We start from the raw sequence: 57,671 nt of genomic DNA on the forward strand, positions 1-57,671 counted from the left end.
ACTTCGCCCTGGCCAAGCAATGGCGCGGCTTGGCTACTCGCTACGACAAGCTCGCCATCACCTACCGCGCCGCCCTCACCGTTTGCGCCATTCTCACCTGGCTACGCGCATAAGGGAGACACGCCCTAGTTCGAGGACTTATTGGGGACGAGATAGTGCGGGCCGACAAGTCCGATGTGTATCTTTTTCGTCGAGCCGCCGGTGTCATCGAAGAAGTACACGCGTGGCGCGAGGTTGCCACCGCCCTCAGATATCTTCAGGTGCGCGAGCATCGTCACGACACCGGAAGGAGCCACCTGTGGATCGACCGCGAAGTCTCGTGTGCCCTTGAACTTCCCGCCGGTTTGCACACCCTCGCTTTCCGTCATCGACAGTTTCTTGCTTGTGGCGGGCCAGCCGAGCAGTGGCCCAGAGGCACACCATTCCCAGAATCCGCCCTTGTTCCACCCCCCAGCGCGATCCTCAGCATAGCCAGCCAGAGCCCGCAGCCCGCGCCAGGTCTTGTTACCCCAGTTGAAGGCCTCCGGCGCAGTATCGAGATCGTCGAGTTCACGGATCGCTGAATCCGGAAGCGAGAGCCATCGAGTCAGATAGACCTGAGCGGCGAGCACAGCTTCCGAAATGACCTGCACCTCATCCGGCATCGAGTCCGTGGTTTCATGCTGGGTGCCCCAAAGCAAGTCGACCATACCCCGGGTGATCAACTCGTTCTTCAGGCGCGCGAGGTGTCCAGTCGCTGCCGAGAGTTCGCGTTCGAGCGCACTCTGTTCGTCCCGCGCCAACTCAAGTGCATACTCCCACTCGTCGCGCGCAGAGGCGAGCGTCTCAGCAGGGACCATGCCACCGAGCGCCTCGGCGGGCAAACCATTCTGCTCACCGAATACTTTGAACATGCCTGGGATGCGCCGCCTAGTCGACAGCTGCGCGACTGAATAGACGATGCGATTGACGGTGGCGGTCTCTGAGGCTTCCAGACGTGTACGGAGGTAGTAGCGGTGCCGCCAGCCCTCGGACTCCTTAGTTACGACGCCGGGCGAGTACACTCGAACACCACCGTCCCAGATGGCGAGCTGTCCAAACTCCTGCTTGAACACGCCGGCCGCTTGCGCGTCCAACGTCACTACTGCGGCAACGCCTTCCGCACGTGCCGCGATTCCACGCGCGACGCGGAGCCACGAACTATCATGCTCCCCCCTCGGCTCTGCGCAGACGACTATGGGAAGGCTCCGTTCGGGGTTCGCCAGCATGTCGGTCAAAATTGAGACACCATTCGCAGGCAACGCAAGCGGCTCGGTCAGGATCCCACTGCCGCCGAGCTGAGGTTTGCCTGCCGCCTCCAACAGATCGTGAACGATCTTTGGGCGGCCTACCGCTACACGGCGGGCGAGATCGTCGGACGACATGCTCAACTCAACAAGAGTATGGATACCTGCATCATCCGGGAGGATGCGGACCGTGGTGACCCATTCAGTGGGGTCCGCGGGCACCTGGTCCGTAGCCACGACCTCGAAGGCGTTTCCACTGACCGAACGGAGCACCACGGTCCGGTGGCGACCCTGCGAGACCTCGAACTCGCTCACGCCCTCAACGAGCGGCGGCGCGTCGTCGCGCTCCTGCGTCCAGGCGGCGACGAGCTCCTGAAACCGCCCAACTATCGCCGTGCGATCAGACACGTTGGGATCAGACCACACCGCGCGGTAGAGAATGCTCATGGCCGACCCCCATGTTCGCGTTTGGGACCGTCCAAAACGTGCCCCGCCTATAGGTCGAGCCTAACTTGCGGAGTCGCGTGACACCGGGATCAACAGCGACCGGCCCCGGCGCCCGTCAGGTTGTATGCCCACGGTGGGCGCCGCTCACCTCGTCGGTATGACGGTTTCGATGCGTGTGATGTCGGCCGGCCACGGTTACCAGTACCTCTTGCACACGGTGGCCGCAGGGGATGGCGACCGCTCGCTCTCGACGCCGTTGACGAGGTACTACACGGAGGAGGGGACGCCTCCTGGTTCTTGGATGGGCTCGGGTCTGCCGTACCTCGGTGGCGGTGAGCTCGCCGAGGGTGGGCAGGTGTCCGAGGCGCAGCTTCAGCTCCTGGTCGGGATGGGTAGTGACCCGATCACGGGAGAGCCGTTGGGCGAGGCGTACCGGCAGTACGCGAGCGTGCAGGAGCGCGTCGACAAGCGAGTCGCCGGTCTCGATCCCGAGCTGGGGCCGGTCGCTCGCGCGCAGCAGGTCGCGGTGATCGAGGCGGAGGAGGCCGAGCGCGGCACCCGCCGGGCGGTCGCGGGCTATGATTTGACCTTCTCGGTGCCGAAGTCGCTGTCTGCGCTGTGGGGAGTTGCGGACGCGGGCACGCAATCCCTGATTGCAGACGCGCACCATCAGGCGGTTGCAGAGGTGATCGTGTTCCTCGAACGAGAGGTCGCGACCACCCGCGTGGGCGCTGCTGGCCCCGAGGGGGCGGTCGCCCATGTCGATGTCGCAGGTGTCCTCGCAACCGCGTTCGACCACTACGACTCGCGCAGCGCCGACCCGCAGTTGCACACGCACGTGGTCGTGAGCAACAAGGTGCTGACGGTCCAGGACCAGAAGTGGCGCACCCTGGCCGGGCGGCCCGCGCACGCCTCGGTTGTCGCTCTGTCCGAGCTCTACAACGCGACCCTTGCCGACCGGATCACGGGCACGTTCGGCTTCGAATGGGAAGCCCGAGAACGCGGCCGGGACCGCAACCCGGCATGGGAGCTCGCCCCGGTGCCGGAGGAACTGGTCACGGAGTTCTCCTCACGCACCCGGCAGATCGAGGAGGAGAAGACCCGACTGATCGACGCCTACGTCGAGAAGCACGGCCGGGAGCCGTCGGCGACGACCGTGTTGAAGTTGCGGGCGCAAGCGACGCTCGCCACCCGACCGGAGAAGCAGGCGCACTCGCTCGCCGATCTCACCGCCGAATGGCGGAACCGTGCCAGCACCCTGCTCGGTGAGGACGTGACCGGCTGGGCGCGCACGATCGCCGCGAGCGGGGCGCCGGCGGCCTTGTTGCGCGCCGACGACGTGCCGCTGGACACGATCGCCGATCTCGGCCGCTCGGTCGTCGCCGTCGTCGGTGAGAAGCGTTCGACGTGGCGGAGATGGAACCTCCACGCCGAGGCGAGCCGGCAGCTCATGGGTGCCCGGTTCGCCTCGGCGGAGGATCGGGAGGCGATCACCGCGATGGTGACCGACGCCGCCGAAAATGCGTCGCTGCGGCTGACCCCGCCGGAGCTGGCGTCGAGCCCGCTGTCGTTCCGCCGCCCGGACGGGTCGAGCCGGTTCCGCCACTTGGGGGCGGTGCTGTACTCGACGGAAGAGCTGCTGACGGCAGAAGACCGTCTCCTCGACCGCTCGCACGCGACGACTGGACCGACCGTCGACCTCGCGACGGTGGAGCGGATCACCAGCAGACCCGACATGGAGGGCCGCCACCTAGCCGCCATCACGCAGCATCTGATCCGCGAGGACCAGAACATCGCACTGGTGATGGCGGGCATTCCACAGGCGATTGACCAGCTCCTTGCGGACAACGCACAGCGCCCGCGTGTGAGCACATTCCTTCGCCGCGCCGAAATGGCCGTGCTGGGCAAAGTCGACGAGGCAGACGTCGCAGACCCGTTTCTCCAGACCGCACGGGATGCGGATCGGGCATGGCCAGCCGAGATCGCCCGAGAATGCGCGACAGCAACTGGGGGGTATCCGTTCATGATTCAGCTGGTCGGTTACCACACATGGCGTACTGAACAAGGAATGGAGATCACGAACGAGCACGCGCAACGCGGAATCACCGTAGCGCGCCGCAAGATCGGCCAGCTCGTCCACGCCCCGGCACTCGAAGACCTCTCGGACGTGGACAAGACGATTCTCGTCGCCATGGCGCAGGACGACGAACCTAGCCGGAGCAGTGACATCGCCCAGCGCATCGGCAAGAACACCAGCTACATGTCCGTCTACAAGGGCCGCCTCGAGCGCTCCGGTTTGATCGAGGTCCTTCCCAACGAAACCCTGTCTTTCTCCACACCAGAGATTCGTGGATACCTTCGTGAACACGCCGCGCACTACGCCATGGCAACGACTGGGCCGGACGAGGTCGCCCCGTGAGTGGGGGGGGGAACCGTGCCCGTGGCGACCGTCCCCATTTGGCCTCGATTCGTCCGCCCGGCGTTGGAACTGCTTGCCGAGTGTGGGCAGATGAAGCGCCGCGAGATCATCGAGGGAACTGCCGAGCGTCTGCAGCTCGGTGCGGAGGCACGCGCTGAGACGGTGGAATCCGGTGAGGTGCGGTATCGCGGACGGGCCGGGTGGGCACTGACTCATTCCTCCAAGGCAGGACTCATCGAAAGGCCCGTACTTGGCCAGCACGTTCTTTGACCCGTTCTGGCCCAAGACGGGTGCCAAAAAGCAGCGGGGTAGCGAAGGACGGGGGTCCACCGGACACGTGCCATCGTCGGGGGCTACCTCAGGAGCCATCGTGGACCCGGAAGAGCAGGCCCAGGACGCTGTCACTAGCCTCAATGAGACTGTCCGCGCCGAACTGCTGGAACGACTGCAGGGTTCCACGCCGGCCTTCTTCGAGGAAGCCGTGGTCAACCTGCTCATGGCTATGGGCTATGGCGGTACCCAGGGTAGGGCCGCCGTGACCGGCAAGGCACACGACGGTGGCATCGATGGAGTCATCGACGGGGACGCGCTCGGCTTGGATCGTGTGTACGTCCAGGCCAAGCGGTACGCGGAGCAGAACACCGTGGGACGTGAGCCCATTCAGGCGTTCGTCGGCGCACTGCACCTGCACGGCGCGACCAAGGGTGTGTTCATCACGACCAGCTCTTTCAGCAAGCACGCGCAGGCCCATGCCGATGCCGTGCCGAACCGCATCGTGCTGATCGACGAGGACTTCTTCGACTGAAAGCTCGGCGGACAGGGTAAGGCCTCAGTGTCCGGTGGTCTCGTCGTCACTGTCCGGACCGCGGTCCTGCGGGACCAGGACGGTGATGTTGCCCGGGCCCGGCTTGGTCTGACCGGTCTGCCCGGTGGGGATCTCCGCGCCCACATCGGCGATCACCGCGTCCAGTGCGGCTCCCGCCGGGACGGTGGTCTCGCCCAGCAGGATGGAGCGGTGCACCGTGGCACCGGCCTCCACCACCACGCCGGGGCCGATCACGCTCTCGGTCACCTCACCCTTGACCGTGGCACCGGCACAGACCAGGGACCCGGACACCGTGGCCTGGGGGCCGAACAGGGCCGGCGGGACGGGTTTGTGGTTGGTCAGCAGCGGCCAGCCGGGGCTGCCCAGCTCCAGCCCCTGGCCCTCGAGCAGCTCCATGTGGGCGCGGTAGAACGCGTCGATGGTGCCCACGTCCCGCCAGTACCCCTCGTGCCGGTACTCGTGGGTGCGTCCGCGTTCCACGAAGTGCGGGACGATCGTCTCGCCGTAGTCGCCCAGGGAGGTGCCCTCACGGTCGGCGCCCTCGTCCGCGTCGTCGTCGTCCTGCTCCACCAGGTGCTCGGTGGCCGCGGCCAGGGCGTCCACGTTGTAGATGAAGACCTCGGTGGCCACCAGGTTCCCCCCGGGGGAGTCCGGCTTGTAGTCGTACCGGGTGACGCGGCGCTCGCCGTCAGCATCCTTGACCTGCACCACGCCGTAGCGGCTGGGGTCCTCCATCACCTCGGTGGTGACGATGGTCAGCTCCGAGCCCAGCCGGTGGTGCTGCTCCAGAGCCGGGCGCAGGTCCAGCTGGTAGAGGTGATCGGCGCTGCAGACCACCACGGTGTCCGCGCCGAAGGCCTGCAGGATGGGGATCTGCTGGTGCAGGGCATGGCCGTTGCCGGCGGCGAACCCCTCCTCGGAGCGGCCCTCCGCCGGGGGCAGGATGCGCAGGCCGTGGCGGGTCCCGTCCAGGTCCCAGGGCCGGCCCATGGCCAGGTGCTGGTTGAGCGTGAACGGGCGGTACTGCTCCACCACCCAGACGTCGCGCAGGCCGGAGTTGGCCAGGTTGGACAGCACCACGTCGATCAGCCGGTACTGCCCGGCCAGCGGCACCGCCGGCTTGGACCGGGCGTCCGTGAGGGGGGACAGCCGGCTGCCCTTGCCTCCTGCCAGCACGAGCGCCACGGTGCGCTGGGTGCGGTCGTTCGGGAACGGGTCTGCCATGGTGCCCTCCATCTGAACCGAGGCTCGGGTGCCCCGCCCGTGCGGGACGGTCCCACGCTAGACCTGCTCCGGGGGGTCGCACCAGACGACCAGCCGGTGTCTGCCCCCGGGCGGTCAGCGTTGGCAGTGGGGGCACCACCACAGCTGCCGGGCCAGGGCGGAGCCCTCCTCCTGCACGGCGCTGGAGTCCGAGAGCTCCTCCAGGCGGACCGGGCCGCGGCAGCGCAGGCACCCCTCCCGCTCGCGCCGGTAGACGAAGTACGACGGCGTCCGGCGGCCGGGCAGGGAGCGTCCGGCGGGTGCTGGGCGTGGGGCGGGGACGACCACCCGCACCCCGTAGGGTGCCGACGGATCCGGACGGACACCGGTGGTGGTGCGCTGAGCCCCGCGCGCCGGTGCAGCCGGCGGGACGTTGGAGCGCAGCAGGTCCCGGGCGATCAGCACCAGCCCGGGCAGGTCCGGGACGGAGGAGACAGGGCGGTGCGGGTCCAGTCCGGCCAGCAGCAGCGTCTCGCAGCGGTAGATGTTCCCGATCCCGGAGACCAGTCGCTGGTCCAGCAGAGCCGTGCCGATCATCCGGTCCGGGTCCTGTTCCAGGCGTTGGACGGACTCGGCCAGCAGCCGCTCGGCCTGCTCGGGGTCCTCCCAACCAGGGCCCAGCAGGTCTGGACCCAGGAACTCCAGGCGGTCCGCCACCTCTGCCGTGGGCACCACCTCGAGCAGGCCCAGCTGGAACCCGACCACCTGATGCTCGGCGGTCTGCAGCACGCACCGGGCCTGCCACTCCGGCCGTGCCCACCGCGGAGGTCTCCCGCCGTCGTCGGGATAGATGTCCCAGCGGCCCTCCATCTTCAGGTGGGAGAGGACGGTCAGGTCTCCGAGCTCCATCAGCAGGTACTTGGCGCGCGGGCGCACCGCGTCCACGGTGCGGCCGGAGAGGTCCAGGGTGGCCCACTGGGGCACGCGGAAGTCCGTGCGCAGCAGGGTGCGGCCGCTCAGCACGGGGTCCAGGCGGTGGGCCAGGCGGACCAGGGAGTCGCCCTCAGGCATGGTGGATCACGGGGGAGGGGGCTGTCAGGCCAAGTTGAGCTGCCAGGTGACGCCCCAGCGGTCGGCGACCCAGGCGAAGCGCCGGGAGAAGCCGTAGTCGCCCGGCGGCATCAGCGGGTGGCCGCCGGCGGAGAGGGTGTCGGCCAGCTCGTCCAGCTCCTCCGCGGTGCAGGTGCTCGGCAGGTCCACGAACAGGGAGATGGACGGGGTGAAGCTGAACTCGTGACCGGGCGGGGAATCGAAGATGCGCAGGTGCTGTCCGGCCAGGGAGATCTCACCGTGGAGCACGGTGCCGATCAGGTCTGGGCTGTCCTTCGTCTCAGGGTGGGAGTCATCCCGCAGGTCACGGCGGGTGACACCGGCGGGCAGGTGCGGGGAGAACGCCTCGACGTAGAAGTCCATGGCGGCTCCGCCTTCACCCTCGAACATCAGGAAGGGGGTGACACTGGCCTGGGCGGCGGAGGGGGTGGTGCTCTGCTCGGTCATGGCCCGAACTCTACGCCGGGGTGGTCTGCCGGGGCTGGTGTGTCTCTGCCTGCCAGGCCGCGTTGCGCTCCTGGACCACGGCGCGCAGCTCGATCATCCCGCGGACGGCATAGATGACCAGCCCCAGGGGAACGGTGACGAGCAGCAGGAGGGGCAGCTCGTAGGTCAGCGTGGACAGGTCGGCAGGGCGGATTAGGACCAGCACGAGGTAGGCCGTCAGGGCGGAGATGGTGGCCAGCCAGGTCCACCACCACGCGCCCTGTCCGGCCAGTCTCACGGGGAGGGCGTGGCCGAGAAACGCGGTCCACAGCACCAGGCCGAGGGGGACGAGCGCGGTGAGGGCCCACTCGGCCAGCGTGCTGGGCAGACTGACGCCTCCGGTGAGGGCCATGATCACCAGGGGCACGGTCAGCACGCCTGCCACCACGAGGGACTGCTTGCGGGTCTCACTCCACAGGTCCATGGTCATGCCGATCTGCTGGTGACCCGCTCGGTGCAGGTCTGGTGGCCTGAGCATAGCTCAGCTGCGGAAGCGCAGTCCGGAGGGGGAGGCGTAGAACCCGGCGGCCAGCAGCGCCTCGGCCAAGGGTGTGCCCAGCAGGGGCAGCCCGTTGACCTTCTCCAGGGACATCTTCTCCACCCGTGCGGTGCGCAGTGCCCAGCCCAGTGCCTGCGCGGTGGGACGGAGCACCCGGGCGTCCGTGAGGTCCTCGGCGAAACACAGCAGGGTGCGGCCGCCGCGTTCCACGTAGAGCGTCAGCACCCCGTCCACCATCACGACGACGGCCCCCGCCTTCCGGCCCGGGCGGTGGCCTGTGGGGCGCACGCCATCCGGCCCCGCGGGGACCTCCGGCCACGGCAGGGCCGCCCCGTAGGGGTTGGCCGGGTCCGTGGCGGCCAGGGCCAGCGCGGGCAGGTCCGGCTCGACCTCGGGTGTGCGCCAGGGCGCGGGATCGTTCGGGAAGCCGTGCCGGCCGTCCTGGTCGAGGGAGCCCCCGGGGGCGGGGGAAGCCGCATCCACGTCCTGCCGGGCGAAGCCGCGCAGCCGGTCCACCGTGGCGCCGGTGGAGAACTGGGCGGCGCCGAGGTGCTCGATGTAGTAGCCGCGGCGGACCTGTCCGGCCTCCTCCATGCGGGTGAGCAGGCGGTACTGTCCGGCGAACCCGCCGGGGGTCTCCTCGGTCACCACGGACCCGCGGGTGATCACTCCGTAGCGGTCCAGCAGGATCTCCGCGGTGGCGTGGGCCCGGATGGTGGGGTCAGCCAGGGGCTCGGGCAGCAGGGACCACCGTCCGGCGGACCGGGCGGCGTCCGTGGGGATCAGGGCCAGCCCGCCGCTCAGGGAGCCGTCCGTACTCTCGGTGGTCATCCCCTCTCCGGTCAGTCCGCGCAGCCGGGCCAGGCGCCCGGAGCGACCGGTCCCGCTGAGCCGGGCGGTGCGGGCCCGGGGTGGCCGGGAGCGCTGCCGGTGGGCGGTGCGGCCCTGGCCCAGCAGACCGCGCACGGGGGAGTAGGTGTCATTGCCCACCCGTCCGGCCCAGATCAGGTCCCAGAGGGCGGACACCCAATCGCTGGAGGTGGCGGACACGGGCTGGTCCGAGCCCTCCTGCAGATGCTGCCGGGCACGCTCCACCAGGGGGCCGATGAACCAGGCGCCGCCCCCTGACAGCGCCTCCACCAGCGCCTGATGCAGCGGACCGGGCTCGACGTCCTCGGCGTGGACCAGAGTGAGGTCGGCGGTCTCGGCGGGGTGGAAGGCGATCCAGCCGTCGTTGCCCGGGGCCTCGGCGGTGCCGGACCACAGGAACTCTCCGCCGGCCAGCAGCTCGTCCAGCAGGGCGGGGGAATAGTCGCGCACGCGGGCGGGCAGCACGTGGGTCTCCCAGGCGCTCGCTGGGACGGGCACCCCGGCCAGCTGCTCGAGCACCGTGGCCACACCGTCCACGCCGCTGAGCACGGCGGGGGAGCCGCCGCCGGGACGGGCCTCCAGGTGGTGCCAGTCGGCCAGGAACCGCGCGTAGGCCGGCTGCTCCACGGGCTCGACCTCAGCGCGCAGGGCGGCCAGGGACCGGCGGCGGATCCGGCGCAGCACCTCGACGTCGCACCATTCGGTGTCCAGCGGCCCGCGAGGACGCCGGACCTCCTCGCCGCCGGGCCGGAACTCGCCCTCGGTGACCCGGTGGTCCGCGGAGAGCCGCTGCAGGACCTGGTGGACCACGGCGGCACCCAGTCCGAGCGCCGCACTGGCCTCGGCCGGGGTGAACGGGCCGTGGGTGCGGGCGTACCGTCCCACCACATCGGCCAGCGGGTCGGCCACCGGCTCGATGAACGCCACCGGGATGCCCATGGGCAGGGCCACGCCGAGGGCATCCCGCAGCCGGGCGGCGTCCTCCACGGCGGCGTACTTCTCCTGCCCGCCGATCCGCACCTTCAGGGCACGGCGGTCGGCCACGAGCCGATCCAGGTGGCCCTGGGCCACCTCCACCGAGGCGTGAGGCAGAGCCTGCGGTGAGGTGTCTGCGGAGGGTGCGGTGCCGTCGTCGGGAACCTCTGCCGGGGCAGCCTGGTCACCCTCCTCGCCCTGCAGACGCGCAGCCGTCTCCTGGACACTCAGGGGCCCGAGCAGGCGCAGCAGATCGGCCGCACCTTCCAGGCCGCGCGCCCGGCGTCCCGGGGAGAGCCGCTGCAGGTCCGCCTCCACGGAGGCGATCACGGTGGGGTCCAGCAGGTCCCGCAGCTCGGCCCGGCCCAACAGTTCGCCCAGCAGTCCGGGGTCCAGGGACAGCGCGGCGGCGCGGCGTTCGGCCAACGGGGAGTCGCCCTCGTAGAGGAATTGGGCCACGTACCCGAACAGCAGGGACTGCGCGAAGGGGCTCGGGGCCTGCGTGGTGGTCTCCACCAGGCGCACGGACCGGCCCTCGATCCGGGTGGCCAGGTCCTTGAGCGCGGGGAGATCGTAGACGTCCTGAAGGACCTCGCGCACGGTCTCCAGGATCACCGGGAACTGCGGGTACTTCCGCGCGACCTCCAGCAGCTGGGCGGAGCGCTGACGCTGCTGCCACAGGGGCGAGCGCTTGCCGGGGTCCCGCCGGGGCAGCAGCAGGGCGCGGGCGGCGTTCTCCCGGAACCGGGCGGCGAACAGGGCCGAGCCCCCGACCTCCCGGGTGACGATCTCGTCCAGTTCGTCGGCGGCGAAGAGGAACAGCTCGGCGCCGGGTGGCTCGTCGTCCATCATCGGCACGCGCAGCACGATCCCGTCGTCGGCGGCCATGGCCTGCCCGTCCATCCCATACCGGGCGTGCAGCCGCGCAGCCACGGCCAGCGCCCATGGGGCGTGCACGGGCATCCCGAAGGGGGAGTGCAGCACCACCCGCCAGTCGCCCAGCTCGTCCCGGAACCGCTCCACCACCAGGGTCTTCTCGGTGGGCAGCACGCCCGTGGACTCCTGCTGCTCGGCGAGGTACGCGGTCAGATTGTCCTGCGCCCAGGTGTCCAGTCCGGCGGCGGCGAGCCGTTCGGATCCGGCAGTCCTACTCGCACCCGCGCCGGCTCCCATGCTGGCCGCGATCTCCCGGCGGAACGCTCCCACGGCCTGGCCCAGCTCCACGGGCCGGCCCTCGGCGTCTCCGCGCCAGAACGGCAGGCGTCCGGGCTGTCCGAACGCGGGGACCACCAGGACACGGTCGTGCGTGATGTCCTGGATCTGCCAGCTCGTGGCGCCGAGCACGATCACGTCCCCCACGCGCGACTCGTAGACCATCTCCTCGTCCAGCTCGCCCACCCGGCGGCCGCCCGTGCGTGCGGTGCCTGCGCCGGCTCCGGCCTCGTCCTCGGTGCCGGCCAGGAACACCCCGAACAGCCCGCGGTCCGGGATGGTGCCGCCGGAGGTGACGGCCAGCCGCTGTGCCCCGGGACGGCCCTCCAGGGTCCCGGCCTCCCGGTCCCACACCACGCGGGGCCGCAGCTCGGCGAACTCGTCCGAGGGGTACCGCCCGGAGAGCAGGTCCAGCACGGACTCATAGGCCGAGTGCGGCAGCGCGGAGAACGGGGCCGAACGGCGCACCAGGTCGAACCACTCCTCGGCGTCGATCTCGCCCAGGGCGCTGGCGGCCACGGTCTGCTGGGCCAGGATGTCCAGCGGGTTGGCCGGGACCGAGAGCGACTCGATCCTCCCCGCCAGCATCCGCTCCACCACCACGGCCGTGTCCACCAGGTCCCCCCGGTGCTTGGGGAAGAAGAAGCCCCTCGAGGTCTCGCCGACCTGGTGCCCGGCACGGCCCACGCGCTGCAGCCCCGAGGCCACCGAGGGCGGGGACTCCACCTGGATGACCTGCTCCACGGCGCCCATGTCGATGCCCAGCTCCAGCGAGCTCGTGGCCACCACGCACCGCAGCCGCCCGGACTTCAGGTCCTCCTCCACCAGGGCCCGCTGCTCCTTGGAGACCGAGCCGTGATGGGCCCGCGCGAACTCCTGCCCGGACCCCTCGGCGCTCGTTCCGGCCGACTGCCCTGAGCCGCCGATCAGCTGAGCCGGGCCGAATCGCGGCTGTCCTCCCGCCCCGCTCCGTTCCCTGCTTCCCGACGACGGCTCCTCGCCTCCCGCAGGCGGGTTCGCCTCTGCAGGGGTCCAGGGCGAGTCCTGGAGAATCTCGCCCAGTGCGACCGGATCCTGCAGCGCTCCTGGCCGGGCGTCGTCGGGAAGGCCTGTGCTGGCTTCGGGACCTGCCTGCCGTTCCTCCCAGATCTCGTTGAGCCGGCCGGTGAGGCGTTCGGCCAGGCGCCGGGAGTTGGCGAAGACGATGGTGGAGCGGTGCGCGGAGACCAGGTCCACGATCCGCTCCTCCACATGGGGCCAGATCGAGGCCTGCGGCTGGGGACCGGACCCGAACCCACTGTCAGCACCGTCGTGCGCGGCGGAGGCCTGGGGCAGCTCGGTCATGTCCGGGACGGGCACGGTGACGGTGATGTCCCAGGACTTGTTCGCCGCCGGAGCCACCACCTGCACCGGCTGGATGCCGCCCAGGAACCGGGCCACCTCAGACCGGGGCTCCACCGTGGCCGAGAGCCCGATCCGCTGGGCGGGCCTGGCCAACAGGGCGTCGAGCCGTTCGAGGCTGACCGCCAGGTGTGCGCCGCGCTTGGTGCCGGCCACGGCGTGCACCTCGTCCACGATCACCGTCTCCACACCCGTCAGGGTGGACCGGGCCTGGGAGGTGAGCATCAGGTACAGCGACTCGGGCGTGGTGATCAGGATGTCCGGCGGATCGGTGAGCAGCTGGCGGCGCTCGCGGGCGGGGGTGTCGCCGGAGCGGACGCCCACACGCACATCCGGGGCATCCTCACCCCGGCGCCGGGCGGTCTGGGTGATCCCGATCAGCGGGGCGCGCAGGTTCCGTTCCACGTCCACGCCGAGCGCCTTGAGCGGGGAGATGTAGAGGACCCGGGTGGCGGCACGGGGAGCCTCGGCACCAACCCCGTCGCTGTCCTCCGTCTTCTTCGCGCGCTTCCCGGCCGGCTTCCACGGTTTGTCCTGCCGTATGGGCGGCTGCCGCAGGAAACCGTCCAGCGCCCACAGGAACGCGGCGAGCGTCTTGCCTGAACCCGTCGGTGCGATCACCAGCGCGTGCTGACCGGTGGAGACCGCGTCCCAGGCCCCGATCTGTGCCTGGGTGGGCGCCGCGAACGCCCCGCCGAACCACTCTGCGGTGGCGGGGGTGAAGCGGGAGAGCACCGTCTCCGGATGGGGTGTGGGGCCGTCGGTGGACATCGCCGTCATGCTACGGGAGCCCCCGGACGGGCTAGGGCTGACAGCGGGGTCCCCGGCCGAGCCAGGCACCGCCCGCCCACTCTCACGCGTGGTGGTAGGGCCGCCCGCCGGAGATCTCCTGGGCCCGGTAGAGCTGCTCGGCCAGGATCAGGCGCACCAGCTGATGCGGGAACACCAGATTGGACAGGGACCAGGTCAGGTCCGCCCGTGCATGCACGGAGGCGTCCACGCCGTACGCCCCGCCGATCACCACGGTCACCGGCCGGCCCAGGTCGAACTGCCCCTGCAGATGCCGTGCCAGCCCGGGGGAGTCCAGGTTCTTCCCGCGTTCGTCCAGCAGCACCAGGTGGTCCTGGGCGCCCACTTTGGACAGGATCCGTGCGGACTCCTCCTCCCGCGCGGCGTCCCCCTCCCGTGAGGAGTGCGGCAGCAGCTGCCAGGAGAGGTCGTACGGCTTCTTGAGCCGCTTCTCGTACCGTCCGATCCCCTCCGAAACCCAGGACTCGTGCTTCTTGCCCACCGCCAACACCTTCACCGCCATGCCCCCATCCTCCCAGGCCCCACCGTTCCACACCGCCGCCCCGGAAACGCACCCCCTCACAGGGCAGTGCGGATCCGGGCCGGAGGTGAGGAATGCGCGGGGTCGCACCGCTGCCGAGCACCGTGGCCGAAACGTGTCCTGACATGGACCCCGCCGGGCACTAGCGTCAGGGATCACCCGACGACGGCCGGCGCCTCCCAGCACCCGGCACGGCCGGCGGGGTGAGGGAGATCAGTGCGGTGGACGGGCCGCAGCAGGACCAGGGGGAACCGGATGACGGCAGAGGTGGGGGCACCGCCGGCGGCTGGAACGACTGAACCGTTCGAACCGACCGAAGCGGCCGAGGCCGCAGAGGCGGAGCACGCACGGCGTCAGCATCGGCGCAGACGGTGGATCCTGGTGGTGACCACCGTGTTGGTGATGGCGCTCGCGGGGGTGCTGGCCGTCGTCGTGATGTTCAACCGGGCCGAGGCCAATCCGCGCGTGATGCCCGGCGAGGCCCGCATCATCCTGGACCAGCGCTACGCGAACCTGCCCGGCAACGCCGGCACGGCGGACGTGTTCCTGCCGGCAAAGGGGACCGGCCCGTTCCCCGTGGTGATGTGGACGTCCGGTTCGGGGTGGAGCAGCGACCAGGGCAATGTGGGCGGGGAGCAGGTGGCCGCGTACCTGGTGGCCCAGGGGTACGCGGTGGTGTCCTACTCGGTGCGCAACTCGGACCAGGCGGTGTTCCCGGCACAGCTGCATGACGCCAAGGCCGCAGTGCGGTGGGTGCGTGCGAACGCCGAGCGGCTGAACCTGGACCCGGACCGGATCGCCGCCGCCGGCAACTCCTCGGGCGGGTGGATCGCCACCATGCTGGGGGTGACCGGTGGAATGCCAACGCTGGAGGGGGACGTGGGCGTGCGGGGTGAGTCCTCGGAGGTGGGGGCCGCGGTGAACTTCTTCGCCCCCACCGACTTCCTGCAGATCAACCGGCACATGATCCCCGGGGCCTGCGAGGAGTTCAACCGCGCGCACCGGCTGGTGGACTGTCACGACGACCCCCGCGCGTACGAGTCCCGGCTGATCGGCGCTTCGATCCTCACGCACCCGCACCTGGTGGCCGCCGCGAGCCCGCTGACCTATGTGGACGCGGGGGATCCGCCCACGCTGATCGCGCACGGGACCAAGGACATGGTGGTGCCGGACCATCAGAGCACGCTGCTCTACTCCCGGATGGCGTCGGCGGGGACCCCGGTGGCGTACTACGAGGTGCATGGGGCCGGGCATGACCACGGCTTCGCCCGGGCCACCCGCGAGATGACCACCGTGGTCCGCTCGGCCCACCTGGACCCGGTGCCGCCGCAGGACGAGCAGCTCTCCTGGAAGGTCATCGCCCGGTTCCTGGACGACCATCTTGGCCGCTGAGGGTCGCCGGCCCACACCCCGGACATGCGAACAGCCCCTGGTCGAACCGGAGTGAACCGGTGGACCAGGGGCTGTGCGAATGGCGGTGACGGTGGGATTTGAACCCACGGTACGGGGTTACCGTACACAACATTTCGAGTGTTGCACCTTCGGCCGCTCGGACACGTCACCACGGCCTGTCGAGCATATCCGACTCTGCCAAGCTCGCCCAAACTCAGCCGCGGTGCGCACGGAAGAACTCACGCAGCAGCTCCGCGCATTCGTCCTCCCGCACGCCCGGATGGACCTCCACCCAGTGGTTCAGCCGCGGCTCGCGCACCACGTCGAACACCGACCCGCAGGCTCCGGCCTTGGGATCCCAGGCCCCGAACACCAACTGCGGCACCCGCGCCAGCACCATCGCCCCGGCGCACATGGCACAGGGCTCCAAGGTGACCACCAGCGTGCAGTCCGAGAGCCGCCAGCCGTCGCCCTTCCCGCTCACCGCGCGGGCCTGCGCCGCCCGGCGCAGCGCCAGCACCTCGGCGTGCGCGGTCGGATCACCACCGGCCTCCCGCTCGTTGAACCCGGCGCCCAGCACCTGCCCGTCCGGCCCGATCACCACCGCCCCGATCGGCACGTCCCCCGCTGCCTCGGTCTTCGCGGCCTCAGCCAGTGCCAGCCCCATCCAGCGCTCCCTCTGCTCGCGCCCCGAAGTCGCAGTCACACCCTTCCCGACGACGGCCGTCACGGCACGCTCAGAGGTCGCCTCGCGCGGGGCGCGGGGGTGAGGAGGCGGGGGCTGGGAGGTCACCTGACCAGCGTAGGGGAGGGGCCGTCGTCGGGAGGTGTCTGTGCGGGGTTCCGGCACTGCCCGGGCCGACGGGCCGGGCGAGTGTGGCCGGTAGGCTGGCACCATGCGCGTACAGGTCGTCGAACATCCGCTGGTCGCCCACAAGCTCACGGTGCTGAGGAAGAAGGAGACCCCCTCCATCACCTTCCGTCAGCTCACCGAGGAGCTGGTCATGCTCCTGGCCTACGAGGCCACGCGTGATGTGGCCATGGAGGACGTGGACATCCAGACTCCCGTCACCTCCACGACAGGACGCCGCCTGGCCCGCCCCACCCCGCTGGTGGTGCCGATCCTGCGTGCCGGACTGGGCATGCTCGAGGGCATGGTGCGCATGGCGCCCACGGCTGAGGTCGGGTTCCTGGGCATGGCCCGCAACGAGGAGACGCTGGACATCGTCACCTACGCCGAACGGCTGCCCGCCGACCTGACCGGGCGGCACGTGTTCGTGCTGGATCCCATGCTGGCCACCGGCGGCACCCTGGTGGAGTCCATCCGCTTCCTGTACGAGCGCAACGCCTCCCGGGTGACCTGCATCTGCCTGCTGGCCGCGCCGGAGGGGATCGAGCGCCTGGAGCGCGAGCTGGAGGGCGTGGAGGTGGACCTCTTCGTGGCCGCCATCGATGAGCGGCTGGACGAGAACGCCTACATCGTCCCCGGGCTCGGCGACGCCGGCGACCGCCTGTACGGCCTGGCCGAGTAGTCGGGCGGCCGAGGGTCGGCCCGCGTGCACTGTCCAGAATGTGGACGTACGAGGGCCGCGCGCGCTCCGCTTGACGAGGTGGGTGCCTGGTCGGCATAATCCGCTCTCGCTGATCGAAGGGCTCTCAGGCGTCGGTATCCAGGAGTCGAGGTCCCTGCTCGCCGCTGAAAGTGCCGTGGACCGCGTGGTGTGAAACATTCAAGACCTCTTTCACACCGTTTTCCCAGGTTCCGCAGGTGTGATCTTGCCCACAAAAGAGACGGTTTGTCTCGCATGGTGAGACGAATGGTCCAGTGTTACTTGCGAGAGTTGTTTGTGACGACACACAGTGGTCACATGACCATCCGCCCCCTACTCCACGCCAGTCAGGCAGTTGCGGTGACCCCGCTTGCCAGACGCAGTGGGCAGGAGGTTCGCTGAGCCACCGGCTGTGGATGTGAGGCCGTGATCCGGCGTCGACATCCCCGTTGAGCGGCCCAGCCCGAAAGACGCAAGGGAACGTCCATGACCACAGCACCGCAGGGTTACGTCCACATCTCCGTCCGCAATGCGCAGCGCCGAGCCGCCATGGCCGAGCATTACCGCGCCCATGGCGGGAACTATGCGGGGATGCCGGGCGGACGTGCACTGCATTCGGTCCCGGAGCCCACACCTCAGCAGGGCGAATCTGCTGCCTCTGCCGCTCCCCAGACCAGCCCCATGCCGGTCCTGGCCCCCAACGGCATCCCCGGCCCGCAGGCCGTGGCCCAGGAGAACGAGGCCCGTGGCTTCGTGCTCTACGTGGGCATGGACGAGTCCGCCGCCTCGGCTGCCGGGACCTCGCTGACCCGCCTGGCCAACGAGCTGCGGCACTACGTAGAGTCCTTGGTGGCCGGCTCTGCCTCTCACGCGGCCGTGGCCATCGCCCCGGCTGGCGCCCCTGGCTCTGACCTGGAGGTCGTCCGCCAGGTGCTGGGCGATCCCACCATCCAGGGCGGCCCTCGCCCGGACCTGCAGCAGGCCCCCGCCCCGGTCTCCACCCGCCAGCCCGGTGTGCTGATCGATCTGGCCCGCCGCGAGGTCATGCTGGACGGTGAAGGCCTGAACCTGACCTACAAGGAGTTCGAGCTGCTGAACTACCTGGTGGAGAACGGCGGCCGCACCGTGGGGCGTGAAGAGCTGCTTGACTCGCTCTGGAAGAACTCGGACGAGGTGCCCAACGAGCGCACCATCGACGTCCACATCCGCCGCCTGCGCGCCAAGCTCGGCCGCCTCTCCGCCACTGTCCGCACCGTCCGCGGCCAGGGCTACCGCTTCTACGAGCACCCCGAGGTCGTCGTCTGGGCCGCTCCGGAGTACAGCATCTGATCTGAACTGCCGCTGGACCCGCCGGTCCACGAATGCCGGAGGCCCCCGACTGCATGGTCGGGGGCCTCCTTGGCATCTGCGCCGCGCGCACCTGGCACGCGCCAGGAGGAGACGTACGCTGGGACCATGCCTGCCGACGTCGTGAATCAAGGACCGGACCAGCACGTGGACCGCACCGGCGAGAAGACGCTGATCATCCTGCGCCATGCCAAGGCCGACTGGCCGGTGGGTGTCCCGGACCACGACCGGCCCCTGGCCGGGAGGGGTGAGCGTGAGGCCCCGCTGGCCGGGCGCTGGCTGGTGGAGCAGGGGCTGGTGCCGGAGTCGATCGTCTGCTCCAGCGCCGTCCGGACCCGCCAGACCTGCATGTGGGTCTGCTCGGAGCTGGGGGAGAAGGCCCCCACCCCGTATCTGGACTCCCGCCTCTACGAGGCCTCTGCCTCGCAGGCGCTGGCGGTGATCAACGAGACCGAGGAGCAGGTGCGGTCTCTGATGGTGGTTGGACACATGCCATGGGTCCAGGAGCTCGGGATGCGCCTGGCCTCGGTGGACTCAGACGAAGAGGCCGTGATGGCCATGGCAGAGCGGTGCCCGACCCTGGGTCTGCAGGTCTTCCGCGTCCCGGGGCCATGGGCCACGCTGGACGGACGCGATGCGCGGATGACGCACTTCACGGTGCCTCGCCCCTGACCGGCCTCGGAATCTGATGGTCTCGAGAGACGAGTCAGGCCCGGACGTGGTGTCCGGGCCTGACTCGGTGGTGCTGTGGTGCGCCCTAAGGGATTCGAACCCCTGACCTTCTGTTCCGTAGACAGACGCTCTATCCAGCTGAGCTAAGGGCGCATGGCCTCTGACGGGCCTCGAAGAACTATACATGCGGTTGGGCGGTGCGCCAAATCGTCGACTGTCCGAAGTGGCAAAGCCGCGCGAGAGGCCCTTTCCACGGTGCGTCATCCCGCCCAGGGCGGTGCTGCGCGCCGGGTAGGATGGCAGGGACACGGTGGACGCACAAGGGAGTGCAGACCGCGCACGCGCGGTGGCGCCCTGGGTGGCCCCGGATATCTCGCAGCGACCCGACGGAGGGATTCCTCATGGCAGACAGCACCGCGCCCACGCTCGCAGAACGAGTGGTGGCGGATGCGCCGACCAGCTATGCCAAGCTGCTGGACTGGGTGAAGGAGGTTGTGGAGCTCACCGAGCCCGACTCCGTGGTGTGGGTGGACGGATCGCAGGAGGAGTACGACCGCCTGGCCGGCGAGCTCGTCGAGGCCGGGACCTTCACCAAGCTGGTCGAGGACAAGTTCCCCAACTCCTACGCGGCGTTCTCCGACCCTGCCGATGTGGCCCGCGTCGAGGACCGCACCTTCATCTGCTCTGAGAAGGAGGAGGACGCCGGCTTCACCAACAACTGGATGGACCCGGCTGAGATGAAGTCCATCCTCAACGACGCCTTCCGTGGCTCGATGCGCGGTCGGACCATGTACGTGATCCCGTTCGTCATGGGACATCTGGATGCCGATGACCCCAAGTTCGGCGTGGAGATCACCGACTCCGCCTACGTGGTCACCTCCATGCGCATCATGGCGCGCATCGGCGCGGACGTGCTGAAGAAGATGGAGGAGACCGAGGCGTTCTTCGTCCCGGCCCTGCACTCCGTGGGTGCTCCGCTGGAGCCCGGACAGCAGGATGTGGCCTGGCCCTGCAACGAGACCAAGTGGATCGTGCACTTCCCCGAGGAGCGCTCCATCTGGTCCTACGGCTCCGGCTACGGCGGCAACGCCCTGCTGGGCAAGAAGTGCTACGCACTGCGCATCGCCTCGGTGATGGCCCGGGACGAGGGCTGGCTCGCCGAGCACATGCTGATCCTGAAGCTGACCAGCCCGGAGGGCAAGTCCTACACCATCTCCGGCGCCTTCCCCTCGGCCTGCGGCAAGACCAACCTGGCCCTGATCGACCCCACGGTGGAGGGCTGGAAGGCCGAGACCCTGGGCGACGACATCACCTGGATCCGCGCCGGCAAGGACGGCGAGTTCCGTGTGGTCAATCCGGAGGCCGGCTACTTCGGTGTGGCTCCGGGCACCGGCTGGTCCACCAACCCCAACGCCATGCGTGCCATCGCCAAGGGCAACTCGATCTTCACCAACGTCGCCCTCACCGACGACGGCGGCGTCTGGTGGGAGGGCATGACCGATGAGGTCCCCGAGCACCTGACCGACTGGCGCGGCAACGAGTGGACCCCGGAGTCTGAGACCCCGGCAGCCCACCCGAACTCCCGCTTCTGCACCCCGATCGACCAGACGGACATGTTGGCTCCGGAATACTCCGAACCCAACGGGGTGAAGCTGGACGCCATCCTGTTCGGCGGTCGTCGCAAGACCACCATTCCGCTGGTGACCGAGTCCTTCGACTGGGAGGACGGCATCTTCAAGGGCGCCACGCTCTCCTCGGAGACCACCGCCGCCGCCGTCGGTGCCGTGGGCGTGGTGCGCCGCGACCCCATGGCCATGCTCCCCTTCATCGGCTACGACGCCGGCGACTACCTCAAGCACTGGGTCAACGTCTCCGGCAAGGTGGACGCTGAGAAGCTGCCCCGGATCTACCTGGTCAACTGGTTCCGCCGCAATCGCGATGGCGGCTTCGCCTGGCCCGGCTTCGGCGAGAACTCCCGCGTGCTCAAGTGGGTCGTGGAGCGCCTGGAGGGTCGCGCCGACGCCCAGGAGACCCCCATCGGCTTCGTGCCGACCCCGGAGTCCCTGGACCTGAACGGCGTGGAGGTCTCTGACAGCGATCTCGAGGACGCCCTGAAGGTGGACCGTGAGGAGTGGACCGCAGAGGTGCAGTCCATCCAGGAGTGGTTCGACCGCTTCGGAGATTCCCTCCCGGACTCGATCTCCTCGCAGTTGGAGGGCCTGAAGCAGCGTCTGGGAGCCACCTCCTGAGAGGCCAGGCGCGCCTCCGGCGTGTCCGACGGCGCCTGGACCGTCTAGCTCTCCAGGCAGCTGAGGCCACCGACCGCGCCCGTGCCGATGTTCGTCATCGGCACGGGTCGGATCCGGCTGTCGTCTCCCGCCTGGTCGCCGGGCTGACAGCTGTGGTGCGCGTGGAGCGTGCCGACCGGCAGCTGCCGGCCTCGTTCCGATCCGCCACGTACTGGGTGCGTGATCGCGTGGTGCGTCGGCCACAGCTCCCCGTGACCGCCGAACGGCTGATCCCAGCCCCTCAGCGGTCCGGTTGGGGCCCCGACGCAGACGGCGTGCAGGAGCTGACCGCGCGTCTGCGCGCTGACGTCCTGGTGATGGCCAAGTTCGACATCCAGGCCGCCGTCAAGCTGCGCGCCGCATACACCCACGACGGCCTCACCCTGGCCATCCAGCCCCCAGCTGCCACTGGGCTCAACGGCATCCAGAGGGCTGTCCAGGCCCACAGCATCGTCGAGCGCCATGCTCCGGGTCTCATGCCCGCCCTGGTGTCCCACGGTGAGCTCTCCCGCGGACTGCCGTATCTGGTGGAGAGGTGGCTGGATGGCCGATCCCTCACCTCGGCCGCTCAACTGGACGAAGCCGCACCGGGGATCCTCGCCGGCCTGTCCGCGGTCCATGCTGGACATGGCGTCAGACGCATCCCTCTGTCAGCTCACCACCAGTCGTCCCGGGTCGCCCGGTGGGCCGAGGTGCTGCAGACCGGGATCATCCCCTCCGAGCTGGGATCGTGGGTGTCCCATCTCCTCGAATGGAACCACGGGCTGCGCTGGTCCTGGTCCCACGGGGACATGGTCGCCTCGAATGTGCTCCGCACCCCCACCGGGATCGCGCTGGTCGACTGGGAGCACTCCGGTGAGTGGCCGATCATGCGCGACGCCGCCAAGCTCCACCTCTACGCCGGTGACCCGGAACGCACGCTGGGACTGGTGCTGTCCACCTTCCACGACTCCGCGAGCAAGAGCTCCTACACGCCTGCCGAGGAACTGGCCTTGAGCCATATGGAGATGCTCCTGCGCTATCCGGTGCGCAGCCGGAAGCTGGCTGGCCATGCCCGCTCTGCGATCTACGAGCGTCAGGTGGCGCGGCAGGTGGAACGCCTGGCCCAGGTCAGGGACGCCGCGGTCTGAACCGTCCCCGCTCGTGCTCCTGCACAGCGGTCCAGGACCGCTGAGCGATCCACACGCCGCACGGCAGAACACAGCTCGTCCGTGCCGACTGCAAGACTGAACCCATGGAGCACCTGAACACGCGCGACGCAGTGACCCCAGACCCTGCCCCGGACCTTCACGAGGAGGCGCTGCAGGTGCTGCGCCGGCTGGTCGGACGGGAGGACGCCGTCTTCCATGAGGGGCAGTTCGAGGCGATCGAGGCACTGGTCTCGGGCCGCCGCAGGGCACTGGTGGTCCAGCGGACCGGCTGGGGCAAGTCTGCGGTGTACTTCGTGGCCTCCCTGCTGCTGCGGGCCCGCGGTGCTGGACCCACGTTGATCGTCTCGCCTCTGCTGGCGCTGATGAGGGACCAGGTCTCGGCGGCGGCCCGCGCGGGAGTCCGCGCCGAGTCCATCAACTCCGCCAACGCCACCGACTGGGACAACGTGCGCCAGCGACTCGATGAGGACACCGTGGATGTCCTGCTGGTTTCGCCGGAACGACTGAACAACCCCCGGTTCCGAGACGAGCAGCTGCCGGAGCTGACTCGGCGCATGGGCCTGCTGGTGATCGACGAGGCCCACTGCATCTCCGACTGGGGGCACGACTTCCGTCCGGACTACCGGCGCATCCGCGACCTGATCGCCCGACTTCCCGGCCGCGGTGAGGCCCGTGTCCCGGTCTTGGCGACGACGGCCACCGCCAACCAGCGCGTGGTCACCGACGTGGTGGAACAGCTGGGAGTGGACTCCGATGACGACGTCTTCGTCCTGCGCGGACCCCTGGCGCGCGCCTCGCTGCGCCTGGGCGTGCTGAGGATGCCCAGCCCCGCCAGCAGGCTGGCCTGGCTGCTCAACCACCTGAACGAGCTGCCGGGTTCCGGGATCGTCTATGCACTGACCGTGTCTGCGGCGGAGGACACCGCCCAGGCGCTCAAGGACGCCGGATACGCGGTCGCCGCCTACACCGGACGCACCGACCCTGAGCAGCGCGCCGAGCTGGAGCAGGCGCTGAAGGACAACCAGGTCAAGGCGCTCGTGGCCACCTCCGCCCTGGGCATGGGGTTCGACAAGCCGGACCTGGGATTCGTGGTCCACCTGGGCGCCCCGAGCTCGCCGGTCTCCTACTACCAGCAGGTCGGACGTGCCGGCCGCGGCGTGGACCACGCCGACGTGCTGCTGCTCCCGGGCACAGAGGACCGGGAGATCTGGCAGTACTTCGCCACCACCTCCATGCCGGACGAACACCGCGCGCGGGCCGTGCTGGAGGAGCTGGAGCGGGCGGGAGGAGCGTTGAGCGTGCCGGCCCTGGAGACACGGGTGGACCTGCGCCGCACCCCGTTGGAGCTGCTGCTGAAGGTGCTGGCCGTGGACGGTGCGGTGGAGCGCGTCGGCGGTGGATGGCGCCGGACGGATCAGCCGTGGAGTTACGACGGTGAGCGGTATGGGCGCGTGGCCCAGGCCCGGGTCCACGAACAGAATCTGATGCTCGACTACGAGAACACCACCGGATGCCGGATGGAATTCCTGGCGCGAGTCCTCGACGACCCGCAGGCGGCCCCCTGCGGACGGTGCGACACCTGCGCTGGGCCCTGGTACCCCACGGGAGTGGGTGAGCAGGCCCGGGCGGCGGCGGACAGTTCACTGCGGCGAGTCGGAGTGCCGGTGGAGCCCCGCACCATGTGGCCCAGCGGCATGGACCGGCTCGGGGTCCAGGTCAAGGGACGCATTCCGGCAGAGGAGCAGTGCGGCGGGGGGCGGGCCGTGGCGCGACTGACCGATCTGGGCTGGGGCGGACGGCTGCGCGAGCTGTTCTCCGACCGGGAAGACAGTGCCGGTGACGGACCCATCGACTCCGATCTGCTGCAGGCCGCGGTCCAGGTGCTCGCCCAATGGGGCTGGACTGAACGTCCGATCGCCGTGGTCTCCGTGCCGTCACGCCGCCGGCCGCAGCTGGTGCGCTCCTTCGCCGAGGGCATCGCCCAGATCGGTCAGCTGCCCTACCTGGGGGAACTCTCGGTACGCGGCCACGGACCGCTCACCGGTCCCGGCGGCAACAGCGCGTACCGCTTGGCCTCGGTGTGGGACCAGTTCGCCGTCCCGGAGACCATGGCCGAACAGCTGCAGTCGGCACCGGGATCGGGTCGTCAGGGTCCGGTGCTGCTGGTGGACGAGATGGCCGACAGCCGATGGACGCTCACCGTCACCGGACGCGCATTGCGCCAGGCCGGGGCGGACGGCGTGCTGCCCCTGGTGCTCGCCCTGGCCGGATGATCGGGGCTCAGCCCTCGCGGACGATCTCCAGCACGGCATCACGCACCGACGCCATGGTCTGCTCATCCTGGGCCTCACCGTTGTAGCGAAGGAACGGCTCCGTGTTGGACGGACGCAGATTGAACCACCAGGAGCCGTCTGCCGCGCTCACGGTGGTGCCGTCCATGGTGCTCACGGTGACGTCTCGGTCGGCGAACCGCTCCAGCACGCGGTCCACGGCGCCCTGCTTGTCCTCCACCGTGGAGTTGATCTCACCGGAAGCCACGTAGGGGTCGTACTCCTCGGCCAGCTCTGAGAGCGGTCCGTCCTGCTCGCCCAGGGCCGCCAGTACGTGCATGGCGGCCAGCATGCCGGTGTCCGCGTTGAAGAAGTCGCGGAAGTAGTAGTGGGCCGAATGCTCGCCGCCGAACACGGCGCGCTCCTGGGCCATGACCGCCTTGATGAAGGAGTGGCCCACCCGGGTCTCCACGGGCCGACCGCCGGAGGCCAGAACCAGTTCGGGAACTGCGCGCGAGGTGATCAGGTTGTGGATGACCACCGGCTCGGTCTCGGCGGCGTGCACCTCGCTGCCAGCCTGGGCCCGGGCGATCTCCCGGCGTGCCACCAGTCCGGTCACCGCCGACGGAGAGACCGGCTGCCCCTTCTCATCGATCACGAAGCACCGGTCGGCGTCACCGTCGAAGGCCAGGCCGATGTCCGCGCCGTGCTCCAGCACGGCGGCCTGTAGATCCCGCAGGTTCTCCGGCTCCAGGGGATTGGCGGGGTGGTTGGGGAAGGTGCCGTCCAGCTCGAAGTACAACGGGACGATCTCCAGCGGCAGCCCCTCGAGCACGGCGTCGCCCAGGACCGCCGGAGTGGTCTTGCCAGCCATGCCGTTGCCGGCGTCGACCACGACCTTCAGCTGCCGTCCACCGGAGAGGTCCACCAGCGAGCGCAGGTAGGTGGCGTACCCGGAGACCAGGTCCATCTCGGTGACCGTTCCCGTGGAGTCGGCCGGGGGGATCTCGCCGCTGTCCAGGTACCCCTGGGCGACGTCACGGATCTCGTAGAGCCCGGTGTCCGATGAGACCGGGACGGCCCCGGCCTGGGACATCTTCATGCCGTTGTACTCGGCCGGGTTGTGGGATGCGGTGAACATCACACCGGCCGCGTCCTCCACGCCGCAGGCGTAGTAGAGCATGTCGGTGGAGATCAGACCCACCTGCACCACATCGGCACCGCGAGCGGTGGCGCCCTCGGTGAAGGCCTGCATGAACTCCGGGGTCGACGGACGCATGTCACCGCCCACCAGCACGCGCTTCCCGGTCAGTTCCAGCACGTCCACGAAGGCCGCGCCCACAGCGCGCACCGACTCGGGTGTGATGGTCTCGCCGACGATGCCGCGCACGTCGTAGGCCTTGAAGGACTGGGTCAGATCCACAGAAGTCGTCACGAGAGTCCATCGTAGAGGACCGGACTGACAGCCCAGGTCAGCGCGGAGACGGGCGTCGTGTGCCCCCGCAGAGGGGCAGATCGTCCTACAGTCGTGGGGTGCAGAACTCCAGAACGGAATGGGCCGGACACGAGCCGGGTCAGGGCGGATACCGGCGACTGCTCTGGGCCCTGTTCCTGGCGGGTGTAGCCACGTTCTCCCAGCTGTACTCACCACAAGGGCTGCTGCCGTTGATCAGCGGTGACCTGGGCATCAGCGCCTCCTCTGCGGCGCTGTCCATCTCCGCGGCCACCCTCGGCCTGGCGCTGGGCGTGATCCCCTGGTCCTACGCCGGGGACCGTTGGGGACGACTGCGCTCCATGGGATGGGCCGTGCTCATCGCCTGCCTGTGCTCCCTGGCGGCCACCCTGGCCCCGCAGTTCGACCTGCTGCTGGCGCTGAGGTTCCTGGAGGGCGCGGCCCTGGGTGGGGTCCCCGCCCTGGCCATCGCCTACCTGAGCGAAGAGGTCCATGCGCGCTGGTCGGCCGTGGCCGCTGGCACCTACATCGCCGGCACCACTCTGGGCGGACTGGCCGGGCGGTTGGTGGCCGCGCCCATCGGCGAGCTCACGCACTGGCGGATCGGGATGCTCTCGGTGACGCTCATGGCCGTGGTGTGCGCGGTGGGGTTCCTGCTGCTGGCTCCGCCGTCACGCCGGTTCACCCGGGGTCGGTCCTCATTCTCCGAGGCCATCTCTGCGCTGACCGGGAACCTGAGATCGCCCCGGCTACTGGCGATCTACGCCCAGGGCATGCTGCTGATGGGCGGCTTCGTGGCGATGTACAACTTCCTGGGCTTCCATCTCACCGAGGAGCCCTTCCTGCTGCCGCTCTCGGTGATCTCCCTGGTGTTCGTGGCCTACCTCGCCGGGACGTGGTCCTCCCCGGTGGCGGGGCGGCTGGCGGTCCGGCACGGTCGGGGAACAGTGCTGCTGGCCAGCATCGCACTGATGATCATCGGTGTCCTGATCACCCTCCTCCCGCATCTGGTGGCGATCCTGGCCGGCACCGTCCTGTTCACCGGTGCATTCTTCGGAGCGCACTCCGTGGCCTCGGGGTGGGCTGGAACGGCGGCGCGGGCCGGCCGAGCCCAGTCCAGCTCCCTGTACAACCTGGGCTACTACGGGGGATCGAGCCTGTTCGGCTGGCTGGGCGGTGTCTTCCTGGCCGAGCACGGGTGGGCCGGCACCGTCCTGATGACCGTCGGGCTGGCGGTGATCGCCGGAGTGCTGGCGCTGGTGCTGCTGCGCGGAACAGGCATGGAGCAGCCTTCCCAGACTCCAGATCGATCTGCGTGATCAGCATCACCCACCCCTGATCGCCCCGGATCTGACCTGGAAGGACGGGCCTTCCGCCGCTGCGCCGTCGAAGATGAGAGCGGTCTCATCCGTGGTTCATCCACTGCTCATCCAGCGCTGGTCTGATGGTCTCAACGCCGAGGAGGAACCTCGACGCCGAACGAACTCCAGACTTCGAACCAGGACAGTCACTCCGTCAGCCACGCAGGTGGTCACCGACGGACTTCCGGGAAAGGCGTACGCCATGACCAGCACCTTCGAGATGCAGAGCCAGACCTCCTCCCTGCCGATCATCGCCGCCCACACGGCTCAGGGCCATCAGCGAGCCGAGCTGCCTGCCCGGATCCAGTCCTCCTACACCACCCGGTTCGCCGCTCAGGCCCTGGAGTCCGATCCGTCCCGCTTCCACCTGGCCACCGGTGCGACCGTGGTCCCGCAGGCCGGAGACGTGGTCATCGCCCGGGTCACCGAGATCCTGAACCACAAGCGGGTGGAGACCCCGGAGTCCCGCAAGGCCATCCTGTTCGAGGGCGCGATCATCATGCTGGCCTACGGCAACCGCTACGCCGCCGACCAGTTCTTGGCGCACGTCCCGGACTCCCTGGAGCCCTGCCACCTGGTGGCCGCCGGCGGTGTGGCCGGGATGGTCACCGAGCAGCACGTGAACATGGATGACCCCACGCGGATCGAGCCCCTGGGCCTGCTGGCGGACGAGCACGGTGTGGTCAACCTGACCCGCTTCTCCCCGTACCAGCTGCGCCCGCTGCCCGCCACGGTGGGCGCCGAGGTCGCACCCCTGCCGGGCCGTCCGCGGGTGATCGGCGTGCTGGGCACCTCGATGAACTCCGGCAAGTCCACGGCCATGGCCTGCCTGGTCAACGGGCTGACCAACGCCGGCCTGAAGGTCTCCGCCGGCAAGTCCACCGGCACCGGTGCCGGAAATGACCCGATGATCTACCACGACGGCGGTGCCGCCAAGGTCCTGGACTTCACCGACTTCGGCTTCCCCACCACCTTCAAGCTCGAGTACGAACAGGTCCGCTCCCTGACCGTGAACCTGATCGACGCCCTCTCCGAGACGGACACGGACGTGGTGGTCGTGGAGATCGCCGACGGCGTCTACCAGGGCGAAACTGCCCGCCTGCTGCGTGATCCGCTCTTCCAGTCCGTGTTGGACACCGTGGTCTTCGCCGCCTCGGACGCCCTGGGCGCCGTGGCCGGTGTGCGGGAGCTGCAGGAGGCCGGACTCGAGGTGGCCGCCGTCTCGGGCGTGCTGACCTCCTCGCCGCTGGCCACCGCCGAGGCCCGCCAGGTGCTGGACGTCCCGGTCCTGGACACCTTCGGGATGACCGCCGCTGACACCGCACGGGACCTGCTCCCGCGGCGCTGAGCCCACGGAGCCCCCTGAGGGTGCCAGCCGCCCCCCGCCCCTCCGCCCTGCAGCAGACCCCTGCGCGGACCCCCGTCCAGCACACGCTCGAGGACATCATGGCCACCCGTTCAGCAGATCCCGACGACGCCCGGCAGCGCCCACGGGTCTTCCGCCTCAGTGCCCAGTCACCTGAGCCGGAGGATCCCGCGGAGCTGGCCGTGGCGCAGGACGGATCTGCCCCGGGCCCGGCCGAGTCCGACGACGAGGGCACTGAGGCGTGGGGCCGGGACGAGCGGATGCCCACCGTCTGGCGGGGCCGTCGTCGTTGGCTGCTGGTGCTCCTCCTGCTGCTGGGCGTGTTCCAGGCAGCCATGGCCCTGGTGATGGCCTTCACCGTGGACGCCCTGCTGGGCGGACCGGCCCAGCTGAACCAGGCCCTGCGTTCGGGCGTCGGCCCGGACGGGCACGCGTTGAACCCGGCAGCCCTGGCGCAGATGGGGACCTACATCCCCTGGCCTCAGCTGGCCCTGCTGGCCGGGGCGGTGCTCTCCTTGGGAGCGGCACGGTGGGCCGAGCGCGTGGTGGCCGAGGATCTGGGGCAGGACTACGTGTTCGAGCAGCGCCGCCGGCTGATCGGCTCGGCGCTGGCCGGGGCAGGCAACCCCTCGCTGGGGGTGACCATCACCCGTGCCTCGAACGATCTGACCGCCGTGCGGAACTGGATCTCGCAAGGGCTGGTTCCCCTGGTCACCGCGGTGCCGTTGATCGCCGTGCTGGTCGCCGTGCTGACCCTGTCCACGCCGCTGGTGGGTGCGGCTGTCGGGGCGCCCATCCTGCTGCTGGTGGTCCTGCTGCCGCCCCTGGCCAAGGCGACCTTCGAACGCGCCAGGCACCTGCGCCGTCGTCGGGGGCGGATGTCTGCGCGGATCGCGGACACTGTCCAGGCGGGGGAGTCCATCCAGGCCGCCGGAGGGGTCAAGCGTGAGCTGAACGCGCTGGACCGTGACTCCGGCAAGGTGGTGGGCGCCGCCGTCGCGCGGGCGAAGGTGACCGGGCTGGTGCGTGCCCTGGCCATCACCGCCGCCGCCCTGTCCACCGCAGCGGTGGTCACCTTGGGCGCCTTGGGGTTGGTGGACGCCGCCGGTGTGGCCTCGGCGCTGACCCTGGTGGGCGTGATGGCCGCCCCGCTGGGCGAGCTGGGCCGGGTGGTGGAGTACCGCCAGAACTACAAGGCCGCCCGCAGGATCCAGGCGCCGCTGCTGAGTCAGGCGGACCGTCTGCAGGAGGATGAGCGGCTGCGCGAGCAGGCCTGGAAGGAGGTGCCGCGTCAGCGTGAGGTGACCGGCCGCCACGGACTGCGGATCTCCCGGATGTGCGTGGACGGCCAGCGCGCCCCGCTGCTCGCGGCCCGTGCGGGGGAGCGGATCCTGGTGCACTCCCATGACCCAGGACGGATCCAGCCGTTCCTGGCCGCCCTGCTCGCCGGGCAGAACACCCCGGGGCCGGAGGGCCACGAGGTGCCGGAGCTGGTGATGATGGTGGACGGCTACGACTACACGCGGGCCCCGGGCCGTCAGCGCCGGCGGCTGCTGGGCCACGCCTCCGCACGGATCCCGCTCGAGCGCGGTTCCGTCTCCCGCTCCATCACCTATCGGCACCCCTCGGCGGACGAGGAGCAGATGCTGCGGGCCCTGGACCGGGTCGGCCTGGTGGAGACCGTCGAAGCCCTGCCCAACGGCACCGGGACCCGGCTGAAGAACGGCGGGCAGCCGCTGAGCGCGTCCCAGCGGGCACGGCTCAAGCTCGGCCGTGCGCTGATGGACGATCCGCCGCTGCTGGTGCTGGACGGGATCGACGCGGACCTGGATGCGGCCGGCATCGACCTGCTGCGCGAGGAGCTCGCCGACTACCCGGGCGTGGTGCTGTTCACCTCCTCCGCACCGGAGGCGATCGCCCCGGGGCACCGCGTCTGGACCATCGACGCCCCCTGAGCCATCCCCCCTACACTGAGAGCATGGAGTACCTCGTCCCCCTGCTGATCATGGCCGCCGTCGCGCTGATCGTCGTCGTGCTCGTGCGCTGGCTGGGCCGCGGGTCCACGAGTGCCCGTCCGGCGGGCGAGCCGCGCTCGCAGGAGCATCAGGCCCCGCGCGGGGGCATCGAGGCGGCGCGCGCTGCCGCCGGTCGGCTGGATCAGCAGACCCACCGTGAGGTGTACCGCCTGATCGCCCAGGGCAAGCCCGCCGAGGCCATCGCCGCCTACCGCCGCCACACCGACCGGGGGCCGCTGGAGTCGGTGTGGGACGTGCAGGCCCTGGCCGCGCACCCGCAGCCGTGGCAGGCCCCGGGCGCCGAGGAGCCCGGTCAGGTGCAGGCCGATGAGCAGGCCCCCGGCCGTCCCGACGACGTCCCCCATCCGAGTGCCTCGCCTGCGGTGGGTGCCCCGTCGGCAGGGTCGGATGATGCTGTGGAGGCACCCACCCTGAACGTCCCTGCTGACCTGACCGATCTGCGGGTGCCGGACGAGTGGGCCGAGCAGGGCCCGGCGGTGGACCCGGAGTTCGAGCTTGAGGTGGTCCGGGAGGACACCACCGTGCGGGTCTCCAGCGCAGACCTGCCGCCGTGGCTGCGGGACCAGCTCACCGCCATGGTGCGGGACGGGCAGCTGGAGCCGGCCGCCGAAGAGCTGGCCAACCACAGCGTGCTGACCACGGATGAGGCACTGCAGTTCCTGCAGATCATGGGCCGCGACCGCCGGGGGGAGCTGGGCGGCTGATCCGCTCCAGGGGCTGAGACGCCAGCAGAGGGAGTATCCTGACCGTCGCCATCCCCGCGACCCAGGAGTGCCCTGTGACCGAGTCCTCGACCACCCATCCGGCTGACACGCACCACCTGATCCGGGTGCAGGGCGCCCGGGAGAACAACCTGCAGGGGATCGACGTGGAGATCCCCAAGCGCCGGCTCACGGTCTTCACCGGCGTCTCCGGGTCCGGCAAGAGCTCGCTGGTGTTCGCCACCATCGCCGCCGAGTCCCAGCGGATGATCAACGAGACCTACAGCTCCTTCGTCCAGGGGTTCATGCCCTCCCTGCCGCGCCCGGACGTGGACGTGCTGGAGGGGCTGACCACGGCGATCATCGTGGACCAGGAGCGGATGGGTGCCAACTCCCGCTCCACGCTGGGCACGGTGACAGACGTCAACGCCCTGCTGCGGATCCTGTTCAGCCGTCTGGGCACCCCGCACATCGGCTCCCCGCAGGCGTTCAGCTTCAATGTGGCCACGGTCAGCGGCAAGGGCGCCCTGACCGTGGAGAAGTCCGGTGCCAAGGGCGGAGGCAAGAGCGTGGAACGCAAGAGCTTCCACGTCCAGGGCGGACAGTGCCCGCACTGCGAGGGCATGGGCGTGGTCTCGGACTTCGACCTGACCGCCCTGTTCGACTCCTCCAAGTCCCTGAACGAGGGGGCGCTCACCGTCCCCGGGTACAGCATGGACGGCTGGTACGGGCGGATCTTCGCCGGCAGCGGCTACTTCGACATGGACAAGCCCCTGGGGAAGTACACGCAGCGGGAACTGGACGACCTGCTCTACAAGGAGCCGGTCAAGCTCAAGATCGAGGGCATCAACCTGACCTACCAGGGGGTGATCCCGCAGATCCAGAAGTCCATGCTCTCCAAGGACCGTGAGGCCATGCAGCCCCACATCCGGGCGTTCGTGGACCGGGTCATCACCTTCCAGGACTGCCCCGAGTGCGGTGGGACCCGGCTGAACGAGATCGCCCGGTCCTCCCTGATCGAGGGCAGGAGCATCGCCGATGCCTGTGCCATGCAGGTCAGCGACCTGGCCGAGTGGGTCCGCGGGCTGACGGCCCCGGGGTTGGAGCCGCTGCTGGAGAACCTGCAGCAGACCCTGGACGCGTTCGTCCAGATCGGCCTGGGCTACCTGTCCCTGGACCGTCCCTCGGGCACGCTCTCCGGTGGTGAGGCGCAGCGGACCAAGATGATCCGGCACCTGAGCTCGGCCCTGACCGACGTCACCTACATCTTCGATGAGCCCACCATCGGACTGCACCCGCATGACATCCAGAACATGAACGCCCTGCTGCTGCAGCTGCGGGACAAGGGCAACACCGTGCTGGTGGTGGAGCACAAGCCGGAGACCATCGAGGTCGCCGACCATGTGGTGGACCTGGGTCCGCGCGCGGGCTCCGGGGGCGGCACCGTCTGCTTCGAGGGGACCGTGGAGGGGCTGCGCTCCAGCGGGACCCTGACCGGGCAGCATCTGGATGACCGCGCCCACCTGAAGGAGACCGTCCGGGAGGCCACCGGGGCGCTGGAGATCCGCGGGGCATCCCGGAACAACCTGAAGAAGGTGGACGTGGACATCCCCCTGGGCGTGCTGGTGGCCATCACCGGTGTGGCGGGTTCGGGCAAGAGCAGCCTGATCCACGGGTCACTGCCCACTGAGCAGGAGGTCGTGGCGATCGACCAGGGCGCCATCCGAGGCTCCCGGCGCAGCAACCCGGCCACCTACACCGGCTGCTGGAGCCGATCCGCAAGGCATTCGCCAAGGCCAACGGCGTCAAGCCCGCTCTGTTCAGCCCCAACTCGGAGGGGGCCTGCCCCACCTGCAACGGTGCCGGGGTGATCTACACGGACCTGGCGATGATGGCCGGTCTCTCCACTCCCTGCGAGGTGTGTGAGGGAAAGCGGTTCCAGGCCGAGGTGCTGGAGTACACCCTCGGGGGACAGGACATCAGCCAGGTGCTGACCATGTCGGTGGAGCGGGCCCTGGAGTTCTTCAGTGAAGGCGAGTCCCGGATCCCTGCCGCCCAGAAGATCCTGACCCGACTGGCCGACGTCGGGCTGGGATACCTCACGCTGGGGCAGCCGCTGACCGCGCTCTCCGGCGGCGAGCGGCAACGGCTGAAGCTGGCCACCCAGATGTCCGAGTCCGGGGGGATCTACGTCCTGGACGAGCCGACCACCGGGCTGCACCTGGCCGACGTGGAGCAGCTGCTGGGGCTGCTGGACCGGCTGGTCGACTCGGGCAAGTCGGTGATCGTGATCGAACACCACCAGGCCGTGATGGCGCATGCGGACTGGATCGTGGATCTGGGGCCCGGCGCCGGGCATGAGGGCGGCACCGTGGTCTTCCAGGGCACTCCGGCGCAGATGGTGCAGGATCGCTCCACCCTGACCGGCCAGCACCTGGCCGAGTATGTCGGAGCCTGACAGGCATCACACGACGACGAACCCCCCTCCCAGCGCGGGAGGGGGGTTCGTTCGGTGTCAGTCAGCCGAGCCGAAGGGGCTCAACGGCGACCGGTCGATCAGACGCGGCGGCCGTCGCGACCGTCCAGGTCGCCGTCCAGACCGTCACGCTTGACGTCGCGGTCGATGTCGACGTCCTCGTGCTGCACGGTCTCGGTGACGGTCTCGGTGTCCTGCACGGCGGTCTTGCCCAGGGAGACCTTCTCAGCGGTGACGTTCTTGTCCACCACCGGCACGTCCTCGTGAGTGGTCACGGAGACCTCCTCGTCACCATGGCTAGCGGTGCGGGCCTCAGCGGAGTTCGGGTCGACCGGGGTGCGCTCCACCACGACCTCCTCGCGCTCCACGGGGACCTCGATGGTCTCGGTGTCCTGGTAGGTGTGCTTGCGCAGGCGGTACTCGCCGGTGGCCTGGCGCTCGGTGTGCACGTCCAGCTGCTCATCGCGGACCACCACGGAGGCGTCGTCGTCCACGCGTCCGGCACCGTGGTCGTTGACGTCGCGGCCAGCCACGGCGCGGTCGTCCACACCGCGGGTGCCGGTCACATCGCCCTCGGGGTAGTCGCGGCTCTCGCCGACACCGGCACCGCCGGCGATACCGGCAGCGTGGCCGGTCTGCACGGAGGCGTCGCGGCGCTGCTGATCGTGCTCGCGGCCAGCGTCCACGCCGTCGCGGTCACGACGGTCACCGCGGGCGGCGGTGTACTCCATGGAGTAGTACTCGTAGATGCGCTGCTCCTCCTCGGGGGTGAGGGAGCCGTCGGCGTCCACGTTCGGGGCGTCCTTGATGAAGTCCTTGTCGAACGGCACGGTCAGGCCGTCCTGGGCCTGGGAGGCCTGGTTCAGCGGGACGAAGGTCTCCTTCATGCCGAACAGGCCGGTCTTGACGGTCACGAACGTGGGCTCATTGGTGGCGTCGTCCAGGTAGACCTGGCCCACGGAGCCGACCTTGTCACCGTTGGTGTCGTAGACGTTGGCATCCTGAAGGCGATCGATGGAGGTGAAGTCCTGCATGGGGTGAACTCCTGTCTTGGGGTGTGTGACGGGGGTATCCCGCCACGGAGTTGCTCAATCGATTCGGTCCGGGGGGCCATCGTGCGGCCCGCCTCCGTCCCGGTCGATCTGTCTCCACCGTAGGCAGACGCGAGGGGGGCTTGTCATCCTCAGACAGCGGACTCCCAGTTGACTCTCAGGTAGCAATGGAGATGTTCGAAGCTGAGCAGGGTGTCAGCTCTTGCGCCGAGACGGGGTGCTGGATACGGGTCGGCGCGATGACAGCAGAGTGACTGTCTGGGGGTACGCAGAAGCCCCGGGACCAGTCCTGGTTCCCGGGGCTTCCATCGCGCGGAGACGGGGGGATTTGAACCCCCGGTCCGACTTTCGCCGGACCCTTCATTAGCAGTGAAGTCCATTCGGCCGCTCTGGCACGTCTCCAACCAGTACAGGCTATCCGGTCCATGACCTCCAGATCAAAGTGCGTCCTCTGACCCCGCCACCGACCGCCATAGGAACTGGAGGGACCGGGCGTTCATGGACGCCGCCTGGCGGTTGTCACTGGCACCGGCGTGGCCGCCGTCGAGGTCCTCGTGGAACCAGGTGTCGGGGACACCGAGGCGCTGCAGCCGGGCCGCGTACTTCCGGGCCTGCACTGGTCCCACACGGTCGTCTGAGGTCGCCGTCCACACCAGCTGGTGCGGGAACCCGGTTCCCGGCCCCTCGGCGTCCCGTCCCGTCTGCGCTCCCTGCACATCCCGATCCAGCAGCAGGTGGTACGGGGAGAACGTGCGGATGAACGCCCAGTCCTCAGGCACATCGGGATCCCCGTACTCCGCGATCCAACTGTGCCCGGCCGAGAGCACCGTGTAACGGCGCATGTCCAGCAGCGGGACCCCGCAGCTCAGAGCGCCGAACAGCTCCGGGTACTGCGTGGCCATGTTGCCCATCAACAGCCCTCCGTTGGATCGGCCGGTGGCAGCCAGCCGCGCCCTCGACGTCACACCCCGCTCCACCAGGTCCCGCGCCACGGCGGCGAAGTCCTCGTAGGCCCGGTGCCGGTTCTCTCGCAGTGCGGCCCGGTGCCACTCCGGCCCGAACTCGCCGCCCCCGCGGATGTTCGCGATCACCCAGATCCCACGCCGGCCCTCCTCATTCTGGCGGGCCAGCCAGCCCAGCCCCTGGACCGGTGAGTACCCGGGAAGCTTGGAGGCCTGGAAACCGCCGTACCCGTCCATCACCACAGGGGACCGGCCATCCAACGCGACCTCCTGCGGGCCGATCTGGAAGTAGGGAACCTGGGTGCCGTCGTCGGAGGTCGCCCACTGCTGGCTCACCGCCAGTCCGGAGGAGTCGAAACGCTCCGGCGCTGCGGCCACCACCTCACGGCGGACCACGACGTCGGCCTCCACCTCGCCGCTCCCCGCGGCGTGCTGGGGCTGGGCCGTCCAGGACGACGGCTCGCTCAAGGTCAGGCGCAGCAGAGTGGTGGGCGTCAGGGCACCGGTGGCGGTGACCCAGAGATCGTTCCCGCAGTCCGGGTCCTCGTCGTCCACTGCAGCGGCGGAGAGAGTGAGGAAGGGGTCGTGCGGGTTGGGCGGGGCCACGGACACCGGGCGGGCCGAGTCAACCGGATCTGAGGTGCCGAGTGCATCCTGCGGCAGCACGTGCAGCACCGAGGCCACGTCCTGCAGCAGCACCAGAACCAGATGCGAGGCCGTCCAGGTGAAGGAGGAGAGCACCGTGCGCTGATCCGGAAGGAATGCCCGGACCAGCTCGGCGGTGCCGGCAAGCCACCGGTCCGCCGGGGCGATCAGCAGGGACCCGGCACGGTGCCGCGCGCCACGGATCTCGGCGTCGGTCTTGAGGTAGACACTGATCCACTCCCGGTGGAAGTCGACCTCGGCATCCTCGGGAAGATCGATCCGCAACCACCCGGGACGGTCGCCTCCCGTGCCGTCGACCTTCCCGTCCTCCGTGCGCAGCCAGGTGACCGAACGGTGGAAGTCCACGGCATCCACCGCCACCGTCCGCTCCCAGCCCGGCGTGGAGTCGTGGTGTCCGAACGCGGCCACATGCTCCCGGTCCACCGCGAACACCTGCTCGGCCTCTGCCAGCTCTGCTCCGCGGTGCAGCACCCGCTGAGACCGCGGATAGGAGGACCGGGTGACATCACCGGTCTGTGGGTCGGGGTCCACCACGGTGCCCACCAGCACGCGGTCCCGGTCCAGCCAGGAGACGTGTGTCTTGGCCACCGGCAGGTCGAACCCATGATCCTCGGAGGGCACGAACTCCCGCGTGGCCAGGTCGAACTCCCGCACCCGCACCGCGTCCCCGCCGTCGGGGGACAGGCGCAGCAGCGCACGGTCCCAGTCCGGACGCAGCAGCTGGGCACCGGCGAACACCCAGGGCGTCTGCTCCTCCTCGGCCAGCCGGTCCACGTCCAGCAGCACCTCCCACTGGGGCGTCCCTGCTCGGTAGGACTCCCAGTCCGTGCGCCGCCACAGTCCCCGCGGATGCTCCGCGTCCCGCCAGAAGTTGTAGTACAGCGGACCGCGCTTGGAGACCATGGCGATCCGGTCCGGTGCATCCAGCGCCTCCCGGATCGAAACCTCCACAGACGTCAGCTCCGGGCCGTCCAACAGCGCCTCGGTCCGTGCGTTCTGCTCCCTGACCCAGTCCAGGGCGCGTTCGCCGTGGATCTCCTCCAGCCAGAGGAACTCGTCGTCGGGGGTGGGCGCGGACTCAGGGGCGGGGTTCTGCTGATGCATCCGTCCATCTCAGCACAGTCCGCCGCACGAGCTTCGAACGCCACCCCCTACGCTGGAGAGGACGCTCACCCTCAGGGAAAGGACCCCGATGCCCGGCACTGCCACCGCCGCAGACACCCGCACCCAGACGGTGGCCGTGGTGGGCTGCGGCCCGCGCGGCACCTCATTCCTGGAGCGGCTGCTTGCCGTCCTGGAGCACGAGGGCGAGGACCTGACGGGTGTGCAGCTGAGGATCGTGGTCCTGGACCCGGACCAGCCGGGCCCCGGCCACGTGTGGCGCACGGACCAGTCACCGCTGCTGCTGATGAACACCCCCTCCTTCTTCCCGACGGCGGCCCCCACCGGTGACGAGGGCCTGGTCACCTCCTCGGTGGGCCGGGCCTTCGAGGACTGGCGCCAGGCCCACCCGGAGGAGGCCCGAGGACTGGGACGCAACGACTATCCTCCCCGGGCGATGTACGGGCGCTACCTGACGGATCTATATGGCCAGGTGACGCAGGCACTGCAGGCGCGTGACGTCGTCGGGACGCTGGAATGGGTCCAGGCCGAGGTGACCTCCCTGGAGGCGGCGCAGGAGGGCCGGTGGAGGCTGGTGTGGGCTGACGGGGAGCTCACGGCTGACTCCGTGGTGCTGGCGGTGGGGCATGTCCCGGCCCGGCCCACGCGGGAGCAGCAGCGACTGGAATCGGTGGGATCCGAGCTGGGTCTGCACTACCGGGGACCGAACATCCCCTGTGACCTGGACTATGACGCCGTCCCGGCTGGAGCCGATGTGCTGGTGCGCGGCATGGGACTGAACTTCTTCGACGCCCTCGCCCAGTTCACCCTGGGGCGTGGGGGAGCGTTCGAGCCGACCGGTGAGGGGGCAGGGCGGGCGCTGCGGTACGTCCCGTCCGGGGAGGAGCCGGTGCTGCACCCGTGTTCCCGGCGCGGCACCCCGTACTTCCCCAAGGCCGAGCTGGATGCCTTCGTCCCGCACGGTGTGGCCCTGAAGTACTTCGTGGCCCCCACCGTCCAGGAGCTGGAGCATGCACACGGTCCGCTGGACTTCGGGGTGCACCTCTGGCCGCTGATCCACCGGGACGTGATCCGGGCCTATTACTTCCACCTGGTCCGCACCCGCCCGGAGGTGCTGGGCGGAGTGGAGCCGGCCGCCGAGTTCTTCTCCGGACTGGTGGGGCTGCTGGAGGCCGCCGGTCGCGGTGAACCGGTGACAGCGCGTCAGGCCGAGGAGCTGCTGCATCGCTACGCCCCGGACATGCCCTTCTTCGACACCCGTGCGTTGGCCAGGCCCTTCCAGGACCGGGTGTTCGGCACCGGTGTGGAGTACCAGACCGCGGTGGAGGATCTACTGGAGGGAGTCTGCGCCGAAGCGGACCAGGGCGAGGACTCACCGTTGATGGTGGCGGTGGGCACCCTGCATGCCGCCCGGCTGCTGGTCAAGCGTCTGGTGGCCGAAGGGCGGATCACCGACGCCTCCCGGCTGCGGGACGTCAAGGGCTGGTTCGAGACGCTCGTGGAGGGGCTGGCCTCTGGGCCTCCGCTGCTGCGCATGGAGCAGCTGTTGGCGGTGGCCCGGGCCGGTCTGGTGCGGTTCGTGGGACCGGATCCGCAGATCGAGGTGGATGCCGGGCGGGGGCTCTTCACTGTCTCCAGTCCCCAGGTGGGGGGCGGGGAGGAGCCGCAGGACGTGCAGCGTGGGACCTGGCTGATCGAGGCCATGATGCCGGCCAACCGTGTCCAGCGCTCCGGCAGCGCCTTGGTCTCAGGGATGCTCACCTCCGGTCTGGCCGCGCCCTATATGGCCCAGGACGAGGAGGGGGATGAGATCCCCGGACGGGGCCTGTCCGTCACGGAGCGGCCGTATCAACTGCTCTCCGCCGAGGGCCAGGTGCGCACCGGGGTGTACGTCTTGGGCCTGCAGCTGGCCTCGGTTCAATGGGGGACGGCGATCGCCGCCGAAGCTGGGCAGGACGCCGAGGGCAGGGCGATGACCCTGGGCGATGCCCACGCGGCGGCACAGGATGTGCTGCGCCGCGCCGCAGCCCTCTGACACTCCAGTGTGAACGCAGCTGGAGGCCAGTTCTGAACCTCGCGCGCCCGGGGGCGTCGTTGCGGTTCAGAACTGACCGCCAGGTGGATCAGCCGCAGGTGTGGCAGGTCAGTCCTGCGCGGCAGCCTCCGCCTCAGCCTCGGCGACCGCTGTGTTGTAGCGGTGCAGGAAGGCGGCGACCTCTCCGCGGGTGACGGGCTGGTGGGGGCGGAAGGTGCCGTCCCGGTAGCCGGTGGTGATGCCCTTAGCAGTCAGCCAGGTGATGGCCTGGTAGTGCGCGCTGGAGGTGGAGACATCCCCGAACTCCGAGGTGGCCGGGGCGGTGTGCTCCGGGTCCACGGCCCGGTAGAGGAAGGAGGCGAACTCCCCGCGGGAGACCGGGCGGTACGGGCGGAAGGTCTGATCGGTGTACCCGGTGGTCACACCCTGCGCTGCGGCCCAGGTGATCGGGCCGAAGAAGGTGTCACCGGTGGCCACGTCCTGGAACGGGGAGGTCGCCGGGGCGGTGTGCTCCGGTGCCAGGTAGCGGTAGATCAGCCCCAGGGTCTCCCCGCGCTTGATGTCCGTGGACTTGCGGTAGGTGCCATCGGTGTAGCCGTTGGCGAAGCCCTCGCACTGCAGCCAGCGCACCGGGGCATAGAACTGCGAGCCCGGAGCATTGTCCGAGAAGTCGGGGGTCTCACAGACCGGCACCGGGATCACCGGGGTGGAGCCGGAGACGAGCTTCAACCCCACCTTGAGCGGATCGTGGTCCGAGGAGCGCCACTGGTCAGCCGCGTAGAACTGCTCCGCGGTGTAGTTGAACCGGGAGTACTCGAAGGCGATCGACTCGAAGGCGTTGATGTTCCAGATGTCCGCACCGGTGACCTGCTGGGTGGCGGCCTGGTTGGTGAAGATCCCGTCCAGGGAGCCCACTGCTCCGCCGAAGGCGTAGGTGTACTCACCGGCGGCCGCACCCTGGGAGACGTACCCAGCGTCCTCAAGCACCGTGATGGGATCCTCCTTCTCATAGGAGTTGAAGTCGCCCATCAGGATGACCTTGTCCACCCCGGTGGAGGTGGAGAGCTGATCGGCGAAGGCCACGAGGGCCTCGGCCTGCTTCACCCGGGCCGCGTTGTAGGCGCCCTGTCCGTCACCGCTGTCCGCGTTGCCTCCGGTGGCACCGGAGCCACCCTTGGACTTGAAGTGATTGGTGATGGCGATGAACCGCGTGGACTCATCACCGCCGGCCGCCTGGAAGGTCTGGGCCAGCGGCTCACGGGCGTTGGAGAAGGCGACCTGGTCATCCAACAGGACGGAATCGCCCACCGGGGTGACGTCGTCGGGCTGGTAGATGAAGGCGTTGCGGATGACGTCCTGGCTGGCCAGGGTGGGCTGCTCGGCCGGGGAGGGGACGAAGGCCCACTTTTCACTGCCGGCGGCGGCGTTCAGTGCCTCCACCAGCGTGGACAGCGCACGGTCACGATCGTGGCCGAACTTGGCGGCGTTCTCGATCTCCTCCAGGCCCACCACGGAGGCGTCCAGGCCGTTGATGGCCGCCACCAGCTTGTCCTGCTGACGCTGCAGGTTCTCCTGGTTGTAGGCACCGCGCGGCTCACAGTAGTTGGTGGTGATCGGGTTGCCCTCACGGTCTGAGTAGTACCGGCAGTCGGGGTACTGATCGCCCAGGGTGGTGAAGTAGTTGAGCACGTTGAACGTGGCCACCGAGGCGGTGCCGCCCACGTCCTTCGGAGCCTCCTCACCCAGGCGGGTGTTCTCGAAGGCGGCCGGCTGCAGTTCAGCCGGAGTCTCGTCCGTGAGATGGGTCACCGGCTGGAACCCCCAGGCATCGAAGCGGTAGTCCAGGATCACGGGGGTGGTGAACTCCACGGCTGATCCCACGCGCACCGGGTCGTCGGCGTTCACGTAGGGCAGGGTGTTCTGGTTGCCGGGGGAGCGCATGAAGTTGATGGAGGCGCCGTCATCCAGCACCATCGTCTTCGCCGCGTTCTCCGCTGCCACGGCCTGTGCCGGTGCGCCGGGGGCGGCCACCGAGGTCGGATTCTTCAGCGGCTCGGTGCCCGGAGTCAGCCCGAGGGAACCGTACTGGTTCAGGGAGTAGTTATCCGTGATGGTCCAGTCGCCGGCCGGAGCGATCTTCATGCCCTCATGAGCCTCACGTTCGGCCTCGGTGAGCGGGAAGGTCAGCTCGGTGGGCTGGACCGGCTGCGGATCCCGGTCCACTGGGGCCAGGCCGGTGGCCGGGACACTGATCTGGGTCATGCCGTAGTGCTCGGCGGCCGTGCCGGTCACCTGGACCAGCTCGCCCATGGAGACCTGGGACACGGTGGCCGGGGAGTAGACGAAGATTCCGTCAGAGGCGCCGGGTGTGCTGTCCTGCGCGCCACCGGTGCCCTCGGTCTGGAGGTAGTAGCCGTTGAATCCGCCGGTGGAGTAGAGCGCTGTGACCACGCCTTCGGTGGTCACCGTCTGGCCGGCCACAGGGGTGGTGTCACCGGTGCCCTGGATCTGGGCGATGGACAGCACGGTGGGCTCCGGATCCACCGGAGGCTCAGGCTCCTCGGGAGGAGTGGCGCTCTCTCCGGCGGCATTGGTGGGGCTCACCTGGGCCGACAGGGAGAAGTCAGCCGAGTTGTCATCGGAGTCCACGCCGTCCGTGCGGTTGATGGACTTCGGATCGCTGTTGGCCGAGGGTGCTGCAGCGGCAGCGGTCTCGAAGGTGTTGGTGTCCCCATAGCCGATCAGGTCCACCACGGCGTCATGGTCCGTGACGGACCCGGTGCCCAGGTCCGTGATGACGCTCGACTGGTTGGAGAGGACGATGGTTCCTCGAGTACCGGAGACATTGACCCCACTGACGATGTCTGCGGTGGGCAGCACCTCACCGTTGTCACCATTGGAGCCTCCCTGGATCAGGTAGTGACCCCGCGCCGGGATGGTCCCGCTCAGCGGAACCACGCTGCTGGGGTTCGCCGTCCCGGTGGCGGAGCGGTACTGCAGTGACCAGCCGTCCAGGCTGACCGGGGCGTCCGTGGGGTTGTACAGCTCGACGAACTTGTTGCGGAAGACGGCGTTGGCCGATCCGGCGTTGGTGTAGGCCTCGTTGATGACGATCCCGTCACCGGTGGGGGCCGCGTGTGCCGGCACGGTGACGGCCGCCGCCAGCAGCGCGAAAGAGGCGCCGACTGCTGTCAGGCGCTGGGTGTGCTTCATGGGGTCTCCTGATGCGAGTGATGTGACCTGACTCATCCTGTCACCTTCGGTTGAACAGCGGATGACCTGACCAGAAGGGACGTGTTAACGGGGCCGACCCCCGGAGCGGGGGGCTCCGGGGGTCGGCGGTGGGGTGAGGGACTGTGGATCCCTCAGTCCTGCTCAGTCCTGCTGGGCGACAAGGTGCTCGTAGCGGTACAGGAACGCTGCGACCTCGCCGCGGTTCACCGGCTGGGTCGGACGGAAGGTCCCGTCCCGGTAGCCGGTGGTGATGCCCTCAGCGGCCAGCCAGGTGATGGCCTCGTAGTGGGCGCTGGAGGTGGGCACATCTGAGAACTCCGAGGTCCCCGGGGCAGTGTGCTCCGGAGTCACGGTGCGGTACAGGAAGGAGGCGAACTCACCACGGGAGACCGGGCGGTACGGACGGAAGGTCTCGTCCGAATACCCGGAGGCGATGCCCTGAGCGGCTGCCCAGGCGATAGGTCCGTAGTAGGTGTGGCCGGTCAGGACGTCGCTGAACGGGGAGTCGTACGGAGCGTTGTTCAGCGGATCCACGTAGCGCTGGAGCAGCGTGACGGTCTCTCCGCGGTTGATGTCCCGGGACTTGCGGTAGGTGCCGTCGGTGTAGCCGGTGGAGAGCTCAGCGCACTGCATCCAGCGCACCGGGGCGTAGAACTGCGATCCCTCGGGGTTGTCCGAGAAGTCGGCAGCGTTGCACACGGCCTGGTCGGCGACGACCAGCGGTGCCCGGACCACAGTGGTGGAGGCGTACTTGTCGTCATAGGTCACGGTCATGACCAGTTCGCCTTCACCGGCAGTGTCGGGTGCCAGGATCGGCGAGAGGTCGGCGACTTCACCCTCGGCGGGGACCTCGACGGAGCCCAGCTCGGAGACCGAACCGTCAGCAGCCTCGAAGGCGACGTCCACGCGCACGGCGTCACCGGCGCCGTCGGACTCCATCTCCAGGTTGCCCAGGCTCAGGGTCAGGGCATGGCCCTTGACGACCAGCTCGGTGTGGTTGAGGACCTCGACGCCCAACTTGGAGAAGTCGGGCTTGATGCTGCCCTCCGCGGCGGTCTGGGCCTCGACGTACTCCTGGAAGGCCTGGTTGTCCGCGATGCCCAGGTCCACGAAGTTCTCACGACCCTGCGCGAATCCGGCGTAGCCGTCCGGGGCGGAGGAGCCCGACTCCAGATAGGCGGTGTCCGCCAGGAAGGAGAGGGTGCCCACCGTGTACATCTCGTCCATCTGCACCGGCTCGCCGTCGATCCAGATGCCGGTGACGTGGTCGCCCTGCGCACGGGTGTCGTCGTAGGTCCAGGTCAGGTCCTCGGACCAGCCCAGGGTGAAGGTGCGACGGTCGTCCTGCCAGTTCTCCTCCAGGACCTGCTTGATGGAGGAACCGGGGATGTCGAAGTACACCAAGGTGTTGCCGAACGGGGCGAAGTCCAGGATCTCTCCCAGAGTCACCTTGCCGTGCAGACCGGCGGGCTTGTCCGAGAACTGTCCACTGGCGGTGAACTTGTCGTAGAGCAGCTCCGCGCGCAGTCCGCCGGCGTTGGTGACGCCGAGGTCGACCTCCGGGTTGGTCAGGCTCACGCGGTCCTTGATGGCGGTGGCGGCCCAGTTGCCCAAGGTGGTCTCGGCACGACGGGTGCCACCGGCGCGCCAGGCGCCGTTCTCGGTGATGCGGGTCTGGTAGTCGGTGGTGATCGAGGCGTCGATCTCACCGATCACGGTGGACTGCAGCTCCTCGAACTCGGCCACGGCGGCCTGCTCCAGGGCGTAGACCTCTGCGGTCACCGGGGACTCGGCGGCGGCCTCGGCCGGCGCCTGGGTGGAGCGGTCGATCAGCTCGGAGCTGTAGGCGACGACCTCCTGGGTGGCGGTGTCGATCTGCAGCTCCACAGCGGCCAGCTTGGTCCCGGACTGGCCGGCCTGGACCACAGGGCGCTCAGTGCCGCCGACCGTGGTCTCGTAGTTGTAGGTCTGGTGGGTGTGACCGTTGAAGATCACGTCCACGGCCGGGTCGGTGTCCTGCACGATGCTCTGGAAGACCTCGGAGGAGGCCATCTCATCGGCCAGAGCGCCGTTGCCGGATGCGCCGTCATGGTAGGAGGCGACGATGATGTCTGCGGCACCGGAGGACTCCAGCTCCGCGGCCACGGTGTTCACGCCCTCGACGAGGTCGATCACCTCGTTGCCCTCCAGCCCGGCGCCGGTGGTGGTGGCATACAGGTTGTTCGGCACCGCACCGATCACGGCCACGGTGACTCCGCCGACCTCGAACAGGTCATGCGAGGGAAGGACCGGCTCGCGGGTGGTGGGGTCTACGAAGTTCGCTGCGACGATCTCGAAGTCCGCCAGCGGCAGGACCCGGTCCCGCAGGTCGTCCAGACCCTTGTCGAACTCGTGGTTGCCGGCGGCGCTGACGGCCAGCCCCAGGGCGTTCATGATCTCGATGGTCGGCTCGTCCTGCTGGACGTTGGAGACGGAGGCCGAGGCACCGATCAGATCGCCGGCGCTGGTCAGCAGCACACGGTCATCGCCGTGCACTGCCGCGAACTCGGAGCGGTAGTCCTCCACGGTGTCAGCGAACTGCGTCCCGGAGTAGTCCTCCGAGAGAGCGCCGTGGAAGTCATTGAAGCTCAGGATGGAGATGGTCTCCGTGCCGGGGACAGCCGGCAGGACCTCCGGCGTGGCGGCTGCGGGTGCGGACTCGGCGGCGCCGGTGCTCTGCGCTGAGCTGGTCTCCTCCGGTGACGAGTCCGTGGTGGCCGCGGCGGGCAGTGCTGCCAGGGGGCTGGCCAGCAGCCCTGCAGACAGCACGCCGGCGAGCAGGGCCTTGGGGGGCTGCTTCGACATGTGTGTTCCCTCGTGTTTCCCAGTGATGTGGTGCGAGCGGTCAGGGGGCTGACGTGGCTCGTTCACCGGCGCAGGTCTCGCCGGACGAGGTGCGGATCGGTGACAGTATGCAGTCCACCACACCTGAGTGAAGTCTGGGTAACGTCCCTGAGAACCACAAGAGCTCGGAGACAGCAGGAGCCGGAACCCTGTGCGGGCTCCGGCTCCTGGACGCGGATGGTAAGGGATTTGAACCCTTGAGACGGGGTTACCGCCTACTGGTTTTCAAGTTTCGGCGACCCCGGAATGGCGGGTTCCGGTCAGTCTCGGTATGTCCCAACTTCCCCGGAATCACGCGGATTTGCATCTGTCTCGTACCTCCTCGTGATACGACGTTACTGCGCCTGTGGCCACAGAATGGCCACAGACAGTACCGCATTGTGTGAGATCGACCAGGAAGACTGTGGGTTGATTTGGTGAGCGTGATGGAACAGGCTACTGCCCTCGTCTCCCTGCCCACGCGGTGTGTCGGCCAGCCACGTGCAGGCCGCCACGTGCCCGCCCCTGCAGTATCCCAACGCGGGTACGTCCCTCCAGCACCTGGAGGACCCCGTCGACGCCATAGGGCACGCCAGATCCAACAGGAGCGGCGTGACAAGCCACGTGCCCTGATCTTCCCAGGCTTCGTGGGTCGCAAGTCGTTGTACGGTGAACCGTCCCGGGTAGCAGTCGGGGTTCCTGAAATACTCGATCAGTAGTCATCACTTGACCCAGAGCGCGGGACTACTCGCGGATCTGAGTCAGAGCGCCCGCTCGGTCGGACACAGGGATGCTCGGACCATTTGTCGGCTCACTCGTCCAGCGCCTTCACGAGGGCGTCCTGGGCGTCGCTGTAGAAGATGAAGGAGACCTTCGTCGCCACCTCATCGCTGACGTCGAGGAGCTGACGGCGCGCGGACACTGGCAGGAGCAGCGCGGAAGCGCCCTTCTCCATCGCGTGCTCGGCGAGCGCCGCAGCGTTCAGTACCGTCTCGACCCCGCCGCCGAGCGACAGGTTGCCGACCGCGATTAGCCCGCCACGCATCGACCGCTGAAGCATGGCGGAGGTAAGCGCGAGGAGGATCGGGAGGCCAAGGCCGGCTCCCGTCTTGGCGGCATCGAGGGCGCGGACCTGAGCAGTGAGGTTGTGCTCGCGCGGGTCGCGGTCGCCCACGAGGTGTCGCGCCTGCGCGATGAGGTTCTGCTCGGCCACCTTGAAGCTCTCACGGAGTGTGGCGGGCGCGGCCTGGTTGAGCAGGCCCCGTGCGCCCGCACCGGGAGTGTCAGCCGCCTCGATTCGGTAAAGCCCGGGGCCGGCGTCGCCGCTGCCTTCGGAGATGGCCCAGACCTGACCTGGCGGCAGTGGGTCAATGCAGATCGAGTCGGGACTCGCCAGCTCGGGGGTCGAGACGAACTGCTCGACTCCCTCACCAATGCGGTAGCCGAATTGCGTGTTCCGGAACTCGGCGGCTCCGATACGCCGCTGCTGCTCCTTGACCCGACGACGACATTCGAGCGCAATGCGCACGGCCCACTCAAGGTCCTCGTCGGAGATGAACGCTTCGGCGTCGGGGTAGAGCAGCTTGAGCAGCCCGTCGACCGTCTTGTTAACTGCCGACAAGTCACGGCCAGACAACGCGTCGGAGTAGTTCACACGTCCCTGGATTGATGCGAGTCGTGAGTGGTCCCGCAGGCGCGACCAGCACTCGGAGAGGAAGTCGCTCACGAGACCGAAATGGTGGGTGAAGTACGTCGGGTTGAGCTTCGGGACATCCCAGCCGGGTAGGTAGGCGTGAATGCGGTCCATGAACGCGGTGTCGTCGCGCATCTCCGGCGGCAAGGGCGAGAGCAGGTGGCCGATGCGCTGTTGATGAGCGACATCAACGTCAAAGTTGCCAACCAACACGATCGAGCCGTCTGCACGGATGGACTCACGGCCGCGGGAGAACTCGCCGGACTCCATGTAGCCCTTCATGATGTTGACGCCGTCCTTCTGATCGAAGGAGACGCCGGAGACCTCGTCGAAACAGACCACGTCGTACTGCGCTACAAGGCCGCGCTGTCCAGACGCGTTGTTGACGAACATGCGGGCGACGGTCGCCTTGCCACCAGAGATCAAGTGCGCGTAGGGCGAGACTTGCTGGAACAGGTGCGACTTGCCGGTGCCGCGCGGTCCCAGCTCGACCATGTTGAAGTTGCGCTGCACGAACGGCACCATCCGAAGCAACAGCACGTCCTGCTCGCGGTCGGTGAGCTGTGCGGGCTCGAAGCCCACCGATCGAAGTAGCAGGTGCTTCCACTGCTTGGTCGTGAACCGCGCGCGGCCTTCGGCCAGCCGTGAGAGTGAGTCGCGGGTCGAGAGCTGGATGGGACGCAGCGTGCCGACGGCGAAGGGCTTGCCGTTGCTCTCCTCCGCAATCGCAGCGTCGTAGAACAGGTCAACTTCGGCGTAGAAACCGCCAGTGAGCATGCGCTCGTGGTCCCGTACGACGGCGTCGTCGATCCTCACATCGCGAAGACCGAGGCTCGGCAATTCGGCGACGTAAGCGTTCGACTTCGCGTCGAGCCTGGCCTTGACTAGGTCGATGAGCTTAATCGTCATGCGTTCACGAGCGCGCGACTTGAAGAGCTCCTCTTCGCCTGCACGCACGGTACGGTCGGCGAGCAACCGTCGCACGACTTGGAGGCCCTCTTCGATCTCCTCAGGATCGGTGGTGGCGCAGTAGCGGCCGATGAGGAACTCGCCCACGTATGTCGGGACCGGATATGCCCCCTTAAACTGTTGCGCGAGATCCTTGCGCACGACGTACCCCTCGAATGCAGAAGCTGCGGTCTCGTCGATTTCGTCTAGCGTGGTCGCCTCGGTCATTCGGCGCCTCCCACCGTGGTTGGTGTTTGGACTAGAACCTCACCGTTCGGGTCGAGAAGCACGACCCACGCAACATCCCCTCCGGCGGCCTGTTCCTCATCGACGAGCACTTTGACCTCGCCCGGCTCAGCGGGCGATTTCGGGCCGCCCACGACGCTTGACGAATCGGCGGGATGGAGCCGGATCTCGGCGACGATGTCTGCCTCGGCGGGGACATAGTCGATGCGGCATCGCTGGCCAGTCCACCTGACGGTTTCAATCTGCACGGGCACAACGGTCGTGTCCCCGCGCGTCACTGTGACGACAGCAATCACGCACTCTTGGAGGCTCAAGCCACCGTGCTCGTAGAGACGGCCCGCCTCGAACGCCGCAGTTCCGGGCGCGCTCACCATGTCGACGGACGAGTCCCAAGTCCAGGTCAGGATCGGAAAGTCCGGGCGCGTTGCTGAGGCCTTCAATCGCGCCACGCGCGGCTTGCGCGCCGCGTCCCCTTCAGTGACCTGCAGGGGCAAGATGACCTTCTGTGCTGGCTGGCCGGGCAAGAGGAACCCGTGATCGGTCACTATGACAACCTTCCTCCATCCCGCGTCAAGCAACCCGCGAACGCGCTCGGCGACGAGATCAAGCTGATGGTCAACGAGGTGGGCCAGCGCATGCCCCTGCGAATGCCCGAGCGAGTCGATCGAGTTCGTCTGCGTCCATGCCTTTCCGCTGGGGTCGCCGGACTCGGCGGCGTCCCAGTCAAGGAACTGAACGCCCGCGCGCGCAAGTGCCGTGCGAAGGACCGCCCCTTTCAGTGCTCGACCCTGGTCGTCGGCCGCATCGAAGGCGGTTCCGCCGCTCGTAACGACCGCGATCGGAGCGACCGCCGGCTGACCGGTCGGCGTGACACTAGGGAACGCCGCCAACCGCGTCTCGACAGCAGCGACGAGTGGCGAAAGCCGTCGAGCCACACGCGTAGCGAGGTCGAAGCGCAGAGCATCGACGTACACGACGGCGGTTTCAGGCTCAATAGCGAGGCCCGTCTGCCCTGTGTAGTTGTTCATCGCAGCCTTCTGGAAAGCCCGTGCCGACTCGTCGACCCAAGGGTCGTATAGCACGCCTAGTGCGCCGGTGACTGCGGCCCGGTCTTGCGCTGTCTTGACCGACGCGATCGCTCGCAGTGCGAGGTCGTCGATCATGTGGCCCTCGTCTACATACCAAGCGAGCTGAGTCTTGAGGTCTGTTAGGGACGAGGGAGTCGCTACGCGATCTGCCAGTTCGGCGAGGTGGCCAACGGCCCGCGCGAGCGGTGCCTGTCCAAGGGCTGCCCAGACATTGTCTTCCCGTGCCGAGTGTGCGGCAGCGAGTTCCTTGACCCGATCGCCTGGGTTCTGGTGAGTCGTGAGCTCACCAAGTGCAGTCCGCAATACCTCCTCCTGGTCACGATTCCATGACGGCCACGAATCGGGATGGGGGTCGGTGTCTCCAAAGAGTGGCACGATAGAGGGGCGCGCTTGGTCGAGAAGGTCGGGGATGTTCGAGTAGCGGGCGGGATTCTCCGCGAACCGCTGCCAGACCGCGCTCCACGCGCCCCCTCTTCTTCCGAGATTGCTGGCGGCGGTGAGCGTGCCCTCCTTCTCGGGGCTAAATCCGTAGACGGACTTGCAGGAAGCAATGAGCGCATGCCATCGAGCACCTTCAAGCGAGGCCCGCACTGTGTCAGGGTCATCCATCCATTCGAGGAGGGTGCGCACAGAGTCATCGAGCACGAGATGGTGAAGGCGCGACGAATCGAGTCGCCCCATGCGCTTGAGGTCGTCAATGTCCTCGAAGAGGAACTTGTCCAGAACCTGCGTGAGAGCGGTTCTAGTCGCACCGTCGCCCGCGATATCGAGCCCAGCACCTTGCTTTGACGCAAGGAACGAGTGCGGCGTCCATGGCGTCTGGCCGTGGGCAGAGGGCCACCAATTGGAGCGAATCGCGACCTCGGCGAGCGGCGCGAGAGGATCATTGAGGGCCGATGCCGCGGCCACGGATTCTCGGCTGACACCGGGTAGATAGAGCACCCAGGGGTTCCGCTTGTCGCGTTCGGCAAGATAGGGCGGCAGCTCTGCTGACTCGGGCGAGGCAAGAACGGCTCGAAGCCAGAGCGCCGGGCCCTGCGCAGTCGTAGGGTCGTACTCGCCGAGAACGAGAATGGGCACTGCCTCTTGAAGGCTACGTATCACCGGCTCCCATGTGCGCTCGGGGTCGGCCCATAGGACAGACGCCGGGGCAGAGTTCGCCCCCGCGTTGAAGGCCGCGGCATCACGGAGGGCTTTGGCGATTACGGCACGGACGAGTGTCATTCGGCAGCCTCTGCCTGACGCCGGGATGCGCGGCGCTCATCGAGCGTCGGATGAAGATCGTTATGCCGCTCAGACCCGTCGGGGTTCTTCCCGCGGTCCTTCCGCCAATTCACATTTACCTTCGACCGGAGAACGCCGGCGGTGACGAACGGTCGGATGTTGAGCCGTACGCCATCGTTAAGGTCTGGGTCCCAACCGATTGACTGCTCAGCCAAGGCCTTCCACCGCACATAGAGGTCAAAGGGCGGTGCGCCTTCAAGGATGAGCTTGAGCTTGTGCTGGAGACTTTCAGCCGCGGCCAGACGCGCCTCGGCACCAGGCCGTTCTGCGCGAACCTCGTGCTTCTGTCGGTCGATCCACGCGCCAAGCGACGTGAAAGTTAACTTTTCAAGCGTCCGACGGTCGAGCTTGTGGTAATTGACGATCGCTGAGAACCCATCCTTCCGCCCATCCCAGACGTGCCAAAGGAACGGCCGGTTGTCGAAGATCTTCGCGTGCTGACCAAAAAACGTGTCGCGAAGCCAAACCTCGAGCCTGCCGTTCTTGCCGCCGGCATCAGTGACCAATTGGCGTTCGAGATTGCTGGACCAGTCGGCGCCGTAGGCAGCTGCAAGAAGTTCCCGCAAACGAGTGGAGAGATCCGGCTCGTTGGGAAGTGGTTGCAGGGCGGCGATGCCGTCGCTGTCAGCGAACCGATCAAGTTCGTCCGGCTTCTGATTGGGCCAGCGGTAGTCGAGCACGCGGGCGACAGCGACTTGGAGCGGCTGAGAGGAATCCACGGGGTCCCCGTGGAAGAGCCACTGCGTGGGGTCGTCCGTGTATGGGTGCGGTAGCGGTCCAGTCTGAGAAGCCACTTGCTGCCAACGATCGCGGTCGAATACCACCTTCACGAGGGTCGCGTTGGTCACATTGAGTTTTGAATCCACTGCCCGAATATCGCGCGCGTACTCCGCGCTCGACAGGTACGCCCACAGTGCCGGCAGATCGGATTCATCGTGTGGGACAACAACCGCCGCGTTCATATCGAAGATCTCACCCGTGTAAAGAGTCACAGGCAGATTGCCCATCTGTGAAACAGCGATTCCGCGCTTGCCCCATGCTGCACTTCCCTGAATACGGGCTTGAGGATTTCCAATCAGTGCCGCTCCATCCTTCTGCCACCAAATGATCTGGTCTCGGCCAGCAAACGGAGCTGTTCCACTAACCGAACTTTGGATGGGACGGAACTCTGAGTTGGGAAGTTGGACCTCCCACATCTTGCGAATGAACTGTGGGTTGTCCCCCGTAGTCACGCCTTGTGAAGAAGTAGCGATGGCCGCCAGTAGTGCGGATCGATTGATCGACGTCAGCGTGATCCGATGATCGGGATTCGTGATCTGGCTGTCTGCCGAGACCGACACAAGGGGACCTCGTCTCAAGAAGTCGGCGACTTCCGTTGGGTTAGTCCCGTGTCCAGCATCGACTCCTGCCAGCGAACGGACGCGGGAAGGGGACGTTATGACCAGGTCTGAATTGAAATCCCACATACTCGTCGAGAAGCCCTTCACCCCGAGAGCCGCCACCAAATGGCCGTCGTCCTGGCTCAGGATTTCCTTTCTCAGGGTGGAGTAGGTGACTTGGAAGCGCCAGTTCTGTGGAATGACGAAGGCCGTGCCACACCCGCTCCACCGACGCCACATCGTGTACGCGAGGTTGCCGCTGGCCGGACCATCGACAGCCTTAGTAAATTCTTTCAGAGTGTCTGACTGGCGACTGGAAGATAGGAACGGCGGGTTCGTTGCGACTAGTACGTAATCACGCCCTAACATGCCCGCAGCGTGCACGACATCGTCAACCGCATTCCCCAGGACGGCGGCAGTCCTCGACTCCGCCAAGATAGCTTTCGTCAGGAGCGCTCGCGTTTCGTTCCATTCGACACCAGCAATGAGGTCCCGACCAAAAAGCCCGCCATCGCGCTCGTTGGCCGGTCGCGGGTCGATTAGCGATCCAAGCGAGTCTGCATCACGGAACAATCCGTGAAGACGGATCATCACCTTCCGAAGCTCGTAATCTCCACCGGCGAGTGACTCCCATTCACTCCGTGACGCACGAATGGGTACCCCCGAACATGCAACTTGAGGTGTTGGAAGCTCGCGGAACCCGCCTTGCTTCCACGCTTCCAGCGCGACATTGAAAGTCGCGATCTGCGTGCAGCGCGGGTCGAGTTCCAAGCCGTGCAGGTTGTCCCGGAGCACTGCGTCCTGTGCCTCAGCAGGTGTCAGCCCCTCCTGCTCGGCACGCATACGCCAGAGCATCCCGAACATAGCGACCAGGAAGTGGCCGGAACCACAGCAGGGGTCCATGACGGTCACATCGGCGGCGCGCTCGGGCCAGTCGCCGAATGAACCCGCGGCAGGGGTGCCGTCGTCGTTGCGGCGGAGGTACTCCCATGAGCCGACGAGCGGCGACTCAGGGTGCCGTGCCGCCCACCATGCGCCGAGCGAGTTCTCCAGTAGAAAGCGGACCATGTAGTTCTCGGTGAACAACTGCGTCACGGGAGATAGGTCGGCCCCACCGATCTTGACACCGGAGTCGTTCACCCGCTTCTTCTCGGCCGTCTGCCAGAACTGATACACCCAGCCGAGCGCGTCTTCGGTTGTGAACACTTCGGCCGCGATCTCCAACAGGAGACGCTCCAGCGCGTTCCGGTGCTCGGCCGCGAATCGCACCTGCACCGCAGGGTCGGTCAGACGGAACACACCGGGGAGGATCTCCGATGCGAAGCGAGCGGCAACGGCCCACGCGTCAGGCTCGCCGAGGTCGGGCGCTAGATCGCCACAGTCGTCCAAGGACAACGGGATGTCGCGATACTCGGGATGTCGCAGAAGTCCGTTGACCTCAAGGAAGCGCGCGAACAGCAAGCGGTGCCACTGCTCGTAAGCGACGTCATGAACGAGGTTCGTTAAGGGCACGCCCGCCCTCGAGGTGTCATCGCCGAGCTGCCGCGCCTTGTCGCGAAGCGCCAGGCGCAGCTTATTCTGCTCCTCGCTCACGTAGGCGGGCCGGCTCGGCTCACCGACCGCGAGTGCGCGCAAGGCATCCTTGGCCGCGCGCTGTGCCGCCTCGCGGGCGCGTTGCGTCTGGGAGTCAAGGAAGCGCCGTTGGTCAGGGTTCAGGACCGTGGTCGTTGCCGTGGCCATAGTCAGCCCCTCACCACGACTGTGTCATTGCTGCTCAGAGCGGCGAGCAGCTGCGTCCGCAGTTCGTTGACGTACCGCTCGACCTCATCCGTGCTGCTCAGACTCACCGTTGACACGGTGACCGTGGCGGTCGTCGCCGCAGGGGTTGTGAGCCGCAGAGCTGCCTCTAGAGCGCGAGAGCTGCGTTGTGGGATCGCGTCTAGCTCAGCAGTCCAACCTTGGAGAGGTCGCGCCTGCACCGCCGCCAGAACTGCAGAGGGATCGGCTAGGTTGGGCTCCGACTCGGGGGTGAGGTGGTGTTCTGCGAGGAGCGCCGCGCGTTGCGCCTGGTCAAGTGCCTTCCACGCAGACTGCGCTTCGAGGCCCTCGGCAGCCTGCTTGCGAGCATCCCTCAACGCGCCAGCGGCTGAATGGATCGCGTCGCGGAGCACATCGGCCAGATCCTTGACGATCGGCGCGACAGGGTCGGCGTCGGCAAGGAGATCACGGCTTGCGACCAGTGCGTCGAGACGGTCACGGACGGCCGACACGCCCGACAATCCGCCAGAGAATGTGGAGAGCGCACGCGCCAGTTCCAGTGAAGGCATCCGGCTCTCGCGCCGCCGCTCATACTCCGCGAGCTTGTCGTTGAAACTCGTGAGGTCGTCCTTCGCCCTCAGCAAGGCGTGCACACGGTCATTGCCGGAACTGCTCACGATGACCTGGATGTTGCTGGGAACGCTGATGTCTGGGAGTGGCGCCGGTCCGCTCACGTCCTTCGCGCGCTGCACGAGCGACTTCACGGCCTGGTCGACCGCCGAAACGAGTCCGTCGTTGTCGGTCGCGAACCCAAGGGTGCTCAGCACCTGGCGTGCCTGAATCTTCTCGGCCGGCTTGAGAATTGTGACCTCTCGGCGGAGCTGCACGTTGCCGAGACGGGTCTGCTTGAGTAGGTCAGTAGTAGTCGCGTCGCTGCCATTGAGCGTCGCGCGAATCACCCCAGTGTCGAGGAGCACTCCGAGGGCGGCCATGAGCGCGTCTCTCGGCCAGCCGAGCGGCTTCGATGTGACGGCCTTCTCAACGTTGCTTGCGGAGGTTCCGGCCGAACCGATGTGGCTGAGCACCTCCTTGACGACACGATGCTGCTCGGGGTCGGCGTCGTGTTGGACGGCCTTGAGGGCGTCTGCCGCCGACCCGTTCTTGACCCTGGCGATCACCTGCGGCCAGCGATTGTCGTCGGCCTCGGTGAACCGCGGGAAGAGACGCGTCGCGGCGTCCTGCGCGCCCGCTTCGATCCTTTCGCGCAGGGTGACCCCGCTTGGTGCCGTCCCGCCACCGAGAAGCACGCTGGCCTTGGAGATGACGTCGCGGACGTGGACGTTCACCTGGTCTGTTGCGCGGTTGAGTCGCGTCTGCATCGCGCTCCGAGCCTGTTTGCCCTCGTCGTCCTGTGGGATCCCCTGCTGGTCGATTACTCGCTGTGCGGCAAGCTTGTTGCGGACTGCCGCCGCGACCGCGGGGGCCTGGAACCGGGGTAGATGGACGAGGACGATCGGCGAGTCGATGCCGAGACTGCGGGCCGCCTCATCGAACTGCTTCGCTGTGATTCCTTCGTCCCACTCCGAGCGCAGCCACACCGGGATCGCCTCGGAGTCGGGCGGGAGCGAGGCGTCGGCGTGCAGGGCAAGCTTGCGCGACTCCTTAGCACGCCCCTGCTGGATCGAAGCGGGCAGCGACCGACCGACCTCCGAGAGCAGCAGCGAGTCGCGCTCGGTGCTCACTTCGCTCTCGGTTACTTGCGCATGATGTCTGCGGAATGCTTCGTCCCACTCGCGGCCCGCCTTTGTCTGCAGACGGAACTCCTCGCCATCCTGCTGGAGGACACCCTCGTCGGCGAGCGCGGCGATAACGGCAGGGACTTCCTGCCGAAGCCGGTCGCCATCGTGGGCAAGGTCCTCGACAAGCAGGTCGACCAAGTGGTCTGCCGTGGCTCGCACGCCTATGTCACCGTGACCCGACGTCGGGAGCAAGCCGATCAGGTGGATGAGGCCGAGGATGCGCCCGCGCAGTGCGTTCTTCTGCCCCTGCTCATGGATCAGCGTCTGCGTCTCCTTGAGGAGTAGCCCTGCCCCGTTCAAGTCTTCGTTCTTCTGGGCGTAGAGGAAGTCGGCACCAACCACCGTGCCCACGGACTCGGGCGCAGCTTTGCGGTTCGCCTCGTGCACAATGCGGAGCTGTGAGCGCAGTTGCCCGGCGCGGCCGGCGTCGGCCTGGCGGAGCACGCTTTCCCAGAATCGACGGCGCACAGGGAGCAGCGGGTAGTCCTCAGCGAGGTCCTTATCGTCCTCGGCGGTGTGCTGAATTTTGCTCCCGATGAGTTGCCGGGAGATCTGCCCCGCGACTGACGCCAAAGCGGTGTCGAGACCGGGTTTTTTAGCGGGCTCCTTGCTCAGCAGCACACGGCGGACGACGGCGTCGACGTCCTGGTTCTTGAGCACGACCTTGACAGTAAAGCGGTCCTGTATCTTCTGGAGCGTCGAGTCGGCTGTCAACTCCTGCTGGCCTGTGGCGACGAGCACTACGCGACCATCTAGTTCGCGGGACACCGACTCGACGAGGTTCTGCACCTCCATCGCGCGGCCGCCGTCGCCGCTGATGTACTGTTGCACCTCGTCAAGGACGATCAGTGCCGGCGGGATCTGGCCGCCGCCGACGTACACAAGGATCTTCTTTAGCAGCGAGATGGTCTCATCCGTGGAGAATGAGCGGGTGTCCGGCGGGAACTGGCTGCGAAGGGCGGCACGCACCTCCCTGGCCGATGCGGCGAACTCCGGGTCTGAGGCGAGGATGGCATCCGCGAGCAGCGTGCTGAGGTTGTATTCGCCCAGCTCCTCGATGAGGTCGCCTCCGTTGGCCGTGATGTGGGCGCGGACGGTGTCGAGGTGCCCGTTGCCCGCGAGCCACAGGGCCACTTGGGCGGGCGCGACGCGCGTGGGCAGGCGAGCCGCACCGAGGACGATGGAGAGGAACACCGTGTTGAGGGTGTCGCCGCTGCGGTCGAGCGCGCCCGCGGCGGCCCAGGGCGCGGCACCATCCCGGCGACCGAGCGTCGTCAACTCCGTCAGCTGGTCCTGGATGCCCTGCGGGACGTTGGTCAAGCCGCGCGCCGTCGCACCGTTCGGAAACTTCGTGTCGGCCCACAGGTGCTGAAGCACACGGACGAGGTGGGACTTACCGCTGCCGTAGAAGCCGGAAACCCACACGGCAGGCTGCGT

General features: G+C 68.3%; 32 protein-coding genes, 3 tRNA genes and 2 pseudogenes (1 of these 37 running past the window's edge). 17 read left to right on the plus strand and 20 right to left on the minus strand.

The features are described from left to right. Positions 1 to 113 (plus strand): annotated as a pseudogene (locus BM355_RS12475) (IS5/IS1182 family transposase); the annotation flags it as partial. Positions 114 to 125: 12 nt separating this feature from the next. Here BM355_RS12475 and BM355_RS12480 read toward each other — a convergent pair. Further along, a complete protein-coding gene (locus BM355_RS12480) occupies positions 126 to 1,712 on the minus strand; it encodes a hypothetical protein (protein ID WP_245760811.1) in 1,587 nt (528 codons plus the stop codon). Positions 1,713 to 1,836: 124 nt separating this feature from the next. Between BM355_RS12480 and mobF the strand changes: the two genes are divergently transcribed. The 3 genes from mobF to BM355_RS12495 all read left to right on the plus strand — a co-directional run bounded on the left by mobF (position 1,837) and on the right by BM355_RS12495 (position 4,936). Beyond that, entirely contained in the window at positions 1,837 to 4,131 is a 2,295-nt protein-coding gene (gene mobF, locus BM355_RS12485; RefSeq protein WP_483869252.1) for a MobF family relaxase, read from the plus strand. Positions 4,132 to 4,152: 21 nt separating this feature from the next. Beyond that, on the plus strand, positions 4,153 to 4,401 hold the full coding sequence (locus BM355_RS14960; protein ID WP_177227955.1) for a winged helix-turn-helix domain-containing protein: 249 nt from the start codon (positions 4,153 to 4,155) through the stop codon (positions 4,399 to 4,401). A gap of 100 nt (positions 4,402 to 4,501) precedes the next feature. Continuing rightward, positions 4,502 to 4,936 (plus strand): restriction endonuclease, encoded by a 435-nt coding sequence (locus BM355_RS12495; protein WP_245760812.1) that lies wholly within the window; start codon positions 4,502 to 4,504, stop codon positions 4,934 to 4,936. Between the two features lie 24 nt (positions 4,937 to 4,960). On the opposite strand, the gene BM355_RS12500 is transcribed toward BM355_RS12495, so the two are convergent. The 6 genes from BM355_RS12500 to BM355_RS12525 all read right to left on the minus strand — a co-directional run bounded on the left by BM355_RS12500 (position 4,961) and on the right by BM355_RS12525 (position 14,025). Further along, positions 4,961 to 6,181: a glucose-1-phosphate adenylyltransferase family protein gene (locus tag BM355_RS12500; RefSeq protein ID WP_091699155.1), complete on the minus strand. Its 1,221-nt coding sequence runs from the start codon at positions 6,179 to 6,181 to the stop codon at positions 4,961 to 4,963. Between the two features lie 114 nt (positions 6,182 to 6,295). Next, the gene (locus tag BM355_RS12505; RefSeq protein WP_091699157.1) at positions 6,296 to 7,231 is read right to left on the minus strand and encodes a DNA-formamidopyrimidine glycosylase family protein; all 936 of its coding nucleotides are present in this window, start codon (positions 7,229 to 7,231) and stop codon (positions 6,296 to 6,298) included. A 24-nt stretch (positions 7,232 to 7,255) separates the two neighbouring features. Continuing rightward, positions 7,256 to 7,717: a VOC family protein gene (locus BM355_RS12510; RefSeq protein ID WP_091699159.1), complete on the minus strand. Its 462-nt coding sequence runs from the start codon at positions 7,715 to 7,717 to the stop codon at positions 7,256 to 7,258. Positions 7,718 to 7,727: 10 nt separating this feature from the next. Beyond that, a complete protein-coding gene (locus tag BM355_RS12515; RefSeq protein ID WP_091699162.1) occupies positions 7,728 to 8,186 on the minus strand; it encodes a hypothetical protein in 459 nt (152 codons plus the stop codon). Between the two features lie 51 nt (positions 8,187 to 8,237). Beyond that, the gene (locus BM355_RS12520; RefSeq protein WP_091699164.1) at positions 8,238 to 13,484 is read right to left on the minus strand and encodes an Lhr family ATP-dependent helicase; all 5,247 of its coding nucleotides are present in this window, start codon (positions 13,482 to 13,484) and stop codon (positions 8,238 to 8,240) included. An 82-nt stretch (positions 13,485 to 13,566) separates the two neighbouring features. Then, entirely contained in the window at positions 13,567 to 14,025 is a 459-nt protein-coding gene (locus BM355_RS12525; protein WP_177227956.1) for a 23S rRNA (pseudouridine(1915)-N(3))-methyltransferase RlmH, read from the minus strand. A gap of 273 nt (positions 14,026 to 14,298) precedes the next feature. Between BM355_RS12525 and BM355_RS12530 the strand changes: the two genes are divergently transcribed. Further along, positions 14,299 to 15,435 (plus strand): alpha/beta hydrolase, encoded by a 1,137-nt coding sequence (locus tag BM355_RS12530; protein WP_091699166.1) that lies wholly within the window; start codon positions 14,299 to 14,301, stop codon positions 15,433 to 15,435. An 80-nt stretch (positions 15,436 to 15,515) separates the two neighbouring features. Here the strand turns inward: BM355_RS12530 and BM355_RS12535 are convergent. Continuing rightward, a tRNA-Ser gene (locus BM355_RS12535) sits at positions 15,516 to 15,606 on the minus strand. Positions 15,607 to 15,649: 43 nt separating this feature from the next. Beyond that, entirely contained in the window at positions 15,650 to 16,102 is a 453-nt protein-coding gene (locus tag BM355_RS12540) for a nucleoside deaminase (protein WP_245760815.1), read from the minus strand. A gap of 229 nt (positions 16,103 to 16,331) precedes the next feature. Here BM355_RS12540 and upp point away from each other — a divergent pair, with 229 nt between their 5' ends. The 3 genes from upp to BM355_RS12555 all read left to right on the plus strand — a co-directional run bounded on the left by upp (position 16,332) and on the right by BM355_RS12555 (position 19,004). After that, positions 16,332 to 16,967: a uracil phosphoribosyltransferase gene (gene upp / locus BM355_RS12545; protein ID WP_091699171.1), complete on the plus strand. Its 636-nt coding sequence runs from the start codon at positions 16,332 to 16,334 to the stop codon at positions 16,965 to 16,967. A 504-nt stretch (positions 16,968 to 17,471) separates the two neighbouring features. After that, positions 17,472 to 18,314 (plus strand): winged helix-turn-helix domain-containing protein, encoded by an 843-nt coding sequence (locus BM355_RS12550; RefSeq protein ID WP_091699174.1) that lies wholly within the window; start codon positions 17,472 to 17,474, stop codon positions 18,312 to 18,314. Positions 18,315 to 18,440: 126 nt separating this feature from the next. Next, positions 18,441 to 19,004: a SixA phosphatase family protein gene (locus BM355_RS12555; protein ID WP_091699176.1), complete on the plus strand. Its 564-nt coding sequence runs from the start codon at positions 18,441 to 18,443 to the stop codon at positions 19,002 to 19,004. A gap of 76 nt (positions 19,005 to 19,080) precedes the next feature. On the opposite strand, the gene BM355_RS12560 is transcribed toward BM355_RS12555, so the two are convergent. Then, positions 19,081 to 19,157, minus strand: a tRNA-Arg gene (locus BM355_RS12560). A gap of 248 nt (positions 19,158 to 19,405) precedes the next feature. Between BM355_RS12560 and BM355_RS12565 the strand changes: the two genes are divergently transcribed. The 3 genes from BM355_RS12565 (at position 19,406) to BM355_RS12575 (ending at position 24,716) form a co-directional block, all read left to right on the plus strand. Continuing rightward, positions 19,406 to 21,253, plus strand: a complete 1,848-nt coding sequence (locus BM355_RS12565; RefSeq protein ID WP_091699179.1) for a phosphoenolpyruvate carboxykinase (GTP) — start codon at positions 19,406 to 19,408, stop codon at positions 21,251 to 21,253. 161 nt (positions 21,254 to 21,414) lie between these two features. Beyond that, positions 21,415 to 22,422, plus strand: coding sequence for a phosphotransferase (locus tag BM355_RS12570; RefSeq protein ID WP_143109504.1), 1,008 nt, complete (start codon positions 21,415 to 21,417; stop codon positions 22,420 to 22,422). 104 nt (positions 22,423 to 22,526) lie between these two features. Continuing rightward, a complete protein-coding gene (locus BM355_RS12575; protein ID WP_091699184.1) occupies positions 22,527 to 24,716 on the plus strand; it encodes a RecQ family ATP-dependent DNA helicase in 2,190 nt (729 codons plus the stop codon). A 7-nt stretch (positions 24,717 to 24,723) separates the two neighbouring features. Here the strand turns inward: BM355_RS12575 and BM355_RS12580 are convergent, their stop codons facing one another. Further along, a complete protein-coding gene (locus BM355_RS12580) occupies positions 24,724 to 26,148 on the minus strand; it encodes a phosphomannomutase/phosphoglucomutase (protein WP_091699186.1) in 1,425 nt (474 codons plus the stop codon). 98 nt (positions 26,149 to 26,246) lie between these two features. Here BM355_RS12580 and BM355_RS12585 point away from each other — a divergent pair, with 98 nt between their 5' ends. The 5 genes and pseudogenes from BM355_RS12585 (at position 26,247) to BM355_RS12605 (ending at position 34,088) form a co-directional block, all read left to right on the plus strand. Further along, positions 26,247 to 27,485: an MFS transporter gene (locus tag BM355_RS12585; protein WP_245760813.1), complete on the plus strand. Its 1,239-nt coding sequence runs from the start codon at positions 26,247 to 26,249 to the stop codon at positions 27,483 to 27,485. Between the two features lie 244 nt (positions 27,486 to 27,729). After that, positions 27,730 to 28,875 (plus strand): P-loop NTPase family protein, encoded by a 1,146-nt coding sequence (locus BM355_RS12590; protein ID WP_218154347.1) that lies wholly within the window; start codon positions 27,730 to 27,732, stop codon positions 28,873 to 28,875. Positions 28,876 to 28,895: 20 nt separating this feature from the next. Next, positions 28,896 to 30,848: an ABC transporter ATP-binding protein gene (locus BM355_RS12595; RefSeq protein ID WP_091699189.1), complete on the plus strand. Its 1,953-nt coding sequence runs from the start codon at positions 28,896 to 28,898 to the stop codon at positions 30,846 to 30,848. Between the two features lie 23 nt (positions 30,849 to 30,871). Beyond that, positions 30,872 to 31,633 (plus strand): hypothetical protein, encoded by a 762-nt coding sequence (locus tag BM355_RS12600; protein WP_091699192.1) that lies wholly within the window; start codon positions 30,872 to 30,874, stop codon positions 31,631 to 31,633. 74 nt (positions 31,634 to 31,707) lie between these two features. After that, a pseudogene (locus tag BM355_RS12605) lies at positions 31,708 to 34,088 on the plus strand (ATP-binding cassette domain-containing protein). A gap of 98 nt (positions 34,089 to 34,186) precedes the next feature. On the opposite strand, the gene BM355_RS12610 reads toward BM355_RS12605, so the two are convergent. The 3 genes from BM355_RS12610 to BM355_RS12620 form a co-directional block, all read right to left on the minus strand. Beyond that, positions 34,187 to 35,140, minus strand: coding sequence for a DUF2382 domain-containing protein (locus tag BM355_RS12610; protein WP_091699194.1), 954 nt, complete (start codon positions 35,138 to 35,140; stop codon positions 34,187 to 34,189). 331 nt (positions 35,141 to 35,471) lie between these two features. Then, positions 35,472 to 35,560: transfer RNA gene (locus tag BM355_RS12615), tRNA-Ser, on the minus strand. Between the two features lie 35 nt (positions 35,561 to 35,595). Continuing rightward, positions 35,596 to 37,890 (minus strand): prolyl oligopeptidase family serine peptidase, encoded by a 2,295-nt coding sequence (locus BM355_RS12620; RefSeq protein WP_091699197.1) that lies wholly within the window; start codon positions 37,888 to 37,890, stop codon positions 35,596 to 35,598. An 88-nt stretch (positions 37,891 to 37,978) separates the two neighbouring features. On the opposite strand from BM355_RS12620, the gene BM355_RS12625 reads away from it, so the two are divergent. After that, positions 37,979 to 39,943, plus strand: a complete 1,965-nt coding sequence (locus tag BM355_RS12625; protein ID WP_091699200.1) for an FAD/NAD(P)-binding protein — start codon at positions 37,979 to 37,981, stop codon at positions 39,941 to 39,943. A gap of 108 nt (positions 39,944 to 40,051) precedes the next feature. Here BM355_RS12625 and BM355_RS12630 read toward each other — a convergent pair whose 3' ends face one another. The 6 genes from BM355_RS12630 to brxC all read right to left on the minus strand — a co-directional run. Next, positions 40,052 to 43,156 carry an ExeM/NucH family extracellular endonuclease gene (locus BM355_RS12630; protein ID WP_091699202.1) on the minus strand — a complete coding sequence of 1,035 codons (3,105 nt, stop codon included), beginning with the start codon at positions 43,154 to 43,156 and terminating at the stop codon, positions 40,052 to 40,054. Positions 43,157 to 43,318: 162 nt separating this feature from the next. Beyond that, the gene (locus BM355_RS12635; RefSeq protein WP_091699205.1) at positions 43,319 to 46,021 is read right to left on the minus strand and encodes an S-layer homology domain-containing protein; all 2,703 of its coding nucleotides are present in this window, start codon (positions 46,019 to 46,021) and stop codon (positions 43,319 to 43,321) included. 829 nt (positions 46,022 to 46,850) lie between these two features. Then, on the minus strand, positions 46,851 to 48,908 hold the full coding sequence (gene brxL, locus BM355_RS12640; protein WP_091699208.1) for a protease Lon-related BREX system protein BrxL: 2,058 nt from the start codon (positions 48,906 to 48,908) through the stop codon (positions 46,851 to 46,853). After that, positions 48,905 to 51,238, minus strand: a complete 2,334-nt coding sequence (pglZ, locus tag BM355_RS12645; RefSeq protein WP_091699211.1) for a BREX-1 system phosphatase PglZ type B — start codon at positions 51,236 to 51,238, stop codon at positions 48,905 to 48,907. The genes brxL and pglZ overlap by 4 nt, the downstream gene beginning before the upstream one ends. Continuing rightward, on the minus strand, positions 51,235 to 54,417 hold the full coding sequence (locus BM355_RS12650) for a BREX-1 system adenine-specific DNA-methyltransferase PglX (protein ID WP_091699213.1): 3,183 nt from the start codon (positions 54,415 to 54,417) through the stop codon (positions 51,235 to 51,237). Before BM355_RS12650 ends, pglZ begins: the two co-directional genes overlap by 4 nt. A 2-nt stretch (positions 54,418 to 54,419) precedes the next feature. After that, positions 54,420 to 57,671, minus strand: the 3' portion of a protein-coding gene (gene brxC / locus BM355_RS12655; protein ID WP_091699215.1) for a BREX system P-loop protein BrxC. Its footprint extends 204 nt past the window's final position; 3,252 of the gene's 3,456 nt are visible here — the last part of the coding sequence; the start codon falls outside the window, past its right edge; the stop codon is at positions 54,420 to 54,422.

This window comes from Micrococcus terreus (assembly GCF_900116905.1).
In the GTDB taxonomy this organism is placed as follows: Bacteria; Actinomycetota; Actinomycetes; order Actinomycetales; family Micrococcaceae; genus Citricoccus; species Citricoccus terreus.

Coding starts and splice junctions, on each gene's coding strand:
- pglZ (WP_091699211.1), bottom strand. CDS start 51,238: ATGACACTCGTCCGTGCCGTAATCGCCAAAGCCCTCCGTGATGCCGCG.
- BM355_RS12520 (WP_091699164.1), bottom strand. CDS start 13,484: ATGTCCACCGACGGCCCCACACCCCATCCGGAGACGGTGCTCTCCCGC.
- BM355_RS12510 (WP_091699159.1), bottom strand. CDS start 7,717: ATGACCGAGCAGAGCACCACCCCCTCCGCCGCCCAGGCCAGTGTCACC.
- BM355_RS12550 (WP_091699174.1), top strand. CDS start 17,472: ATGACCACAGCACCGCAGGGTTACGTCCACATCTCCGTCCGCAATGCG.
- mobF (WP_483869252.1), top strand. CDS start 1,837: ATGCCCACGGTGGGCGCCGCTCACCTCGTCGGTATGACGGTTTCGATG.
- BM355_RS12600 (WP_091699192.1), top strand. CDS start 30,872: ATGGAGTACCTCGTCCCCCTGCTGATCATGGCCGCCGTCGCGCTGATC.
- BM355_RS12625 (WP_091699200.1), top strand. CDS start 37,979: ATGCCCGGCACTGCCACCGCCGCAGACACCCGCACCCAGACGGTGGCC.
- BM355_RS12500 (WP_091699155.1), bottom strand. CDS start 6,181: ATGGCAGACCCGTTCCCGAACGACCGCACCCAGCGCACCGTGGCGCTC.
- BM355_RS12540 (WP_245760815.1), bottom strand. CDS start 16,102: ATGGGGCTGGCACTGGCTGAGGCCGCGAAGACCGAGGCAGCGGGGGAC.
- BM355_RS12620 (WP_091699197.1), bottom strand. CDS start 37,890: ATGCATCAGCAGAACCCCGCCCCTGAGTCCGCGCCCACCCCCGACGAC.
- BM355_RS12525 (WP_177227956.1), bottom strand. CDS start 14,025: ATGGCGGTGAAGGTGTTGGCGGTGGGCAAGAAGCACGAGTCCTGGGTT.
- BM355_RS12480 (WP_245760811.1), bottom strand. CDS start 1,712: ATGAGCATTCTCTACCGCGCGGTGTGGTCTGATCCCAACGTGTCTGAT.
- BM355_RS12630 (WP_091699202.1), bottom strand. CDS start 43,156: ATGAAGCACACCCAGCGCCTGACAGCAGTCGGCGCCTCTTTCGCGCTG.
- BM355_RS12575 (WP_091699184.1), top strand. CDS start 22,527: ATGGAGCACCTGAACACGCGCGACGCAGTGACCCCAGACCCTGCCCCG.
- BM355_RS12590 (WP_218154347.1), top strand. CDS start 27,730: ATGACCAGCACCTTCGAGATGCAGAGCCAGACCTCCTCCCTGCCGATC.
- BM355_RS12515 (WP_091699162.1), bottom strand. CDS start 8,186: ATGACCATGGACCTGTGGAGTGAGACCCGCAAGCAGTCCCTCGTGGTG.
- BM355_RS12555 (WP_091699176.1), top strand. CDS start 18,441: ATGCCTGCCGACGTCGTGAATCAAGGACCGGACCAGCACGTGGACCGC.
- BM355_RS12635 (WP_091699205.1), bottom strand. CDS start 46,021: ATGTCGAAGCAGCCCCCCAAGGCCCTGCTCGCCGGCGTGCTGTCTGCA.
- BM355_RS12610 (WP_091699194.1), bottom strand. CDS start 35,140: ATGCAGGACTTCACCTCCATCGATCGCCTTCAGGATGCCAACGTCTAC.
- BM355_RS12565 (WP_091699179.1), top strand. CDS start 19,406: ATGGCAGACAGCACCGCGCCCACGCTCGCAGAACGAGTGGTGGCGGAT.
- BM355_RS12505 (WP_091699157.1), bottom strand. CDS start 7,231: ATGCCTGAGGGCGACTCCCTGGTCCGCCTGGCCCACCGCCTGGACCCC.
- upp (WP_091699171.1), top strand. CDS start 16,332: ATGCGCGTACAGGTCGTCGAACATCCGCTGGTCGCCCACAAGCTCACG.
- BM355_RS12650 (WP_091699213.1), bottom strand. CDS start 54,417: ATGGCCACGGCAACGACCACGGTCCTGAACCCTGACCAACGGCGCTTC.
- BM355_RS12530 (WP_091699166.1), top strand. CDS start 14,299: ATGACGGCAGAGGTGGGGGCACCGCCGGCGGCTGGAACGACTGAACCG.
- brxL (WP_091699208.1), bottom strand. CDS start 48,908: ATGACCGAGGCGACCACGCTAGACGAAATCGACGAGACCGCAGCTTCT.